General features: G+C 73.8%; 49 protein-coding genes and 1 pseudogene (1 of these 50 running past the window's edge). 29 read left to right on the top strand and 21 right to left on the bottom strand.

The window, feature by feature from the left end; translation table 11 throughout:
- Positions 1-1,350 carry the 3' portion of an amino acid permease gene (locus AB0O19_RS19585; protein ID WP_363586029.1) on the top strand. Its footprint begins 33 nt before the window's first position, so only the last 1,350 of its 1,383 coding nucleotides appear in the window; its start codon lies off the left edge, out of view; its stop codon occupies positions 1,348-1,350.
- 237 nt (positions 1,351-1,587) lie between these two features.
- The gene (locus tag AB0O19_RS19580) at positions 1,588-2,007 is read left to right on the top strand and encodes a hypothetical protein (RefSeq protein ID WP_363620986.1); all 420 of its coding nucleotides are present in this window, start codon (positions 1,588-1,590) and stop codon (positions 2,005-2,007) included.
- 66 nt (positions 2,008-2,073) lie between these two features.
- Here the strand turns inward: AB0O19_RS19580 and AB0O19_RS19575 are convergent, their stop codons facing one another.
- The 6 genes from AB0O19_RS19575 to AB0O19_RS19550 form a co-directional block, all read right to left on the bottom strand.
- Positions 2,074-3,909: an ABC transporter ATP-binding protein gene (locus tag AB0O19_RS19575; protein WP_363620984.1), complete on the bottom strand. Its 1,836-nt coding sequence runs from the start codon at positions 3,907-3,909 to the stop codon at positions 2,074-2,076.
- Positions 3,910-5,360: 1,451 nt separating this feature from the next.
- Positions 5,361-6,011, bottom strand: coding sequence for a VWA domain-containing protein (locus AB0O19_RS19570; protein ID WP_363585981.1), 651 nt, complete (start codon positions 6,009-6,011; stop codon positions 5,361-5,363).
- 16 nt (positions 6,012-6,027) lie between these two features.
- Entirely contained in the window at positions 6,028-7,173 is a 1,146-nt protein-coding gene (locus tag AB0O19_RS19565; RefSeq protein WP_363620982.1) for a hypothetical protein, read from the bottom strand.
- The gene (locus AB0O19_RS19560; RefSeq protein ID WP_363620980.1) at positions 7,170-8,372 is read right to left on the bottom strand and encodes a protein phosphatase 2C domain-containing protein; all 1,203 of its coding nucleotides are present in this window, start codon (positions 8,370-8,372) and stop codon (positions 7,170-7,172) included. Before AB0O19_RS19560 ends, AB0O19_RS19565 begins: the two co-directional genes overlap by 4 nt.
- The gene (locus tag AB0O19_RS19555; RefSeq protein WP_363620978.1) at positions 8,369-8,785 is read right to left on the bottom strand and encodes a hypothetical protein; all 417 of its coding nucleotides are present in this window, start codon (positions 8,783-8,785) and stop codon (positions 8,369-8,371) included. Before AB0O19_RS19555 ends, AB0O19_RS19560 begins: the two co-directional genes overlap by 4 nt.
- A gap of 7 nt (positions 8,786-8,792) precedes the next feature.
- Entirely contained in the window at positions 8,793-9,536 is a 744-nt protein-coding gene (locus AB0O19_RS19550; protein ID WP_363620976.1) for a hypothetical protein, read from the bottom strand.
- A gap of 173 nt (positions 9,537-9,709) precedes the next feature.
- On the opposite strand from AB0O19_RS19550, the gene AB0O19_RS19545 reads away from it, so the two are divergent.
- From AB0O19_RS19545 to AB0O19_RS19535, 3 genes are all read left to right on the top strand, one after another.
- Positions 9,710-10,444: a Crp/Fnr family transcriptional regulator gene (locus tag AB0O19_RS19545; protein ID WP_363620974.1), complete on the top strand. Its 735-nt coding sequence runs from the start codon at positions 9,710-9,712 to the stop codon at positions 10,442-10,444.
- 81 nt (positions 10,445-10,525) lie between these two features.
- Positions 10,526-13,027, top strand: coding sequence for an AAA family ATPase (locus AB0O19_RS19540; RefSeq protein ID WP_363620971.1), 2,502 nt, complete (start codon positions 10,526-10,528; stop codon positions 13,025-13,027).
- Between the two features lie 32 nt (positions 13,028-13,059).
- Positions 13,060-13,311, top strand: coding sequence for a hypothetical protein (locus AB0O19_RS19535; protein ID WP_363620969.1), 252 nt, complete (start codon positions 13,060-13,062; stop codon positions 13,309-13,311).
- Here the strand turns inward: AB0O19_RS19535 and AB0O19_RS19530 are convergent.
- Entirely contained in the window at positions 13,302-14,096 is a 795-nt protein-coding gene (locus AB0O19_RS19530) for an FHA domain-containing protein (protein ID WP_363620967.1), read from the bottom strand. The genes AB0O19_RS19535 and AB0O19_RS19530 overlap by 10 nt on opposite strands.
- A gap of 141 nt (positions 14,097-14,237) precedes the next feature.
- Here AB0O19_RS19530 and AB0O19_RS19525 point away from each other — a divergent pair, with 141 nt between their 5' ends.
- Complete coding sequence (locus tag AB0O19_RS19525; protein ID WP_363620965.1) at positions 14,238-15,950, top strand: protein kinase; 1,713 nt, start codon at positions 14,238-14,240, stop codon at positions 15,948-15,950.
- Between the two features lie 447 nt (positions 15,951-16,397).
- Here the strand turns inward: AB0O19_RS19525 and AB0O19_RS19520 are convergent, their stop codons facing one another.
- Together AB0O19_RS19520 and AB0O19_RS19515 are read right to left on the bottom strand one after the other, a co-directional pair.
- Positions 16,398-17,132 (bottom strand): SDR family oxidoreductase, encoded by a 735-nt coding sequence (locus tag AB0O19_RS19520; protein ID WP_363620963.1) that lies wholly within the window; start codon positions 17,130-17,132, stop codon positions 16,398-16,400.
- Positions 17,129-17,395, bottom strand: coding sequence for an Atu4866 domain-containing protein (locus AB0O19_RS19515; protein WP_363620961.1), 267 nt, complete (start codon positions 17,393-17,395; stop codon positions 17,129-17,131). The genes AB0O19_RS19520 and AB0O19_RS19515 overlap by 4 nt, the downstream gene beginning before the upstream one ends.
- A gap of 142 nt (positions 17,396-17,537) precedes the next feature.
- Here AB0O19_RS19515 and AB0O19_RS19510 point away from each other — a divergent pair, with 142 nt between their 5' ends.
- The 7 genes from AB0O19_RS19510 (at position 17,538) to AB0O19_RS19480 (ending at position 23,909) form a co-directional block, all read left to right on the top strand.
- Complete coding sequence (locus tag AB0O19_RS19510) at positions 17,538-18,371, top strand: helix-turn-helix transcriptional regulator (RefSeq protein WP_363620959.1); 834 nt, start codon at positions 17,538-17,540, stop codon at positions 18,369-18,371.
- Positions 18,372-18,563: 192 nt separating this feature from the next.
- On the top strand, positions 18,564-18,752 hold the full coding sequence (locus AB0O19_RS19505) for a DUF1508 domain-containing protein (protein WP_063350276.1): 189 nt from the start codon (positions 18,564-18,566) through the stop codon (positions 18,750-18,752).
- 108 nt (positions 18,753-18,860) lie between these two features.
- Entirely contained in the window at positions 18,861-20,078 is a 1,218-nt protein-coding gene (locus AB0O19_RS19500; protein WP_363620957.1) for a glycosyltransferase family 1 protein, read from the top strand.
- Positions 20,075-21,271 (top strand): glycosyltransferase, encoded by a 1,197-nt coding sequence (locus AB0O19_RS19495; RefSeq protein WP_363620955.1) that lies wholly within the window; start codon positions 20,075-20,077, stop codon positions 21,269-21,271. The genes AB0O19_RS19500 and AB0O19_RS19495 overlap by 4 nt, the downstream gene beginning before the upstream one ends.
- Entirely contained in the window at positions 21,246-22,127 is an 882-nt protein-coding gene (locus tag AB0O19_RS19490; protein WP_363620953.1) for an SGNH/GDSL hydrolase family protein, read from the top strand. The genes AB0O19_RS19495 and AB0O19_RS19490 overlap by 26 nt, the downstream gene beginning before the upstream one ends.
- 108 nt (positions 22,128-22,235) lie before the next feature.
- Positions 22,236-23,363: an NUDIX domain-containing protein gene (locus tag AB0O19_RS19485; RefSeq protein ID WP_363620951.1), complete on the top strand. Its 1,128-nt coding sequence runs from the start codon at positions 22,236-22,238 to the stop codon at positions 23,361-23,363.
- Positions 23,364-23,492: 129 nt separating this feature from the next.
- Positions 23,493-23,909: a DUF6188 family protein gene (locus tag AB0O19_RS19480; RefSeq protein ID WP_363620949.1), complete on the top strand. Its 417-nt coding sequence runs from the start codon at positions 23,493-23,495 to the stop codon at positions 23,907-23,909.
- A gap of 87 nt (positions 23,910-23,996) precedes the next feature.
- Here the strand turns inward: AB0O19_RS19480 and AB0O19_RS19475 are convergent, their stop codons facing one another.
- The 5 genes from AB0O19_RS19475 to AB0O19_RS19455 form a co-directional block, all read right to left on the bottom strand.
- A complete protein-coding gene (locus AB0O19_RS19475; RefSeq protein WP_063350272.1) occupies positions 23,997-24,371 on the bottom strand; it encodes a hypothetical protein in 375 nt (124 codons plus the stop codon).
- Between the two features lie 93 nt (positions 24,372-24,464).
- On the bottom strand, positions 24,465-24,860 hold the full coding sequence (locus AB0O19_RS19470; RefSeq protein ID WP_350879110.1) for a roadblock/LC7 domain-containing protein: 396 nt from the start codon (positions 24,858-24,860) through the stop codon (positions 24,465-24,467).
- Positions 24,861-24,942: 82 nt separating this feature from the next.
- Entirely contained in the window at positions 24,943-25,995 is a 1,053-nt protein-coding gene (locus tag AB0O19_RS19465; RefSeq protein WP_363620947.1) for a hypothetical protein, read from the bottom strand.
- A gap of 88 nt (positions 25,996-26,083) precedes the next feature.
- Positions 26,084-26,467 carry a hypothetical protein gene (locus AB0O19_RS19460; RefSeq protein WP_063350270.1) on the bottom strand — a complete coding sequence of 128 codons (384 nt, stop codon included), beginning with the start codon at positions 26,465-26,467 and terminating at the stop codon, positions 26,084-26,086.
- A 667-nt stretch (positions 26,468-27,134) separates the two neighbouring features.
- Positions 27,135-27,743: a TetR/AcrR family transcriptional regulator C-terminal domain-containing protein gene (locus AB0O19_RS19455; RefSeq protein WP_363585199.1), complete on the bottom strand. Its 609-nt coding sequence runs from the start codon at positions 27,741-27,743 to the stop codon at positions 27,135-27,137.
- Between the two features lie 259 nt (positions 27,744-28,002).
- On the opposite strand from AB0O19_RS19455, the gene AB0O19_RS19450 reads away from it, so the two are divergent.
- Positions 28,003-29,613, top strand: coding sequence for an amidohydrolase (locus AB0O19_RS19450; RefSeq protein ID WP_363620946.1), 1,611 nt, complete (start codon positions 28,003-28,005; stop codon positions 29,611-29,613).
- A 131-nt stretch (positions 29,614-29,744) separates the two neighbouring features.
- Complete coding sequence (locus AB0O19_RS19445; RefSeq protein WP_363620944.1) at positions 29,745-31,307, top strand: APC family permease; 1,563 nt, start codon at positions 29,745-29,747, stop codon at positions 31,305-31,307.
- 100 nt (positions 31,308-31,407) lie between these two features.
- Here the strand turns inward: AB0O19_RS19445 and AB0O19_RS19440 are convergent, their stop codons facing one another.
- Entirely contained in the window at positions 31,408-32,397 is a 990-nt protein-coding gene (locus AB0O19_RS19440; protein ID WP_363620942.1) for an LLM class flavin-dependent oxidoreductase, read from the bottom strand.
- Positions 32,398-32,486: 89 nt separating this feature from the next.
- A complete protein-coding gene (locus AB0O19_RS19435) occupies positions 32,487-33,686 on the bottom strand; it encodes a peptidoglycan-binding protein (protein WP_363620940.1) in 1,200 nt (399 codons plus the stop codon).
- Positions 33,687-34,060: 374 nt separating this feature from the next.
- On the opposite strand from AB0O19_RS19435, the gene AB0O19_RS19430 reads away from it, so the two are divergent.
- From AB0O19_RS19430 to AB0O19_RS19370, 13 genes and pseudogenes are all read left to right on the top strand, one after another.
- Positions 34,061-35,386, top strand: coding sequence for a DUF6271 family protein (locus AB0O19_RS19430; RefSeq protein ID WP_363620938.1), 1,326 nt, complete (start codon positions 34,061-34,063; stop codon positions 35,384-35,386).
- Positions 35,383-35,886 carry a GNAT family N-acetyltransferase gene (locus tag AB0O19_RS19425; protein ID WP_363585211.1) on the top strand — a complete coding sequence of 168 codons (504 nt, stop codon included), beginning with the start codon at positions 35,383-35,385 and terminating at the stop codon, positions 35,884-35,886. The genes AB0O19_RS19430 and AB0O19_RS19425 overlap by 4 nt, the downstream gene beginning before the upstream one ends.
- 109 nt (positions 35,887-35,995) lie before the next feature.
- A complete protein-coding gene (gene adhP / locus AB0O19_RS19420; RefSeq protein WP_363620936.1) occupies positions 35,996-37,009 on the top strand; it encodes an alcohol dehydrogenase AdhP in 1,014 nt (337 codons plus the stop codon).
- Between the two features lie 301 nt (positions 37,010-37,310).
- Positions 37,311-38,300 (top strand): hypothetical protein, encoded by a 990-nt coding sequence (locus AB0O19_RS19415; protein WP_363620934.1) that lies wholly within the window; start codon positions 37,311-37,313, stop codon positions 38,298-38,300.
- 208 nt (positions 38,301-38,508) lie between these two features.
- Positions 38,509-40,119: pseudogene (locus tag AB0O19_RS19410) on the top strand (AMP-binding protein); the annotation flags it as partial.
- Between the two features lie 15 nt (positions 40,120-40,134).
- A complete protein-coding gene (locus tag AB0O19_RS19405) occupies positions 40,135-40,536 on the top strand; it encodes a thioesterase family protein (protein WP_363621071.1) in 402 nt (133 codons plus the stop codon).
- Positions 40,533-42,935: an FAD-dependent monooxygenase gene (locus AB0O19_RS19400; RefSeq protein ID WP_363620932.1), complete on the top strand. Its 2,403-nt coding sequence runs from the start codon at positions 40,533-40,535 to the stop codon at positions 42,933-42,935. Before AB0O19_RS19405 ends, AB0O19_RS19400 begins: the two co-directional genes overlap by 4 nt.
- Positions 42,936-42,952: 17 nt before the next feature.
- Positions 42,953-43,924, top strand: coding sequence for a carbon-nitrogen hydrolase family protein (locus AB0O19_RS19395; protein ID WP_363620931.1), 972 nt, complete (start codon positions 42,953-42,955; stop codon positions 43,922-43,924).
- Positions 43,921-45,102 carry a cupin domain-containing protein gene (locus AB0O19_RS19390; protein WP_363620929.1) on the top strand — a complete coding sequence of 394 codons (1,182 nt, stop codon included), beginning with the start codon at positions 43,921-43,923 and terminating at the stop codon, positions 45,100-45,102. The genes AB0O19_RS19395 and AB0O19_RS19390 overlap by 4 nt, the downstream gene beginning before the upstream one ends.
- Positions 45,103-45,154: 52 nt before the next feature.
- Positions 45,155-46,057 carry a fumarylacetoacetate hydrolase family protein gene (locus AB0O19_RS19385; RefSeq protein WP_363620927.1) on the top strand — a complete coding sequence of 301 codons (903 nt, stop codon included), beginning with the start codon at positions 45,155-45,157 and terminating at the stop codon, positions 46,055-46,057.
- 48 nt (positions 46,058-46,105) lie between these two features.
- Positions 46,106-46,864, top strand: a complete 759-nt coding sequence (locus AB0O19_RS19380) for an Asp/Glu racemase (RefSeq protein ID WP_363620925.1) — start codon at positions 46,106-46,108, stop codon at positions 46,862-46,864.
- 53 nt (positions 46,865-46,917) lie between these two features.
- A complete protein-coding gene (locus tag AB0O19_RS19375; protein WP_363620923.1) occupies positions 46,918-47,772 on the top strand; it encodes a PaaX family transcriptional regulator C-terminal domain-containing protein in 855 nt (284 codons plus the stop codon).
- A complete protein-coding gene (locus AB0O19_RS19370; protein WP_363620921.1) occupies positions 47,769-49,394 on the top strand; it encodes an amidohydrolase in 1,626 nt (541 codons plus the stop codon). Before AB0O19_RS19375 ends, AB0O19_RS19370 begins: the two co-directional genes overlap by 4 nt.
- Here the strand turns inward: AB0O19_RS19370 and AB0O19_RS19365 are convergent.
- The 5 genes from AB0O19_RS19365 to AB0O19_RS19345 all read right to left on the bottom strand — a co-directional run bounded on the left by AB0O19_RS19365 (position 49,391) and on the right by AB0O19_RS19345 (position 56,037).
- Complete coding sequence (locus AB0O19_RS19365) at positions 49,391-49,978, bottom strand: hypothetical protein (protein WP_363620918.1); 588 nt, start codon at positions 49,976-49,978, stop codon at positions 49,391-49,393. The two genes, AB0O19_RS19370 and AB0O19_RS19365, sit on opposite strands and share 4 nt — an antisense overlap.
- An 81-nt stretch (positions 49,979-50,059) precedes the next feature.
- A complete protein-coding gene (locus tag AB0O19_RS19360; RefSeq protein ID WP_363620916.1) occupies positions 50,060-52,453 on the bottom strand; it encodes an excinuclease ABC subunit UvrA in 2,394 nt (797 codons plus the stop codon).
- A 263-nt stretch (positions 52,454-52,716) separates the two neighbouring features.
- Positions 52,717-53,520, bottom strand: coding sequence for a carbohydrate ABC transporter permease (locus AB0O19_RS19355; protein ID WP_063351601.1), 804 nt, complete (start codon positions 53,518-53,520; stop codon positions 52,717-52,719).
- Positions 53,521-53,621: 101 nt separating this feature from the next.
- Positions 53,622-54,602, bottom strand: a complete 981-nt coding sequence (locus tag AB0O19_RS19350) for a sugar ABC transporter permease (RefSeq protein WP_063350256.1) — start codon at positions 54,600-54,602, stop codon at positions 53,622-53,624.
- Between the two features lie 124 nt (positions 54,603-54,726).
- Positions 54,727-56,037 carry an extracellular solute-binding protein gene (locus AB0O19_RS19345; RefSeq protein ID WP_363585231.1) on the bottom strand — a complete coding sequence of 437 codons (1,311 nt, stop codon included), beginning with the start codon at positions 56,035-56,037 and terminating at the stop codon, positions 54,727-54,729.
- Between the two features lie 426 nt (positions 56,038-56,463).
- Here AB0O19_RS19345 and AB0O19_RS19340 point away from each other — a divergent pair, with 426 nt between their 5' ends.
- Positions 56,464-57,357 carry an IclR family transcriptional regulator gene (locus AB0O19_RS19340; protein WP_079136066.1) on the top strand — a complete coding sequence of 298 codons (894 nt, stop codon included), beginning with the start codon at positions 56,464-56,466 and terminating at the stop codon, positions 57,355-57,357.
- Positions 57,358-57,671 lie beyond the last annotated feature (314 nt).

Genomic DNA, 57,671 nt, shown 5'->3' with positions numbered 1-57,671 from the left:
ACCCGACCGAGCCCGCCGGAGACCCCGGAAGCGGTCACCGCGACGCCCCGCAAGGGCGGCCGCTTCGGCCTGCCGACCGCCACCGCCCTGGTGATGGGCAACATCATCGGCGGCGGCATCTTCATGATCCCCGCCGCCGTGGCCCCCTACGGGACGGTCAGCCTGGTCTCCTTCGTCGTCCTGACCGTGGGCGCGATCGCACTCGCGCTCGTCTTCGGGCAGCTCGCGCGCCGCAACCCGCGCACCGGCGGGCCGTACGTCTACGCCCGGGAGGCCTTCGGGGACTTCGCCGGGTTCCTGTCGGCCTGGTCGTACTGGATCACCACCTGGGTCAGCAACGCCGCGCTCGCGGTCGCCGCCGTCGGCTACCTCGACGTGCTGCTGCCCGTCGGCCACTCCATCGGGCTCAGCATCGCCGCCGCGATGGCCTTCCAGTGGCTGCCCGCGCTGGCGAACCTGGCCGGCACCCGCTACGTCGGCGCCGTCCAACTCGTCTCCACCGTCCTCAAGTTCATCCCGCTACTGCTGGTCGCGGTGGGCGGCCTGGGCTTCTTCGACGCGCGCAACCTGGGCCCCTTCGACGCCACCGGGCACGGCTGGGCCGGCGGGATGACGGCGGCCGCGGCCATCCTGCTCTTCAGCTACCTGGGCGTGGAGTCGGCCGCGATGAGCGCCGGCCAGGTCCGCGATCCGGAGCGCAACGTCGGGCGGGCCAGCGTGCTCGGCACGGCCGGTGCGGCGGTGGTCTACCTGCTGGGCACGCTCGCGGTCTTCGGCACCGTCGCCCACGACCGGCTGATCCACTCCACCGCGCCGTTCTCGGACGCCGTGGACGCCATGTTCGGCGGCACGTGGGGCGGCACGGCCATCGCCGTCGCCGCACTCGTCTCGATGACCGGCGCGCTCAACGGCTGGACGCTGCTGGCCGCCCAGGCGCCGTACGCGGCCGCCAAGGACGGGCTGTTCCCGGCCGCCTTCGCCAAGGAGCGGCGCGGCGTCCCGGTGTTCGGCGTCGTGACCAGCGTCGCACTGGCCTCGGTGCTGACCATCCTCAACTTCGCCACCGGCGCCAAGGGCGCGTTCGACATCCTGGTGCTGGTCACCACCTTCACCGCGACCGTCCCGTACCTGCTCTCCACCGCCGCGCAGCTGTACTGGCTGGTGCGCGGCATGCCCGACAAGGTCTCCGGGGGTCGGCTCGCCCGGGACGCGGTGCTGGGCCTGGGCGCCTTCGGCTTCTCCCTGTGGCTGGTGGCCGGCGCCGGTTACGCGGCCGTCTACCAGGGCGTGCTGTTCCTGTTCGCCGGGATCCTGGTCTACGTCTGGATGGCGGCCCGCCGCCGGGACTGACGGCCCGGAGGCCGGGGCCGCGGCGGCTCGGAGTGACGGGTTCCTGACGGATCGTCACGCACCTTGCCCGGAGCGGCGGATGTGGACATCCTTGGCCGGAGGTTTCCCTCCCGGGCGGCTCCGCGCCATCGGCCGGCCCGCCCGCGCCGGATAGACGGGAGGCCGGAACCTCCGCACCCTGCACCGCCGTTCTGCGCGAACCTCCGTTTCCGTGAACCTTCGAGTACCGGGAGTGCCATGAAGATCCTGAGGCTGTTGACAGCCCCCGCCGCCGTCCTCGCCCTGACCGCCGGCACCGTCACCACCGCCGCGGCGGCCCCGGCGCGGCCGGCCCTGGCCGACGTCGTGGTCCTCGGCCCCGCCGCCAACGGCCAGACCGTGCAGGTTCACCCGGGCGACGTGGTCCAGATCGACCTGCCTCCCTACCGCGACTACACCGTCACCTGGCTGTCGTCCGTCCCGGCGACGACCGTGCCCTCGGTACTACCGCAGACCTCGGGCAGCACCGACCCCGGCAACACCGCGCACGCGACCTTCAACGCGGCCACCGCCGGGACGAGCGACATCACCTGGATCTGGCGGTGCGCCTTCCCGGACCGCGGCTCGGTCTGCCCGCCGTTCGTCTACTACCTGCGGACCACCATCGTCGTCTCCTGACCGCACGCACCCGAACGGCCGGGATCCGCAGCCTGCGGATCCCGGCCGTTCGGGTGGGGGCGAAGGTCACCCGGGCCCGCGGCCCCGCTCACCGGGAAGCCGCGCCTCGGACACGTTCACCGCGACGGCCTCCGGGCGCCCGGCGGCCGATTCCGCGAAGCGGGCGCGGGGCCGCGGGGCGTCCGGCGGCTGGAGGGTGAGGACGTGGTCGGCCAGCGGGAGGAAGGCCGGGTCGTGGGTGATCAGGATCGTGGTGCGGCCCGCCATCAGGCGGCGCAGCGGCGGGATCAGCTGCTGGACGGTCTTCGGGTCCAGGCCGGTGGTGGGTTCGTCCAGGACGAGGACCGGCGCGCCGCGCAGGAAGGCCCGGGCGATGGCGACGCGCTGGGCCTGCCCGCCGGAGAGCTGGAAGCCCTCGTCGCCGATGACCGTGCCGTACCCCTGCGGCAGTGCGGTGATGAAGCCGTGGGCGCCCGCGCTGCGGGCGGCGCGTTCGATGTCACCCTGCGGGGCGTCGGGCCTGCCGTAGGCGATGTTGTCCCGGATGGTCGCGTGGAACAGCTGCGCCTGCTGGGGCAGGAAGCTCATCGCCGCACGCAGCGAGGCGATGGTCAGGTCCTGGATGTCGGTGCCGTCGAGGCGGACGGTACCGGCCTGCGGGTCCAGGAAGCGGACCAGGAGCTTGGCGAGCGTGGACTTGCCGCTGCCGCTGGGGCCGATGACGGCCAGGACCTTGCCGGGACTGACGTCGAAGCTGACGTCGGACAGCACCGGGGCGTCGTGGCTGCCGGCGTAGGCGACGTGGACGCCATCGAAGGAGACCCGGCCGCGGACCGCGCCGGCGTCCCGCGCGGCGGGGCTCTCCCGGACCGGACTGGACAGGTCGTGGATCTCCAGCAGGCGCTCGCCCGAGGCGCAGGCCGCGCCCGCGAGCGGGACGAGCCCGGCGAGTTGCTGGATCGGCTCGAACAACTGCGCCATGAAGGCGGCGAAGGCGAGCAGACCACCCAGGCTCAGCCCGCCGTGGATCACCTGGAGGGCTCCGACGCCCACCACGACCAGACCGGCGAGCATCTGGAGGACGTTGAGGAGGGGCTGGTAGAGGTCGGACATCCGGGCGGCGGAGAGCTCGGCGTCCAGCAGGGCCTTTCCCTCGCGGTGCACCCGCTCGACCTCGCGCTCCTCCTGGCCGCAGGTGCGGGTGACCACCACGTTGCGCAGCGTCTCCTCCAGCAGCGCGGTGACGCCGCCGGCGCGGCGCTGGACCTGCCGCTCCCGGATGCGGATGCGGCGCCCGAAGAAACCGGTGGTGAGGATGAACAGCGGCGCGACGATCAGCGCCGCCAGGGTGAGGGGCCAGCTCAGGTAGAACGCCGCGCCGGCGAACAGCACCAGGCTGACCGAGGCCACCGCGCCCTCGACCAGGCCGGTCGCGACCATCTGCTCGATCGTCGCGATGTCGGCGGTCATCCGGGCCACCAGGTCGCCGCGCCAGCGGGTCTCCAGGGTGTCGGGCGGCAGGCTGTGCAGATGGGCCAGTGTGCCGGTACGGAGCCGGAGCAGGTACCGCTCCGCGATCCAGGTGCCGGTGTAGGTGCCCGCGAAGGTGAACAGCGCCGCCGCCGCGGCCGCGGCGAGCATCGTGCCGCCGAGCGGCCAGAACTCGGCGAAGTGCCGAGGCACCAGGACCTCGTCGATCAGGTCCTTGAACATCCAGACCGAGACGACCTCGCCGAAGGCGCCGAGCACGAGCAGCACCGCGCTCAGCGGCAGCCAGCGCAAGTCCGGTCTGACCCACGGCCAGAACCGCCGGAACAGCTCGCGCAGCGAGATGGCGGGCGAGTCCGCCACCGGCCCCTGGTCGATGGCCCGGTCGGCTGCCCGGTCCTCCGGACCCCCCATGGGCGTCGCACCGTGCATGGAGGAACCCCACTCAGGATGAGGGGCCGGCGGTGATACCGCCGGCCCCAGGGATGGGTGTCATGCCGGACTGTTAAGCACAGCCCGGACCGCCCTTATCTGTCACCAGAAGCCAAACCGACGACGGCGGCCGTGGCGACGGCGGCGACGGTCACGTTCACGTCCGCGACCGCGGTCCCTGCGGTTGAAGTAACTCATCACGACTCCATTTCTTCCCTTGCATTGGCACGCCGCACGTCCACGGCCGACGCCGACGGCGCGGACCCGGGGAGCACGACAGAGACTGCCGTTGCCGTGAGACAGCCCTAAGCGGCGGGCACGTCAGGGATGTGCCTGCCAGAGCCGTTCTCACATCTCCAGTATCCGCCTGACGCCCCCGCTCGCAGCTTCTGGACCGCAACCGCGACCGGTCCTCGGCATGCGAAGGGCCACCGGACGCGGCCGCCCGACCCCCGCCCCGGCGGCCGGATCCGGCCCTCCCGACCGGCCCCCCGACGAGCCGGGTCGGGCGAGCAGCCGCCCGGCCGGTTCGGCGACTGACCCGCCGTCAAGTGCCGTTCGTCCGGCGTCTCGAAACAGCCGCACCCGCGCACCGGGCGCCGCCGCCCACCGGTCGACCGCAGGCCCCCGCGACGACGGCGTCGGCACGAGCCCCCGGCCCTCGCGCCCCCTCCTCGAAGACCCCCGCCCGGGCCGCCGACCCCGCCCGCCGACGCCTACCCGGATGGCGCAGCCGACCGACGGGGCGGGGGTGCGCACCCCCGCGCGGCGAGAGGCGAGCCCCCGCGTCGAGCCCCGCGGGAACCACCGGAACGCGGCCCCGGCGCCGCCTGCGCCACGGCGAGTCCGCCCTGAGGAGGCGCCCCGCAGCCGCCTTCCGGGCGACTCCGGGGCCCACGAGAACCCGAAGCGACTGCGTTCGGGTGACGGCGCCACCATCAGCGGCACCCTCGCCCCACTCCCCGGCCCACTCCCCGGCCCACTCCCCGGCCCGCCCGCCGGCTGCCCGTGCTGCTCGGCTCCTCGGTGGCCCCGCCGGTATCGCGGCTACGGGGCGGCATTCCTCGTCGCAGGAGTCCTCGTCACAGGAGTCCTCGTCCGGGATGCCCCGTTCCCTGGAGGATGCTCCGAAGGAGACACCGGTGCGGTGGGGGTGGTCGTCGGCTCGGGCAGCTGGGTGGGTGAGGCCGAGAGCGGGCAACTCGGCGACGGCACCGCGGCGGGCGAGGGGGCCTCAGGGGTCGGGGTCGGTTGTACCGGCACCGGCGTCGCCGGGTACGAGGCGCCTCCGCCCTCGTTCGTCGAGGGGCCGCCGAGATGGCCCGCCACCTCGACCACGCCGCCGCAGGCGAGCAGCACCGCGGCCAGCACGGACAGCCCTGCGGAGGCCCGCAGCGCCCGGGGCGCCGTGGTTCGCGGGTCGGTGTCCACGCTCAGTCCACGTATTCCTGGGCGACCTGCACGTACTCGAAGCCCTTGACGTCGGTGGCGATGTGCATCTGACCGGTTTGCGAGGAGGCGATCAGGGTGTTGAGCAGGCCGGTGATCGCCCCGCTCAGCGCCGACTCGGTGTCCGAACCGTCGGCGATGAACAGCGCCTTGGTCGCCACCTCCTTCAGCACGTCGCGCCTGGCGGCGCCGAAGCCGTAGGCAATCACGTGCGGGTGGCGCGGCCAGTTCCGGTCCACCAGCGCGCGGAAGGAGTCCCGCCACTTCGCGTCGGTCGGGGCGCCGTCGGTCAGGAAGAAGATCGCCGGCCGCAGCACGCTGTACTGCTGTGCCCGCAGGCTGCTCACGTCCTGTTCGATGCTCTGCCGCAACTGGTCGAAGGCCTTGCCGTACTCGGTGCCCCCGCCGCAGATCACTTCGGGCATGCTCGGGACCTGCTCCATGTCCGACATCGGGATCACCACGTGCACGTCGGTGGAGAAGGCGACCACGCTGACCCTGGCGAACTCCGAGACGCGCGGATTCGTCGCCAGGTTGTAGTGCAGACGCGAGAGGGTCGCGTTGAGCACCGCCTCGTGCGGCTTCATCGACGAGGAGGCGTCGATCACCACGTAGGTGGGCAGGCAGAGTGACATCGTGTGCACCTCTGAGCTAGTGGTTGGAGGCGATGATGACGACCAGGATCACGACGAAGGCGAGCACCCAGATCCACTTGGTGGACGAGCCGGTCGCGGGCTTCTTCTTCTCCTCGACCGTGCTGATGCGGGTGACGGTGACGGTGGGGGGCTCCGGGATCGCGTGCGGCGCGGGCCGCGGAAGCACCACCGTCGGCTGCTTCGGGGGCAGTTGGGGCAGCGGCGTACGTGTCGGACGCGGCACGGCCCTGAGGTAGGGCCCGTTGTTCAGCGCCTGGTTCAACTGGGCGGCCGCGGGCCGTCGCTCCCGGTCGGTCGCGAGCAGCATGTCCAGCAGGACCTCGGACACGGCGGGCTGGTTCAGCCAGTGGGACGCGGCGACGCCGTGGAAGGTGCTCGCGTCGCGCCGGCCGGTCAGGCACTTGGCGACGAGCAGGGCGAGCCGGTAGCGGTCGGTGTACTGGTCCGCGTCGGAGCCCGGCGGCGTGAGCGGGTCGGCCCAGTTCGGCTGGTGGATGTCGGGCATCTTCTTCGGCTGGCAGCCGTCGACGTCGATCAGGTAGACGGAACGCCCCTCCGGGCTCCAGAAGGCGTTGGAGAACGACCAGTCCGAGTAGACCAGGCCCAGGCCCTCCAGGATCGCGGCGAGCTCCGTCAGTTGACGGCAGGCAGCCAGTCGGCCCTCGAATCCGGGACAGGGCAGGCCGACGCCCCGGATCGACTCGTCGGACTTCGCCAGCCAGTCGATCTCCAGGAACCGGCGCTCGCTGAACTTGCCGCGCCGCAGCTCGGAACGGTACTGCTCGGGCGCCACCGGGATCACGCACCCGACGGCCGGGTTGCCGGGCTCGCGGATCCGGGCCGCGGGCCAGCACGTCCCGGCGTACAGGGTCGCCCGCTCCGCCTCCGGCAGCGTGTCCGGAGCCGAGATCAGCAGGTCGATCCGGCGGCCGTCCTCCTGGTGCGGGCCGGGCCGGTAGAGCTTGGCCAGCCAGCCCGGATGGCCCGTCAGCGGCCGTACGGCGACGGCCTGGCCGTTGTGTTCGGAGATCGGCTCGGCGAGCGGTCCGAGATCGCCGAGGCCCACGGTCCTCGGCAACGCCCAGCCCCGCGGGTCCACCGCCGGGGCGTCTTCGCCGGCGACGGGATCGGAGTCGGTCATGTCCCGCTGCCGTTCCACACCACGACGGCGGTGCGGTCGTCGAGGCACTGCGGTGCGTCGAAGCCCACGTCGGCGGTGAACCGGGTGGCCGGGACCGGCGAGCGCCAGGCGTTCGCGAAGTACTCGTTGACGTTGCCCGCCCGGTCCGCCCACGCGTCGCCGATCCCGTCCGTGACCAGGGCGAGGGCGGCACCGGACGCCAGGGTGACGTAACCGTCCACGGCCAGGTGCGGCGTGTCCGGCAGTCGGCCGGCGACCTCGTTGGAGACCACCACGGCCGCGCGGTCCTTGGCTTCGCCGGCGGAGAACCGCCACAGCGGGACGCGCGGGTCGAGTGTCCAGGCCGAACTGTCACCGAGCCAGCCGACCCATGCCCGCGCCACGCCGTTCGCGTCCGGCTCGGCGATCACCGCGGTGATCAGCACGGTCGCCAGGTGCGAGGTGCCGACGCCGCGTCCGGCCGCGTGCGCGGCGATCGATTCCGCGACCCGCCCGTACAGCGCCTTGACGTCGAGCCGGTCGAAGCCGACCGCCTCGATCTGCTCGCGCAGCAGGGTGACGGCCTGGCTGGAGGCCGCGGTGGCCCCGACGTCGGACCAGGCCGCGCTGGACAGGCCGTCGGCCACGGCCACGATCGCGTACCGGCTGTCCGGGCTCCGCCCGATCCGGTAGGAGTCCTGTCGCGGCTCGGCGGGCCGGCCGCAGCGGTGGCCGGGCCCGACGACGGAGGCGGCGCGGATGGTGAGGGCACCGACCGTGGCTTCGTCGGCGGCGATGCCGTTCTGCACCGTGCGCTCCGGCAGCATCCAGGGATAGCCCTGTGCCCGCGCGCCTTCGCCGAAGCGGGGCACGCTCAGGTCGGTCGGCCTCTCGCGCAGGAACGGCCGGGGCCTGCCTGGCTGAGCCGTCGACACCGCCGGTGCCGCGACGAAGCGGCAGACCGGCGCCGTCGCGTCGGGCCGGGGCCCCCGTTCGGGCCGGTCCCGCTGCCGGGCGGGCGTCGCGGCGGCCTCGGACCCCAGTGCGGCCGCCGCGCCGACGACGCCCACCGCCGCGAGGGCGAACGCGTCCACCAGCCAGCCGTAGTGCCGGTGCGGCGTGCCGACCTCGGCGCAGGCCCCGATGACGACGGCTGCGAGCAGCCCCGCCCGCACCCAGCCGTCCGTCAGGCCGTCCCGCCGGCCGTCGCCCCCGCTCACGGCCGTTCCTCACGATCACGGGACCTCAGCCCGGAGGCGAAGTGCTGGTCACCGTGCTGCACCGCGAACACCTCGCCGGAACCGGTGGCGGAGTTGACCTGGACCACGACGTCCGGCCGTTGCTCGGTCCGCAGCGTCGCCAGAGCTATGACGTCCTGGGCCAGAGCCGGGTTCCGGTCCAGCAACTGGAACAGGGCCTCGGTCCAGAAGTCCACGGCCGCGGCGTCGACCGCTCCCCTCGTGGCGGTCGACCCCCGCTCCAGCGCGGCGGACAGTTCCCGGCGGCGGCTGCCGTGGGCCCGGGCGATGACGCCGCTCATCAGTCGCCTCGCCTCGTTCCACAGATCGGTGCCCATCGCGGACACCAGAGCGGTGGCTCCGCTCGCGGCCAGCTCGGCGAGTTCCTGGTTCATCGGCGCTTCAGCCCCGTTCGTTGTAGTGGATGCACTGGTCACCTTCGCCGACGGCGAAGACCGTGCCGTTCCCCGTGGCTCGGACGAGTTGCTTCACTGACGGCGGCTCGGCTTCCGCAGGCCGCTCGCGGGAGCCGGACTCCGGGCCGGGACCGCCGTGCGGCCCGACCGGGCTGCCCGGGTACCAGAGCCAGGCCCGTGCGGCGTACTCCTTGACCCGGACCTCGGCCGCGGTGAAGGCGCCGGCTTCGAGCCCCTCGTAGCCGTGCCCGACCGTCTCCTCGTAGTAGTGCTGCGACAGCATCGCGGCCACCGGGGTGCCGTCCGGACCGTCCAGGGCCGCATGCCGCAGCGGGGGCGAGTCGAGCAGCCGGGCGAGCGCCTCGAACGGGGTGCCGGAGACGGTGCCGTCCGGATCGACCCGGACCTCCCCCGCGTGCGCGGCGGCCCGTACCCGCAGCAGGGCGTCCGGGCCGGCGTGCCGGTTGTGCTCGCGGATCCGCGAGCCCAGCTCCGGCAGCAGCGGGACCAGCAGTCCGGCCTTGGGCAACCCGGCCGGGGCGACGAGCCGGCAGCCGTCGCCGGTGTCCACGTACGCGAAGTCCCGCCGGTCCAGCTCCGCGACGCCGAGGGCGCCGAACAGCGCGGACCGCAGCACACCGCGGATCTCCTGCAACCGCTGCTGACCGCGGCCCGCGGAACCCGCGATGTCGCACGCCAGCAGAGCTCGGTACTCGTACCTCGGATTCACATTCCCTCCGCGATCACGACGAGGGCCGGCAGTTCGAAGATCGATCTGCCGTCGGCACCGAATTCCCGGTGCCGACACGATGGTTAACCAGAACGTAGGGGAGGGGTCCTCGGGTAAACCGGCTACTAATACGGCTTGTCCGGCTTCGGCCGGACGAGGAGGAGGAGTGACCGATGAGCAACACACGGATGCGCGGGGCCGGGGCCTACTGGCCGACGACCGGGCTGCTCGGCCGGGTCGGCGAGGCCGATCGCCGAGTCCTGCTGGGGCTCGGCCACGGCGTGGTCTACCCGGCCGGTCAGATCACCATCCGCGAGGCCGACACCTCGGACTTCTCGCTGCTCCTGATCGGCGGAACGGTGAAGGTCACCGCGCACGCACAGGACGGTCGGGACGCGCTGCTGGCCGTACGGATGGCCGGGGACCTCGTCGGGGAGTTCGCCGGGATCGACGGTCAGCCGCGCATCGGCACCGTGACCGCCTGCGGCCGGGTGCTGGCCCGCTACATCCTGCCCACCGAACTGCTGGCGTGCACGAAGCAGCACCCCGCCATCGGGCTCGCACTGAACGCGAGCGTGGTGGCCAAGCTGCGCACGGCGACCAGCCGGATCGTCGACTTCACCGGTTGCGACGTGCTCGGGCGGCTGGCCAGGATCCTGCACCACCTCGCCGTCACCTACGGGCGCCCCGGCCGCAACGAAGCCCATCTCCCGCTGTCACAGCCGGAGATGGCCACACTGGTCGGCGCCGCGGAGTCGTCGATCCACAAGGCCCTGCGGGCCCTGCGGGAGTCGGGCGCGGTCGTCACGGGCTACCGCAGGATCACGATCCTCGACCTGGATCACCTCGCCCGGATCGCCGCCGCGACCGAACCGGCCGGTTCGCGGGCGATCTCACCAAACAGGTAAAAGCGCCGGGTTCCGACGACGGGTCGGCGCCAGCATGACCGAGTGCCGGGACCCGAGCGTTGGAGAGGACCGGAGAAACAGATGCCAGAGAACAACGGTGCTCCGGACGGCTCCGCGCGCATCCGGGCGGGCGACGTGTCCGGAACGATGATCGTCGGCAACCGGAACACCGTGACCAACCTGAACATCACCACCGGACACGGTTCGGCCATCACCGTGAACGCGGGGCCTCCGCCGAACCCGGTCAAGCGTCAGCCGATCTCCCACCTGCCGCGTTCCGCCGCCGATCCGCTGATCGGCCGGGAGCGGGAGCTCCAGGCACTGCAACAAGCCATCGGAGCACGCCAGTTGGTGCAGATCTGGGGCGCCTCCGGGGTCGGCAAGAGTGCGCTGCTGCGCCACCTCGCCCGCACCCTGCCACGCGGGCCCGAAGGCGCGGCCTACATCGAAGCCGGCGGACGGACGGCCGACGACCTCGCGCAGGCGATCTTCGACATCAGCTTCGACGCGCCGAACTACAAGCCGTCACTGGAGGTGTTGAAGGAGCACCTGAAGACCCTGCGGCTGCGGATCTACCTGGACGACGCGGGGCTCGACGAGAAGGACCTGCACCGGCTCTTCGACCTGGCCGAGCACTCCACGTTCGTCTTCACCTCGCAGCGCCGGTCGTCGGTCACCGGCGTCCACCCGATCCGACTCGACGGACTGACGGCCCCGGCAGGGGTGGTCCTGGTGCAGACGGTCCTGGCCCGCGCGCTGCGGCCGGACGAAGCGCGGACCGTGACGGCGCTGTGCGACGCCCTGCACGGCAATCCGCTCCGCCTGCGGCGCATCGCCCTGTCGGCCGCGACCGGCAAGGGCCTGCCGGGCATCGCCGACCTCCCCGCGCTCCTTCCCGCGCTGCTCAACAGGCTCCGGCCGGAGGAGCGCGACCTGCTGTACCTGCTCGGCTCGCTGTCGGGCGCCGAGTTGGCCGCCCGGCAGCTCGACGCCCTGCTCGGCCGGACGGACAGCGACGCGCTCGCCGGCGAACTGGTGCGGCACGGCCTGCTGGTCGCCTCGGAAACCGGCTACGGGTGTCCGCCGGACGTCGCCGAGTGCGTGCTCAAGAGCCGGATGACGCAGTTCCCCGCCGCGCCGCTCTGCCGGGCGCTCACCACGTGGGTCGAGTCGCGGGAGACCACCCCGGACGAGGTCGCGGCCCACTTCCAGGCCCTGGACGTCGCGGTGCTGGGAGCGGAAAGGAGCGGACAGGCGCAGCTCGGCGTGGAGTTGGCCCGCGCCGCCTCGCCGAAACTGGCGCTCTCCCGGCAGTTCGACGCGTGGGGCAGCCTCCTCGGAGCCGGCTGGGCCGCCGCGAAGAGCGCGGGAGACCGCGCGGGCGAGGAGTTCTTCCTGGGGGAGGCGCGCACCCGCCGCAAGGCGATCGGCCGGGCGGCACTGACGACGGCCCTGGTGCTGGAGGCGGGGGTGCTCTGGCAGGAACTCGCCGCCCTGCAGGCGCACTCGGTGGCCCACCAGGCCGCCACGACGGCGATCACCACCGTGCCGCCGATCGATCCGGCCACCACGGCACACGCCGTCGGCCAGTCCCCGCTGATCACGCAGCCGGCGGTCAGCCCGCCGACGGTCACCCACCCGGTCGTCCAACCACCGACCGTCACCCACCCCCTCCCCGCCTCCGGCGCTCCGGCGCCCGTGCACCCGCCGGGTACACCGCAGGTGATCGACCTGTCCCACTCCGCTCCGCAGCCCCCGGCCGGGGGCCATGTGGCCGGCGCACACTCCCCCTCGCAGGCGGCGCCGCACCGAATCGACCTCTCGGGGGCGCACCACTCCGCCGCCCAGCCGACGCACGCCGCGAGCGCCACCACCACGTCCAGCACGGGCCACGCGGCCACCACCGCCGGCGCAGCGGCCGCCAAGGGCGGAGCAGCCCTCGTCGTCGCCTGCGTGGTCGGCGCCTCAGCCGTACTCGGTGTGGGCGCCATGGTCTACACCCAGAACCAGTCGAACCTGGCTGAGCCGGCCCAGCCCACCTACTCGCCGGCCCCGCCTCCGAGGGTCTACACCCCCGCCCCGCCGGTCTACACTCCCGCCCCGCCGGCCCCGTCTCCGAAGGTCTACACCCCCAAGCCGCCGGTCCCTGCCCCCGTCGTCACACCGGACCCCGTCGATCCCGTGTGCGCAACGGTGGTACCGGAGTTGGGAAAAGAGACCCGGCAGCACAACGCCGACCTGACCGCCGTTCACAGCGCCTTCGACTCGTACAACAACGCCGTAGCCGCGTACAACTCTCGACGGACCTCCACCGTTCCCGACGACAGCACGGTGAAATCCCGTATCGACATCATCCTCAAAGACCTGCGCGCCAGCGAGTCCACGTTGCGGGGAGCCCTCTCGCAAGCGCGGGACGGATCCGTGGTATCCGACCTCAAGGGCCTTCTGACCGCTAGCCAGCAGGAGGAGAACCAGTTCCGCGCGGCTCGGAACGATCTCACCACCGGCTACAACACGGCCAGCCAGGCTTCGGCATACAACTCGGCCTGGCAGAGTCTGGCGATCCACTGCATCGCCTGGTAATCCGCCACAAGACCGACCAGGAAAGGCCGACCATGCCTGCGGAATCCACCCCCGGCACCATCCACGCCGGAGACGTCTCCGGCACCTTCATCGTGGGCGACAACAACCACGTGACGAACACGACGCACCACCCCGAGCAGCCGCAGCCCCAACCGCGCCAGCAGAACTCGGCCGAGGACCAGGCAGCCGTCTTCGCCGTGGAACACGGCACCATGCACGTCACCTACAACCACAACGCCGAAGCCGCGCCCGAGCCGGAGGCCCGAGAAACGCCTCAGCCCTGATCGGCCAGCAACTCCAGGTCCTGGGCGTTCAGCGTCGCCGTCTTCAGCAGTTCCCTGATCAGGTTGACGCTGAGCGTCGAGCCGACCGGCTCGCCGACCTCGTCGCGCGTCAGTCCGCGCACGCCCCGCCGGCGCAGCCGTTCGCGCACGTCCTCGACCGTGTTGGCGACCGACTTGTGGGTCCAGGACTTGGTCGCGTGGGGCGAGGCGTTGACCAGCCGGGCGGTCTCCTCCCAGGCCGACGGGAGCGGGAAGGCGTCCTGGCCCTCCAGGTAGCGCCGGGCGAGTGCGGTGAGCACCAGCCGCTCCTGCAGGGAGAGCAGGTAGACCGTCTCGGGGGCCGCGGTATCGGCGTTGCTCGTGGAACGGGGGTGCAGGTCATCCCCGTCCACGACGCGGACCTCCACCAGGTGGGACCGCCGCTTGGACGAGTTGATCACCAGCGGGGTGTACCCGGGCCCGATGATCCGCTTGTGGCTGGTGAGCATCAGCACGCCGTCGGGCAATTCGATCGGCAGACTGCCGGTGTTGACCAGCCACCAGTCGCCATCGGTGCCGGCGCGGGTGAAGACGCCGTGCCGACGGCTGACGGTCGGGTCGTCGACACCGACCGGTACGTGCACGTCCTCGCGGTCGCGCCCGAACAGCAGGGTGTACCGGCGCGGCGGCACGGCGTACCCGCCCTCCGGGCCGAGCACGAAGATCGTCCCCGGTGGCGCCGAGGGCACCCTGCCGGAAGGACTGCCCGGCGGCAGCATCTGAGGTGGGAAGTTCTCGTACGCCATCTCGCATACCTCCGCTTCGGCTCGCGCCAGTGTATGAGCGCACCGAGAGGACCAGTCCTCCTGCGGGCATGCGGCGTGTCGAGCCTGCGGAACCGCCAACTCCGCTTGTCCGGAGTGGACTTGCTCGATAGCCTGCCCGCCGTGAGCGAGATCAGTCGGCGGGCTGCCGCGATCGACAGCATGGTCGCCGAACCACTCGGTCCGGGCGATCCGCAGGAGATCGGCCGTTTCAGCATCATCGGCCTGCTCGGCACCGGCGGCATGGGCGAGGTCTACCTCGGGGTCTCGGACAGGGGCTACGCCGCTGTCAAGCTCGTCCGGCCGCGGCTGGTCCCCAGCGAGCGCTTCGACCGAGAGGTCGGCATCCTCTACCGTGTGCCGCTCGGAGTCGGACCGCGGGTGCTGGCGAGCGACGCCACTCCGGAACGCCCGTGGTTCGCCACCGAGTACGTCCCCGGGCTCACGGTGAACGAGGCGGTCCGGCTGCACGGCCCGCTGCCCGCCGAGGCGCTGTGGCTGCTGCTGGCCGAGACAGCCGCTCAACTGCGGTCCGTGCACGCGTCCGAGATCGCGCACCGCGACATCAAGCCCGCCAACGTCATGCTGGTGCGCGACGGCGTGAAGCTGATCGACTTCGGCATCGCGCGCGCCGCGGACCAGGCGAGGCTCACCGGGATCGGTGGCAGCTACGGAACACAGGGCTTCTCGGCACCGGAGCAGCAGGCCGGGGACGAGGACGTGGCAGCGCCCGCGGACGTCTACTCGCTCGCGGCGCTCCTGCTCTACGCCGCCTCGGGTCGCACACCCGGCGCCGCCTCCGACGTGGAGCCGCTGCGCGCCGTGGACGCCGACCTCGCCGCCCTCCTCGGGCCCTGTCTCGCCACCGACCCCGGAGCGCGCCCCACCGCCGACGAGATCGTCCTGGCGGCGCGCACGCACCGGCTCGCTCCTCCCCCGTCCTGGCCGCCTGAGGTCATGTCACGCATCGACGCTCGACGTGCCTTCGCCGAAACGCCGGTCGGCAAGCTGGAGACCGTCCCGCCACCGGATACGAGCACGGACCCGAAGCCTGACGTCGGGCCCGCACCCCTGGCATCACCTCGCCGCCCGCGCAAGCACCTGTTCCTGTTGCCGATCGCCGCGGCGACCGCCCTCGGCGCGGTCGCGGTGTTCGCCCTCAGCCCGTCCACCTCCCCGCAGCACCACAACGCGCAGGAGTCCAGCGGCGTGCCGGTCGCCGTCGAGCCCTTGGCCGGGGCGACGCCCGGGCCCTCCGCGAGCCCGAGCACCTCGATCTCCGCCACCGCCACCGCCACACCCTCTCCCCCGCCTTCAACCGTCCCGGCCGGCACCACGCGGACACCCTCCCCGAGCCTGCGGCCCTCGACCTTCGCCACCGCCAAACCCGCTACCCAGCCCCCGACCACCCCACCTGGCACGGCCACCCCACCGGGCACGGCCCCCGCCGCACCCTCAGCGGCTGCCCCCAGCCCCACCTCGTCATCGATCAGCGGCATCAACGGCAGCGACGACCCGGCACAGGTCAAGGGCTCCGAGGCGGACACCAGTTGGTTCGGCCCCGACGCCGCCTGTTCCGCCTGGCTGGACGACAACGGCTCCGGCTCGCTCGCGGGCGTGCTCAACACCTCCCTGGCCCAAACCTGCGTCGCCGAGCTCGCCCGCAGCGACGGCATCACGTACACCTTCCGCGCCTCCTTGGGCGCCGCGAAGACGAGCTTCGTCCCAGACATCGGCTACACGATGTGGATCTGCGTCTGGAACGCGAACAACCGGTCCGGCGAGCAGTGCTCCGCTCGCTTCGGCATGAACGGCACCACCCCGGTCCGCCGGTGAAACGAGGCTGCCGGAACGACTGCGGCCCGGGGCGGGATCATGCTCCTGACCTGGGCCGCAGTACGCGTCTCAGCTGTTCACGGGGTGGGCGCGGACGCTTTCGAACCGCCGACACCTGCTTCGTAAGTTCTCGCCGGCATCCGCAGATGCCGTCGGGGTCACTCCGACGACCGGCATACGGCCGAACGACGCACCAGCGGTGATCCCACTGTCCGAAGAGGCTTCACCGGACGGTCGGAACTCCAGCTGTAGAGGCCACCACCCGTGCAGGGCCGTCAGCAGATCATCGTCGGTCATATCGTCCCCGTCGGCCGATCTGAGCCTCGTGGTCCAGCGACCTGCCGGCTCGCCTGGAGACCGGTGGCGTCGGCGGTCACCAGCCGGGCGGGGCGGCCACCTGACCAGGGGGCGAGCGGGGCACCGTGACCGACGGGAACCCGTGGGCGGTCACTGGGCGCTCGCCGCGGGGCGGACGACGAGCTCGTTGACGTCGACCTGCCGGGGCTGGGACACGGCGTAGGCGATGGCCTCCGCGACGGCGGAGGCGGGCAGTGCCACTGCGCGGTACGCCCTCATGGCCTTCCTGGCGGTGGGGTCGGAGATGCCTTCGGCGAGTTCGGACTCGGTCACGCCTGGAGAGACGAGGGTGACCCGGATGTCTCCGGCGGACTCCTGGCGCAGCCCTTCGGAGATCGCGCGGACGGCGAACTTGGTGGCGCAGTAGACGGCGGCGGTGGGAGAGACCTCGTACGCGCCGACGGACGCGATGTTCACGAAGTGCCCGCCGCCCTGGGCCCGCATCACGGGCAGTGCGGCGGCGATGCCGTGCAGGACTCCCCGCAGGTTCACGTCGATCATGCGGTCCCACTCGTCCGTCCTCAGGGCCTCCAGGGGCGAGAGCGGCATGACTCCGGCGTTGTTGACCAGGACGTCGACCCGGCCGTAGCGCTCACGGGCGGCGGACACGAAGGCCTGGACGTCGGCGGCGTCCGTGACGTCGAGACGCCGGAACGCCGCGGTGCCGCCTGCGGCGGTGAGTTCGCCGGTGAGCGCGTCGAGGCGGTCGGTGCGCCGCGCGCCGAGGAACAGGTGGTGGCCGTCGGCGGCGAGGCTGCGCGCGGTGGCCTCGCCGATCCCGCTGCTTGCTCCGGTGACCAGTACGACCTTGGGTGTCTGCGTCATGCCTGCTTCTCCTCCCGGTGGAGCACGAGGTGTTCGTGGTGGAGGACTCCGTCTCGGATGTCACCCGTGGCGGTGAACCCGGTGTCGTCGACGTAGTCGATGTGATGGCCGGTGACCGTGTAGCGGCCCGTGTAGGCGCTGCGGCGGTGGCCGCGGGCCTCGTCGTATCGGCCGTCCGCCCGTAGTTCCCGACGGATGTGACCGTCCGCCGTCACCCACAAGCCGACCACGTCGGCCCGGCCCTCCTCGGTACTGCCCGTCAAGGACGGACTCCCTTCGTCGATGGATGCGGATCCGTTCCGCCAGACCGAGTCTGGGCGGGACGCGGGTGACCGGCCAGGACGTGCCTTGCCTGGGTGCGGTGCACCCAGGCAAGGCACCGCCGGCGCGGCCTAGGGTGAGGGCGTGACCGACAACCACCTGGGAGAGTTCCTGCGCGCACGCCGTGCGGCCCTGCTGCCGCAGGACGCCGGCGTGGCGAGCCACGGGGTACGCAGGGTCGCCGGACTGCGCCGGGAGGAGGTCGCCGTCCTGGCCGGGGTGAACGCGGACTACTACACCCGCCTGGAACAGGGGCGGGAACGCCACCCATCGGCCCAGGTCCTCGACGCGCTCGGCCGCGCCCTGCGGCTTGACTCGGATGGGCACGCGCACCTGCACCAGTTGGCGGGGACGATACCGAGCAGCCGGTTCGCCCACACCACGGACCGGGTCGGCCCCGCCCTGCGCCAGTTGCTGGACGGCTACCCGGCCGCCCCGGCGTTCGTCATCAACCGGACTTTGGACGTCCTGGCGGCCAATGCCCTGGCCGAGGCCCTGCACTCACCCTTCGAGCGGATGGACAACCTCGCCCGGATGGCCTTCCTCGACCCGGCGGGCCGGCAGTTCTACGAACGGTGGGGCCACACGGCCCAGGCCGTCGTGGGCCACCTGCGGCAGGCGGCCGGGCTCGACCCGGACAGCCCCCGGCTGCGGGAGCTCGTCCGCACCCTCACCGGTCACAGCACGGACTTCACCCGTCTGTGGAACGCCCACGCGGTGCGCGGCAAGACCCAGGAGGCCAAGCACCTCCTCCACCCGGACGTCGGCCAGCTGACCCTCACCTACCAGGCCTTCGACGTGCGCGATGCTCCCGGCCAGCAGCTGATCGTCTACCAGGCGGAGCCCGGCGGTTCCAGCGCGCAGGCCCTCAGCCTGCTTGGGTCCCTGCGCGCCACCTTGAACCGGGGCGCCGGGTAAACGGTGAGGACGGTCAGCTGCGTTGAGCGCGCAATGATCAACTCGCCTGATGACCACGGCGCCACACTTCACTCTCCGTGACTCCGTAACTCGAATGGTCGCCACCAGACTGGGTCAACTAGCGAGCATCACAGAGGATTTGGCCCTACGGTCCGGTGCCAGGGGGCCATCGAGCGAAAGGCTGTCACTGGCATGGCCGGGAAATTCGAGCTGTACAAGGACGAGAGCGGGATGCACCGCTTCCGGCTCAAGGCGAGCAACGGGACGGTCATCGTCACCGGGGACCCGCACGAGAGCAAGGACGAGTGCCTCAGGAGCATCGAGTCGCTCCGCAAGCTCGCGCCGTACGCGGAGCTCAAGGAGGCGGCCGGGTCGCACTGAGGCGGCGCGGTGCGGGAGCGGGTCGGCGATGCAAATCGCCGACCCGCGTTCGCTTCTACGACAGATCCCTTTGGCCGGGTGCACGCCGGGCGCGGACAGAACACCGGCATGCGCGTCGTCATCGTCACCGAATCCTTTCCGCCCGAGGTCAACGGAGTCGCCCACAGCGTGCTGCGGACGGCCGAGCATCTGGTCCGCCGGGGCCACCAGCCACTCGTCGTCACCCCCGCACCCGCGCGGGGCGCCGCGTGCCCGCCGCACACCTTCGGCGGCTCCGAAGCGGTGGAGCTGCCGGTGGTGCGCATTCCGTCGGTGCCGCTGCCCGGGTACCCGCAGGTGCGGATCGCGCTGCCGAGCCGGCAGCTGGCGGCCGCCGTCGCCGGGCACCGGCCGGACATCGTGCACCTGGCCAGCCCGTTCGTGCTCGGCGCGCGCGGGGTGCAGGTCGCGGCCCGCCTCGGCGTCCCCGCCGTGGCCGTCTACCAGACCGACCTCGCCGGGTACGCGCACGCCTACCGGGCCGGGCGGGGCCTCGGGGAGGCGGCCGCCTGGCGGCGGATCCGGGCCGTGCACCGGGCCGCGGCCCGGACGCTGGCGCCGTCCACGCCCGCCGCCCAGGACCTCACCGCGCACGGAGTACCCAGGGTGCAGCTGTGGCCGCGCGGGGTGGACTCGGTGCGGTTCCACCCCCGGCACCGGGACGAGGCGCTGCACCGGGCGCTCGCCCCGGGCGGGGAGGTGCTGGTCGGGTACGTCGGGCGGCTGGCGCCCGAGAAGCGGGTCGACCTGCTGGCCGCCGCGTCGGCCCTGCCCGGGGTGCGGGTGGTGGTGATCGGGGACGGGCCGTCCGGGCCCGGGCTGCGGGCCTCGATGCCCGGCGCGGTGTTCCTCGGCCGCCGGACCGGCGAGGAACTGGCCCGCTGTTTCGCGACCCTGGACGTGTTCGTGCACACCGGCCCGCTGGAGACCTTCTGCCAGACCATCCAGGAGGCGATGGCGAGCGGCGTGCCGGTGATCGGCCCGGCCGCCGGCGGCCCGCTGGACCTGGTCGCGCACCACCGGACGGGCCTGCTGGTGCCGCCCCGGGACGGCGCCGCGGTGGCCCGGGCGGTGGCGGAACTGGCCGCCGACCCCGGGCGGAGGGCCGTGTACGGGCGCGCGGGACGGGCCGAGGTGACCGCGCGGACCTGGGAGGCGGTCGGAGACCTGCTGCTGCGGCACTACGCGGAGGTCCTCGCCGAGCACCGCGGCACACCGGTGGCTCCCCCTTCCGCTCCCCCGGCGGTCGTCGAGCCGGTCGCCGTCGTGGAGGAGCTGCCGGCATGACGGACACCGCCGACCGCGAGCCGCTGACCATCGTGCGGCTCGCGAACTTCGTCACCCCGGTCTCCGGGGGCCTGCGCACCGCGCTGCGCCACCTCGGTGCCGGCTATCTGGCCGCCGGGCACCGGCCGGTGCTGATCGTGCCCGGGGAGCGGCGCAGCGAGGAGGAGGGCGAGCAGGGCCTGGTGGTCACCCTGCCCGGGCCGGTGCTGCCGGCCAGCGGCGGCTACCGGATGCTCACCGACCGGCGGGCGGTGGCCGCCGAACTGACCCGGCTGAAACCCGACCGACTGGAGGTGTCCGACCGCACCACGTTGCGCTGGACCGGTAGTTGGGCCCGGCGGCACGGCGTCCGCTCGGTGATGGTGTCGCACGAGAGCGCCGTCGGGGTGCTGCGCACCTGGGGGCTTCCCCGCCCGCTCGCCGACGCGGCCGCCGACCGGCTCAACACGGCGACGGCCCGTACGTACGACGCGGTGCTCTGCACCACCGACTGGGCGGCGGCGGAGTTCCGGCGGATCGGCGCGCCCAACCTGGCCCGGGCCCCGCTCGGCGTGGACCTGGCCGCGATGCGCCCGCTGCCGCCGGCCGCGCGGGCCCGGGAGCGGGCGCGGTACTGCGGGCCGGACGACGTACTCCTGGTGCTCTGCTCCCGGCTCTCGGCCGAGAAGCGGCCCGAGCGGGCGGTCGAGGCGCTGGCCGCACTGCGGGCCCGGGGGCTGCCGGCCGTCCTGGTGGTGGCCGGGACCGGACCGCTGCGGGACCGGCTGGCGGCCCGGGCGGAGCGGCTGCGACTGCCGGTGCGCCTCCTCGGGCACCTGGGCCGGCGGGAGGAACTGGCCCGGCTGCTGGGCTGCGCGGACGTGGTGCTCGCGCCCGGGCCGGTGGAGACCTTCGGGCTCGCCGCGCTGGAGGCGCTGGCCTGCGGGACACCGGTGGCGGTCAGCCGCTCCTCCGCGCTGCCCGGGCTGATCGGCCTGGCCGGGGTGGCCGCCGCCGACACCGGCGCCGGATTCGCGGCGGCGGTACGGGAGTTGCTGGCGCGCCCGGAGCAGGCACGGCGGGCCGGCGCCCGGGCCCGGGCCGAGCGGTACGGCTGGCCGGCCGCGGTGGCCGCGTTCCTCGCGGCCCACGGCGTGCGGAACCCCGGCGCGGTGGAGGAGGGTTGGGATGAGCGTGCTCGGCACCGGGCGTGACCGGTCCGCGGACGGCCGGCCGGCCACCGGCGGGCCGGTGCGGTTCGTCGCGCTCGGGGACTCGCTGACCGAAGGGGTCGGGGACCCGGTCGGTGAGGGATGGCGCGGCTGGGCCGCCGTCCTGGCCCGGTCGCTGGCACCCGAGGGCGGCGTCGAGTTCACCAACCTGGCGTGCAGCGGCGCCCTGACCACCGATCTGACGAATCGTCAACTCCCTTCCGCGTTGGCGCTACGGCCGCGGTTCGCGGCCGTGGTGGTCGGCGGCAACGACACCCTGCGGGCGGGCTTCGACATCCGGCGCACCACCCTGGAACTGGACGCCACCCTGGGCGAACTCTCCAGCCACGGCGCCGTCCTGCTGACCGCCTGCCTGCCCGACCCGGGCACCCTGCTCCGCCTGCCCGCGCCGCTGGCCCGACCGCTGGCGCGGCGGATGCAGGCCGTCAACACCGTCGTACACGCCCTCGCCGCCCGGCACCGGGCGGTGCACCTGCACATCGCCGAGCTGCCCTGGTGCGCGCAGCGCCGGCTGCTCAGTGTCGACCGGCTGCACCCCAGCGCCGAGGGCCACCACCTGATCGCCCGCGGGTTCCACGAGTTGCTCGCCGCCGCCGGCCACCCCCTCGGCCCGCCGCCCGTCGACACCCCCGCCGAGGCCCCACCCGGCCGGGCCGCCGACCTGTGGTGGATGGCCACCCAGGGCACCCGCTGGGTGGCCGCCCGCAGCACCGACCTGCTGCCCGGACTGCTCGCCCTGGCGGCGGCCGAAGGCCTCGCCCGGCTGCGCGGGTCCAACGGGCGGCACGACGAGCAGATGGCCCGCGCGGCGGCGCAGGCCCTCGCGTCACTGGGGTGAGGCGGCGAGGGCCCGGCTAGGACGGCTCGTGGGGGGAACCATGAAAGGGGTCCGCCGAGTCGTCGGGGGGACACGGCCTTCGAACCGGGCCTGACGGAGGGAGCAGCGGTGGACGCGTCATCCGGGAGCGGGCGGGAGTTGCTGGCGGCGGCGGGGGTGCTGTTCCCGGACGGGCGGGGGCGGGTGCTGGTGGTGCGGTTGCCGTACGACCGGAAGCATCCGGTGGCGATCCCGGGCGGCGGGTGGGAGCCGCAGGACCGGTCCCCACGGGAGACCGCGCTGCGCGAGGTGGTGGAGGAACTCGGGTTCACGCCCCGGCTGGGGCCGCTGGCCTGCGTCGACTGGACGCTCGACCACTTCCGGCCGCCGATCGCCGCGTACCTGTACTGGGCGCAGCCGCTCAGCGCCGAACAGGCCGCGGCGATCCGGCCGGACGCGGCGGAGGTCGGCGGCTGGGCCTGGCTGACCCCGGACCAGGCGGGCCACGCGCTGCCGCCCCTGCTGTCCCGCCGGGTCACGGCCTGCCTGCGGGCGCCGCGGTCGGCCGGTCCGCTGGAGCTGGAGGACAGCAGGCCCGTGGGGCACACCCTCGACCACCTGCCGGCGGACGAACCGCCGCCCGCGTACACCGGGTTGGCCGGGGTGACCGCCCTGGGCCCCGCCCCCGGCGGGCCGGCGGCGGGGCCCGGGTACGAGCCGCCGATGGACCGGGCCACCTACATCGCCACCCGCCCGCGGATCCGGGCCAAGGCACGGGCCCTGTTCACCGACGACGCCGGGCGGGTCCTGCTGGTCCGGCTGCGGCCGTGGGACGGGCCGCGCGGCCGGGTGCCGCGCTGGACGCTGCCGGGCGGCGGGATCGAGGCGGACCGGGAACTGCCCCGGGCGGCCGTCCGGCGCGAGATCCGCGAGGAACTCGGCTGGGAGGTCGAACCGGGGCGGCTGCTGGCGCTGGACTGGCAGCCCGGGTCGGCCGCCGACCCGGAGGCCGACCCGGCGACCGGGCGGGACACCGCCGTGCTGGTGTCCGTGTTCGACGGGGGCACCGTGACGGAGCGGATGCTCGGTTCGATCGCGCTGCCGGAGGAGGAGCTGGTGGAGTGGCGGCTCTGCGGCCCCGCCGAGGCGCGGGCGCTGCTGACCGGCCCGTCCTGGGCCCGGACGGCCGCCGCGCTGGCCGCGCGGGAGCGGGCGGGCGGGCCGGCCGAGCTGGTGCGCGGACGCGCCGCCGGGTAGCGGCGGGCGGGCGGGCGAGCTCAGGAGGGTTCAGGAGGGTTCAGGAGGGCGAGTCGGGGGGACCGGCTGGTCGGACGGGGCTGTCGGGCAGGGCGGACAGGGCCGGGTCGGGTGGGTCACACTGGGCCCATGCAGAACGGGATCACGCAGCACGGGATCACGGAGGCGCTGGCCGGCCGGCGAGTGGCGTCGGTCAGCGGCGGCGACCGGCTGGACCTCACCCTCGACGGGCCGGTGACCGTCCGGGTGGCGCACGAGTTCCGCCTCGCCGCGCCCTCCTTCACCGCCCCGGCGGAGGTCGAACACTACTTTCCGGCGCTGACCATCCGCCCGACCGGCACCCTGCTCGCGCTCGTCGGCCGGACCGTCGACACCGCCGAGATCACCCTCGCCGGCGGCCTGGAGCTGGCCTTCGCGGAGGGCGGCGCGCTGTCCGTCCCGCCGCACGCGCAGCTCGCGCCGTGGAGCGTGGAGACCGCGGAGGGCGCGATGTGCGCGGGGCTGCCGGGCGGCGAGGTCCGGTGGACGGCGCCCGGCGCGGCCTGAGCCGACGCCGGGCCGACGCGTCGTCCGGTCGGACTCTCCGGCCTGTCCGCCTGTCCGCCTGTCCGCCCGTCCGAGCTGTCCGGCCTGTCAGACCTCCAGGTCGGCCTCGATCCTGGTGAGCTGGTGGCGGGCCATCGCCAGGTTGGCCCGCGCCTTGTCCAGCGCCAGGTAGAGGAAGAGGCCCTTGCCGGTGCGGCCGGCGAGCGGCCGGATCAGGTGGTACTGGCTGCTGAGGGTGATCAGGATGTCCTCGATCCCGTCCTGTAGGCCGAGCATGTCCATGGTGCGCATCTTGGCGCGGACCACGTCCGTGTTCCCCGCCGCGGCCACGTTGAGGTCCAGCCCGCCGGGGCCGTCGAGGGTGGCGAGCGCCATGCCGCTGTTGTAGTCCACGAGTGCCGCGCCGATGGCGCCCTCGATGCTGGTCATGGCCTGCTTGAGCGCGCCGGCTGCGTCGGTCATCTGGGTAACTCCCTTTCGGTGGTGGGGTGCTGGGGTGCTGGGGTGCTGGGGTGGAAGGTGCGGTCGGGCCGGGGTCCTGACCGGTCAGACCGGTCAGGCCGGGTCGCGGGGGTCCTTGGGCAGGAGGCTGTCGCTGAGCAGCCCGGCGATCCGCTGGGCCGAGCGGCGGGCCTCCAGGTGCAGCCGGCCGACGTTGACGTCCGGGTGCGCCAGCAGGGCCAGCACGCAACTGCCCCCGGCCGCGTAGGTGGCGACGTAGCCGTGCTCGCCGCGCACCAGCGACTCGCGGAACTCGCCCTGGCCGGTGGTGTCGGCGAGCCGCTGGGCCAGCGACAGCGAGGCCGCCGTCATCGCGGCCAGGCCGGAGGGTTCCGCCCCGTGGGTGTCGTGCGCGACCAACAGGCCGTCCACGCTGGCCACCAGGCCACCCGCAAGGTGCGGGACGCGCTGCTTGACGGCGCGGAGCTCGGCGAGCAGTTCGGTCTCCAAGGCGATCAGTTGTCTCCTTCCGACACGCTGCTTGAGCGCCCGCCTCATGGCCGGGACGGCGGGGTCGCGGGTGGAGAGTGGTTCAAAGTCGGGCCTCCAGAAGGGTTCGGACCCGGGTCAGCAGCGCGATGTCCGGGTCGGGGACGGCCAGCGGGTGAGCCGTGGCCGTGGTGGGCGGGTGATCGGAGTGGGTGGGGGCCACGGGGCCGGACGGCGTGGCGCCGGTGAGGGTGGCACCGGGGACCCGGCGGTGCAGGCCTCCCGTCGGGCGGGCGGGGGCCGGCGCGTCCGGGGCCGGCGCCTCGGCTTCCGCGACGGGCGCCGCGGGCCTCGGCGCCCCAGGTGCCACGGGCGTCGCGGGTACCACGGGCGTCGCGGGTACCACGGATGTCGCAGCGCTCGGTGCCACCGCCGGCGCGGCCGCCGGTGCGGCGTGCCGCGGAGCGGCGAGCAGCCCGGCAGCGGCCAGGCGGCGGACGTCCGCCGTGACGCCGAAGCCGGACCGGCCGAGCAGGCGCGCGAGGTCCGCCGGGGTTCTTCGGCCGTCGGCGTGGTCCAGCAGTTCGCGTCGGCGACGGCCGGGCGGGCGGTTCGACGACCGTGGGACCGGCACCACCGGGCGGACCGGCGCGGTGTCGAGCTGCGGCCAGGGCCAGATCCGTTCCAGCAGCCGGCCCCGGCGCTCGACCTCGCGGCGCAGCCGGCCGGGGTCGACCGTGGCCACCGGGCCCAGCCAGTGCCGGGCGTCGGGCTCGAACCGCCAGACGCCGCCGGTCCGGTCGGCGAGGACGAAGAACGCGGCGTCGAAGAGCGTGCCCAGGTGGCCGAGTTCGAGCTCGCCCCGGGTGAGCAGCCGCCGTTCGACCAGGGCCTCACCGACCCGGGCGCGCGGGCCGTGGAGCCGGAGCAGTTCCGCCCACTGCCCGGGGGTGATCCGGCCGCAGCCGGTGAGCAGTTCGGCCAGGCCGGGCGCGCGCGGGGAGTCGGCGTGGGCCACCTGGCCGTCGACGAGGTGCAGGCTGCCGAGCGGGCCGCACAGGGCGCCGGTGGCGCGGCGGGCGGCGAGCAGGCCGAGGGCCTCGCCGGGGGTCTGCGGCGGTGCGGGCGGGCGGACGGCGGCGGGCGCGGCGGTCATCCGGGCCACCGGCCGGTGGAGCGCGGGCGGCGGGGGCGGCCCGTCCGGCGTGCTGGCCGAAACCCGATGGCCGCGGTGGGCGTCCCGTTCACCCCAGCACCAGTTCCTCGGCGAGCGCCTGGAGGCGGTAGCGGGCGGCGGCGAGGTTGCCCTGGGCACGGTCGAGCCAGAGGTGGAGGACGAGGCGGCTGTCGAAGACGGTGTCGATGAAGCAGATGAGGTGGTAGCTGCGGCCGGCGGTGACGATGACGTCCTGCAACGGCGACCGCCGGTCCTCCGCCCCGGTGAAGGTCTGGCTCTCAACGGCCGCCCGTACCAAGTCGGTTGTCTCGGCGGCCGCGGTCTCGTGGTCGCCGGTCGGGCACTCGCCGAGGCTGCCGAGCGCGAGTCCGCTGCTCCAGTCGACCAGGCTCGCGGAGCGTGCCCCGGAGATCGACATCGCTCCGGCGAGGCATTCGTCGATACCCGGCACACCGGCTCCTTCGAGGGGGTCTGGGCAGCCGGGCGCAGCACGGCACGGCCGGGCCGCCACCAGCAGTGGCGGGCTCGACACGGAAGGCTACTGCCGGATTCCATATGACGAACATTCCAATGGCATATTCACATCAGTAGCGTCCACTTCCGGCCAAGGTATGACGAGGCGTCAGCCTCCGCCGCCGGGCGAACCCGCTGGCCCGGGGACGGTCGCGGCCCGCAGTCCACCGCCACCCGCCGACCACCTGGCAGGGGAGCTTGGCCGAGAACCGGCCGCACGGCAGGGTTTCGACCGCCGCCATGCGGTAGAAGGACCGGGCGAGCAGGTCTACACCACCGGGTCGCCGCCCGACTGCCGCCGGGGCCCTCGGGCATGACGAAGGAGCCCCGGGCATGACGAAGGGGCCCGTTCCGCTGGACGGAACGAGCCCCTTCGGGTGGAGCGCCAGGCCCGGGTCGCACGGACTCTTCCTACTGAAAGTAGGACGTGCTCTGGTAGCACCGCTGACGCCTGTTCGGGAGGTTGTTTCCCTCCCGACGAGAAGAACATTAGCAGGTCATCACGCCTGCTCAGAAACCGGAGGGAGGAACGGGACCGGACCCGGCGGAACCGCGGCGACCCGACCCCGGCGCGGCGCCCCCGACAGCCCCGGCACGGAGGGCGGTCAGGGCAGCAGCGCCCGGTAACCCGCGATCAGGGCGGTGAGGCCCAGCTCGAAGGCCCGGTCGGCACGTTCGCGGCCGGCGGGGACGGCATCGAGGGCGTCGGCCAGGCGCGGGGTGGCGTCACGGTCGACGGCGTCGACCATGACGTCCGGGGCGACCAGGTCGAGGGCGGAGCCGAGGATGAAGCTCTCCAGGGCGGTGATCACGCCCATCACATCCCGTGCGGCGAAGCCCGCGCCCTCCAGGGTGGCGACGGCGCGCTCGTACAGCGCGTGCATGAACGGTTCGGCGAGCGGGGCGGTGGCGAGCAGGCGGACGATGCCGGGGTGTTCGGCGAAGGCGTCCCGGTAGGCGTGCGCCCAGGTGCGCAGCGCCGCGTCCCAGGGCTGGTCCCACATGGACTGCTCGCCGATGGTGCGGACGAGTTCGGCGCGCATCAGGGCGACGATCTCGGCCCGGCCGGCGACGTGGTGGTAGAGCGCGGAGGGGCTGACCTTGAGGGCGCCGGCGAGGCCGGGGATGGTGAGGTCGCCCGCCTCGTCGACCAACCGCAGCGCGGTGTCGACGATGCGCTGCCGGTCCAGCAGGGGTGTGCGCGGCCTGGCCATGCCGGTTCCTCGTCTTTCGGGGAGTCCTTCGGGGCCCCTCGGGGAGTCCCTCAGGAAGCCTTCCGAAGGATCTCCGGGAGGGCGGGGGCCGGAGAGCCCTCCGGAGAACCCCCAAGATCATCGTTACCCAAGCGTTACTGAATGGCTTTCAATAAAACTCTTCCGCACCCGCCGGTGCCGCGCCTACGGTAACCGAACCCCATTCGGTTTAGGCAGGTCGCCCTCGTCACCTGCCACGACCCGGAGAGGACGCTCCCCCATGCGTGCCGACACGATCTTCACCGGCGGCCGGATCCACACCGGAGACCCCGCCCACCCCGCCACCCACGCCCTCGCCGTCACCGCCGGGCGGATCACCGCCCTCGGCGACGCGGCGCTCGCCCTGCGCGACGACCGCACCGAGACCGTCGACCTGGCCGGCGGCGCCCTGCTGCCCTCCTTCGGCGACGGCCACCTCCACCCGCTGCTCGGCGCCATCGGGCTGCGCGGCGTGCCGGTGCGCGACTGCACCAGCCTGGAGGAGGTCGTCGAGGCCGTCCGCACCTGGGCCGCCCGGCACCCCGAGGCCGAGTGGATCACCGGGGACGCCGTCAATCCGTGGCTCGCCGAGGGCGGCCTGTTCGACGCCCGGCTGCTCGACGCCGCCGTCCCCGACCGGCCCGTCCTGCTGCGCACCATGGACCACCACACCGGCTGGGCCAACAGCGAGGCGCTGCGCCGCGCCGGGTACGGGCCGGACACGCCCGACCCCGTGGGCGGCGAGATCGTCCGCCGCCCGGACGGCTCCCCGCTCGGCACCCTGCGCGAGTTCGGCGCCCTCAACCCCGTCCTCGCGCTCGTCCCGCCGCCCCCGCTCGCCGAACAGGTCGCCGCCCTGCGCGAGACCACCGCCGCACTCGCCGCCGCCGGGCTCACCTGGCTCCAGGACGCCTGGATCGAGCCCGCGCAGGTCGACACCTGGCTCGCCGCCGTCGCCGAGCACGATCTGCCCGTCCGGGCCGGGCTCGCCCTGCTGCTCGAACCGGACGGCTGGCGCGCACGGCTCCCCGCCCTGGCCGCCGACCGGGAGCGGGTCGAGGCCGGCGGGCGCGGCCGGCTCACCGCCCGGGCGGTCAAGTTCTTCGCCGACGGCGTCGTCGAGTCCGGGACGGCCGCCCTGCTGGCGCCCTACAGCGACTGCCCGCACTCCCACGGCGTCGCCAACTGGACCGGCGCCGAACTGGCCGACGCCGTCACCGCCGTCGACGCGCTCGGCTTCCAGCCGCACATCCACGCGATCGGCGACCACGGCGTCCGGATCGCCCTGGACGCCGTCGAGGCCGCCACCCGCCGCAACGGCCTGCGCGCCCGCCGCCCGGTGATCGCCCACGTCCAACTGGTCGACCCGGCCGACCTGCCCCGCTTCGCCGAACTCGGCGTGATCGCCAACTTCGAACCGCTGTGGGCCCAGACCGACCCGCTGATGACCGAACTCACCCTCCCCCGGCTCGGCCCCGAGCGCGGCGCCCGGCAGTACCAGATCGCCGCGCTGCTGCGCGGTGGCGCCCGGGTCTCCTTCGGCAGCGACTGGCCGGTCACCCGGTACGAGCCGCTGGCCGGTCTCGCCACCGCCGTCACCCGGCAGACCCCGGACGGCCTGCCGGCCGGCGGCTGGCTGCCCGAGGAGCGGATCGGTCTCACCGAGGCCCTCGCCGCGTACTCGGCGGGTGTCGCGCACCAGGCCTTCGAGGAGGCGGAGTGGGGCGTGCTGCGGCCCGGGATGCGGGCCGACCTGGTGCACCTGGCGGCCGACCCCTACGCGGTGCCGGCCGACGAGCTGGCCGCCGTCCCGGTGGCCGGGACCTGGCTCGGCGGCCGACGCACGCACTGACCCCCAGGGCGGGCCCCCGTACCCCGCCCGCCGGAACGCCCCCCACGGCGTCCGCTCCCCGTCGACCGCCCGCACCCGATCCGCGGCCGGCCGCTCTACCCTCGTCCGTACGACCCCAGGAGAGCTCCCCCATGACCCTGCCCTCCGAAGCGGCCTCCCCGACCGCACCCGGCTCCCCCCGCACCGGCCCCGGCACCGGCCGCGCCGGGCCCGACACCGGGCCCGACAGCACCGGGCCCGGCACCGCGGCCGCCGGCTCCACCGGCCACGCCCGCCTGGAAGGCGGCGTGCTCGGCACCGGCGACATCGTCTTCTTCGTCGTGGCCGCCGCCGCACCGCTGACCGTGATGGCCGGCGTGGCACCGTTCGCGATCGCCTTCGGCGGCATCGGCACGCCCGTCGCCTACCTGGCCACCGGCGTCATCCTGGCCCTCTTCGCGGTCGGCTTCACCACCATGACCGCGCACATCCGCAACGCCGGCGCGTTCTACGCCTACGTCACCCGCGGCCTCGGCCGCCCCGCCGGGCTCGGCGCCGCACTGCTCGCGGTGCTCTCGTACAACGCCATCCAGATCGGCATGTACGGCGCCTTCGGCTTCTTCGCCCACACCACCGCCGCCGACCTGCTCGGCCTGGACCTGCCCTGGCCGGTCTGGGCGCTGCTCGGCGTCGCGGTGGTCTGGCTCCTCGGCTACCGCTCGATAGACCTCGGTGCGAAGGTGCTCGGCGCGCTGCTGATCGCCGAGACCGGCATCCTGCTCGTGCTCGCCGTGGCGGTGCTGGTGCGCGGCGGCGCGCACGGGCTCGACCTGTCCTCGTTCGCCCCGCACAACGTGTTCTCCGGGGGCATGGGCGGGGTGCTCGGGCTCTCCTTCGCCGCGTTCATCGGCTTCGAGGCCACCGCCATCTACCGCGAGGAGGCCCGCGAGCCACGGCGGACGGTGCCGCGCGCCACCTACGCGGCGATCGCCTTCCTCGGCCTCTTCTACACCTTCATCACCTGGATGATCGTGCAGGCCTTCGGCGCCACCGAGGCCGTCGCGACCGCCACCGCCGACCCGGCCGGGATGTTCTTCACCGCGATGACCGACTACGTCGGCGCCTGGGCCACCGACCTCCAGCGGGTGCTGATCGTGACCAGCCTGCTCGCTGCGCTGCTCGCCTTCCACAACACCATCACCCGCTACGGCTACGCCCTCGCCACCGAGCAGGCCGCCCCGGCCGCGCTCGGCCGGGTCCACCCGCGCCACGGCTCCCCGTGGATCGGCGGCATCGCGCAGTCGGTGCTGGCGGCGGTGGCCGTCGTGGTGGCGGCGCTGATCGGGGCCGACCCGTACAACCAGTTCTTCCTCTGGGTGAACTCCCCCGGCGTGGTCGGCATCCTGGTGTTGCAGGCGCTCGCCGGGCTGTCCGTGTACGCCTTCTTCCGCCGCAATCGCGAGGCGGCCGCGAGCGCCGGGGCGTTCCGGACGGTCGTGGCGCCGGTCGCCGCCACCGTGCTGCTGTGCGGGGCGACGGCGCTGGTGGTGTGGCGGCTGGACCTGTTCACCAATGCCGGGCCGGAGGTCAACTGGCCGCTGGTGGCGATCGTGCCGGTGGTGTTCCTGACGGGCGTCGCCATCGCGCTGCGGCTGCGGGCGCGGCGGCCCGAGGTGTACGCCCGGCTCGGGACGTCGGAGGTCGACGCGGGCTGAGCTCGGAGGTCGACGCGGGCTGAGCCCGGAGGTCGACGCGGGCTGAGCGGGACGGCGGCGCCGCAGGGCTGGCCCACCCGCCCCGGCCCGGCCGGCGGCCTCAGGCCTGGCCGACCGCCTCGGCGAGCAGCCGGTAGGAGTCGAGGAGGGCGGCGCGGTCGTAGGTGCTGGTGGTGACCAGGAACTCGTCCGCGCCGCTGCGCGCCACCAGGGCGGCGAGTTCGGCGACGGCCCGCTCCGGGGTGTCCGCGATGTGGCCCTTCAGCGACTGCTCGTAGGCGGCCTGCTCGCGCGGGCTCATCGGCCGGGCCAGGATCTCGGTGGCGGGCGCCAGCGGCGGGAACTCGCCGTGGGTGCGGGAGTACGCGCCGGACCACGCCTCCGGAACGAGCAGTTCCCGCGCCCGGTCGGCGCTCCCGGCGACCGCGACCGTGCCCGAGACCACCACGTACGGCTCGGCGGCCTGCGCCGAGGGGCGGAACCGGCTGCGGTAGCGGTCGATCGCCGCGAGCATCCGTTCCTCTCCCCGGACGGCGGCGATGACCAGCGGCAGCCCGGCGTCGGCCGCCAGGTCGGCGCCCGAGCCGGTGGCCAGGACGAAGGCCGGCACCCGCAGGCCCTCGGCCGGGCGGGCGTGGACGCCGGGGTGGGCCTGCTGCGAGCCGTCGAAGTAGCCGAGCAGTTCGGCCAGCTGGGCGCCGAAGTCGTCCGCGGAGTCCTTCTCCCTGCCCAGCGCCCGCCGCACGCCGTCGGTGAACCCGACCGAGCGGCCGAGCCCCATGTCGATCCGGCCGGGGAAGAGCGAGGCGAGTACCCCGAACTGCTCGGCCACCACCATGGGCTGGTGGTTGGGCAGCATCACCCCGCCCGTGCCGACCCGGATCCGGGTGGTGGCCGCCGCCACCGCCGCGGCGAGCACCGTCGGCGCCGATCCCGCCACCCCGGGCACGCCGTGGTGCTCGGAGACCCAGAAGCGGTGGTACCCGAGCCGCTCGGCCTCGCGGGCGAAGGCCACCGTGTCCCGCAACGCCCGCGCCGGCTCCTCGCCCCGTCTGGTCCGGGAGCGGTCGAGGACGGAGAGCCTGGTCATGGGCGCAGCGCTGGTCACGCGGTGGACAACGCCCGCCGCCGAGCCGGGCATTCCCCCCTCCGCCATGCCCCGGTACGGACGGGCCCCGGTCAGTCCGTCACGGAGAAGCCCTGCGCCGCGCCCAGCCGGTGCAGCGAGTCCTGCCCCGGGATCCCGTCCGCGGCGGCGTCGGCGTACCCGCACCGGCGCTGCCACCCGGCGTAGGCGGTGACCGTCAGGCTGCCGAACGAGCCGTCCACCCAGCGTTGTTCGAGCAGCCCCTCGTCCGCCAGGGCCTGCTCGACGATCGCCACCTCGGCGCCGTACGTCCGGTGCCCCTGTTCGGCCCCGGGGTCGGTGCGGGCCGCCGCCACGACGTGCGCGAGCGACACCGTCCGGGGACCGGGCAGGTAGCCGAGCAGCCGCCGCAGCGAGCTCTCCCCCGGCACGCCGTCCGCCGCCTGGCCGGAGTAGCCCAGACTCCGCTGGTAGTCCGCGTAGTTCTCGGTGTCCGCGTCGCTCCAGTTCGGCCCGGGGCCGGAGCGGTAGTGGGCGCCGAAGCCCTGGGCGACGAGCCCCCGGCCGACCACGGTGACCTGGTAGCCCTGGGCGCCGTAGCCGTAAGGGAGGCCGTTGATGGTGGTCTGGTACCGGGCCGGGGTCGGGTCCGCCGGAGGCACCGGGGGGTGCTGCGAGGGCGAGGGGATCGGGGTGCCTGGGCCGGCCGTGAAGTCGGGCCAGGAGCCGGGGTCGGTGTGGTCGTTGAACGGGACGTGGGCGTGTGCGTACCAGCCGCCGCTGGCCTCCCACACCTGCTCGTCGCGGTGGCTGGTGAAGTCGACCGGCCGGCCCATCGGCCACACGTCGGGCACGCCCCAGGAGGCGATCCAGGCGTGGATCCGGTCCCAGCCCGCGCACGGGGTGTCGACCAGCCGCGGGTACACGGTGCCCTGGTAGGTGCAGTAGGGGAAGAACACCGCCTCGATCTGGATCACCACGCTCCCGGCCCGGTTGGTGCGGGTCGGGCTCGTCGTCGGGCTGAGCAGGCTCTTCGAGCGGGAGTCGGCCGGGAACAGCTGGGCGATCCGGCCGCTGAACGGGTCCCAGACCAGGTGCGGCGCGTCACCGGCGCCGCTGCCGGTGAAGTAGTTCACCAGGTCCTCGTAGGTGCACCAGTCCTGCGGCGCGGCGGCGGTCGCGTTGCGGTCCCAGGTGATGTGGGCGATGGCTCTCGGGGGGTACTGCTGGTCGGTCGGCGCGTGGTCGCCGAGGTCGTGGATCTCGGCACCGGGCAGCCACAGGTCGGACATGCGGTCTCCTCCAGGCGGCGAACGGACGTCGTTGCGGGTATCGGCAGGTTCGCCCTCCGGATTGACCCCAACGGCGCAATGCACGGCAATGAACCACCCGCGCTCGCGCGCCCGTTCGGATCTGTGACGGGAATTCGTCCTCGCGTACGGACCCGGAGGCCCGCGCCGCGTGCCGCCGGACCCGTGCTCCACCCTGCCCGGAAGGAAGCCCGAGAGCCTCCGGAAAGCCGTCGGGCGGGGGCGCATTCCACCCCGCCGCAGCCGCTCTGTCAATCGTTGACTTCGGAACTGGTCTAGTCCACGGTGGTGCGCGAAAAGCACTCATACCGTCATCACCGCCACGATTCTGACGAACCGACGGAGATTCCACCGTTATGCAACGAGTCTGCCTCGCCCTGCCCACCATGCGATCCTGCCCCGACACCATCGTGGAACTCGCCGAGGAGGCGGCCTACGCCGTCGCGAACTTCGACGTCGAGGTGCACCTCCTCATCCTCGACACCACCGACGTCGCCCAGTTCGCGGAGAACGCGGGCGCCGTGGCCGCCCTGGAGCCCACCCCCGGCGTGGTCGTCCACCACCTCGGCAACGCGCAGCAGCGGGAGTTCCTGCGCCGGGTGGCCGAGCGCTCCGGCGCCGCCGACCCGGAACTGCTGCTCGACATGATGCTCCCGCCGGCCGTCGCGTACGGCTCCTGCGTCAACCGGCTGTTCCTGGGCGCGGCCGCCCTGGGCTGCACCTCGGCGCACCTGCGCAACGACGACGCCGACTTCCAGGTCGTCGACGGTCGGAAGATCTTCCCGATCCACCACGAGCTGCTCTCGATCGGCCGACCGGCCGGCGAGGCGGCGGCCGACGTGACCCGCTCCGAGCTCGACCCGGCCGACGCGGACAAGCCGGTGATGCTGGTCAGCGGCTCCTTCATCGGCGAACTCAACGTGGACATCAGCGAGATCCACGAGTTGGACCCGGACATCTACCGCGACGTGGTGCGCCTGTGGACCCCGCCGGTGTGGCCGGAGGAGGACCGGGACGCGATGGTGGACGTCTCGTTCAAGGGCGCCGGCTCCGAGCCGTTCACCACCGACGAATCCGTCCTCGGCGTGCCCGACATCTGGGACGTCTACATGTGCAACATCGCGCTGGACCACCGGGCCTACGAGGTGCTGCCGCTGCTGCCCTCGGTCAAGACCATCGGCAGCGACTACGCCCTGCTGCACGCCATGGTCCACTCCCGGCTGCCCGGCGTCGTCCACAACCGCCACATCGTCAACTACTACACGCCCGAACGCCGCATCGGCGCCGGCTTCATCTCCTACCAGATGCGGTTCGTCAAGTTCCTGCTGTCGATGCTGTACCTGTACCCGGTCTACGGCGGGATGATCGACCTCGGCCGCGGGCTGCTGGACGAGCGGCACGGGCTGAAGGTCGAGCCGATCCTCGACCTGGTGCGGGGCAGCGTCGACTGGGACCGGGCCGGGAACGAGTACTGCCTGGACGTCCTGGACCGCTCCTACCGCAAGCTGGGCGGCAAGTACGCCGAACTCGCGGACGCGGTGGCCGAGCAGCGCCAGCAGCTCCTGGACGAGGCGCAGGAGGACGCCGAGCGCTGGGCGGTGCTGATGGGAGCGTGGGCGTCGCTGGTGGCCGCCTCCCGCGCGGAGGGGCTCGGCACCGCCTCGGAGGTTGCGGCCGGGTGAGCGAGGACCTCCGGATCCGGCTCCTGGCCGAGGGCGACTGGGACGCCGTGGTCGCCCTGGAGCACGACGCCTACGCGGCCGACGGCCTGTCGGAGGGCCGGGAGGCGCTGCAGTCCCGCGCCCTCGCCTCGCCGCGGACCTGCTTCGTGCTGGAGCAGGACGGCGCCGTCCGCGGCTACCTGCTGAGCCTGCCGTACCCACCGCTGCGCTGCCCGGACCTCGACCGGCCGGAGGAGGCGGTGTTCGCGTCGGACAACCTGCACGTGCACGACCTGGTGATCGCCGAGGACCTGCGCGGCCGGGACGTCGCACTGGGGTTCATCCGGCACTTCCGGGAGCAGGCGTCCGAGCAGGGCTTCGAGCGGATCTCCATGGTCGCGGTCCGCGGCACCGACATCCTGCTGCGGCTGCTCGGCTACCGCGCCCACCGCGAGGTGACGGTGCCGTCCTGCTACGGCAAGCGCGCCGTCTACATGTCGATGCCGGTGGCAGCCGGCTGACCTTCACTCGTCCGGAGTAGTCCGGGCTGCGGCACTCACCCCGTCGAGTGATGCTGCTGACGGCTGTGCCCAGCCGCCAGCAGCATCACCACCGACCGAGGGAGAGCGCATGAAGGCCGCCGTCGTCCACGACTTCACCGCGCCGCTGGTCATCGAGGACCGCCCCGTCCCCGAGCCCGCGCCGCACCAGGTCAGGGTCAGGATCGAGGCGTCCGGCCTCTGCCACACCGACATCCACGCCGCCCACGGCGACTGGCCGGTCAAGCCGAGCCCGCCGTTCGTGCCCGGCCACGAGGGCGTGGGGATCGTCGAGGCGGTCGGCGGGGAGGTGCGCAACGTGCGGGTCGGCGAACGGGTCGCCATCCCCTGGCTGGCCGACGCCTGCGGGCGCTGCGACCAGTGCGTCTCCGGCTGGGAGACGCTCTGCCTCCAGCAGCACAACAGCGGCTACTCGGTGGACGGCGCCTACGCCGAGTACGCGCTGGCGCACGGCGACTACGTGGTGCCCGTCCCCGACGGCCTCGACCCGCTCGACGCCGCGCCGCTGTCCTGCGCGGGCGTCACCACCTACAAGGCGCTCAAGGTCTCCGGCGCCCGCCCGGGCACCCGCGTCCTGGTCTCCGGCATCGGCGGGCTCGGCCACCTCGCGCTCCAGTACGCGCGGATCTTCGGCGCCGAGACCATCGCGGTCGACGTCACCGACGACAAGCTCGCCCTGGCCCGCGAACTCGGCGCCGACCACGTCCTCGACGCGCGCACCCAGGACGTCGCGGCGGAGGTCCAGCGGCTCGGCGGCGCCCACGCGGCCATCGCCCTCGCCGTCAGCAACGCCTCCTTCCAGGCCGCTTACGGTGCGCTGCGGCGCGGCGGCACGCTCGTGCTGGTGGCCCTCCCGGCCGGCGGGAAGCTCGAACTGCCGGTGTTCGAGACCGTGTTGAACGGCACCAGGGTGATCGGCTCGATCGTCGGCACCCGCCAGGACCTCGCCGAGGTCTTCCGGCTGCACGCCCTCGGCCGCACCCGCGTCATCCTTGAGCCCCGCCGCTTGGAGGAGGTGAACGCCTGCTTCGACGAGGTGCTGGGCGGCAAGGTCTCCGCCCGGCTGGTCTTCGACCTGCGCTGAGCGGCCTACACTGAGCGGCCTGCGCTGAACCCGGCCCCGGCCGAACGGGTGCGCCCACCGGTCAGCCGCGCCCGCCGGTTCGCCGCGCCCGGCATCCGTCCGTCCCCCGTCGGGGCGCGGCTCGCGGCCGATCCGCCCCCTTGACCGGCTCGTTCGGGCACCAGAGGCCCCGCGGGTCACGCCCGCCCCACCCCCGTCCGGGCCCGGTTGCAGTTCCGTCTCCGTTCCGTCCGGCGGGGGCCCCGCGCCGCCCGGTCCGGGATCGTGGGGGCAACGACTCGTTGGGCGGGGGGGAGTTGCCGTGGGGGACGGCCAGGAGTTGGTGCCCGTGGTGGTGGGCGTGCTGGTGCGGGCGGCCGAGGGGGTGTCGGGCGGCCCGGGGCGGTCGGTGGCGGATCTGGTGCGGGTGCGGCTGCGGGCGACGCCGGAGGGCGCCCGGGCCGTGGACGCGGTCGAGGCGAACCCGGGGGACGCCCGGGCGCGGGCCGGGCTGACCGCCGCCGTCGGCGAACTGCTCACCACGGACCCGGCGTTCGCGCGGTACCTGGCCACCACCGAGCTCGGCCGGCCCGCCGACCCGCCGACCGTCCACCTCCGGGTCGATCCGGCCGTCGCCGGGGCCCAGGCCCGGGCCGCCCGGATCGGCGCCGCCCCCGTCCTCGTCACGCTGGCGCTGATCGTGGTCGCCGCCCTGGTCGCCGTCGGGATCAACCTGGGCTCGCGCCCGCTGCTGCGGCCGGGCGGGCCCGACCTGGCCCACGCCGGGCGGACGCTGCACGACCCGGCCCAGGTGCAGGGCGTGCTACCCGACCTGCGGGCCATGCCGGGCGGCTGGCAGGTGGAGAGCGGCCCACAGTCGGGAGCGGGCCCGGGCCAGGACGTGCCCTGCCTGCTCCCGGACGCCTGTGACCAGCAACTCGCGTACGCCACCGTGACGTTCCGCGCCGCGACCACGCACAGCGCACAGTTCACCGTGGTCACCTTCGCCTCCGCCGACGCCGCCGGCCGGGCCTTCGACGCGATGCTCGCCCACGTCGGCGGCGCCGACGCGGCCGCCGCCGTCCCCCTCCCCCCGATCGGCGACCAGCGCGCCGCCCGGACGCACGGCGCGGAAGGGGCGGAGGCCCTGGTGCGGGTCGGCACCACGCTGCTGTACGTCCGCGATTCGGGCCCGGGCTCCGACGCCGCCACTCCGGTGCTGGCCCTGTTCGCCCGCCTGCTGGCCGAGCGCGCCCAGCAGGCCGAGGACGGCCGCGAGCCCGACGCCGCCGCCCAGGGGGCCACCGCCTGACCCGGCCGCCCGCAGCCCCTGCTTGAACGCGCCGCACCCCGACCGGACCGGTCGCCGGGTGCGGCTGCCGTTGCGCCGGGACACGGGTGGGGCCACCGGTGAGGCCGCGAGGGCCCGCTCCCCCGAATACGTGTATCGCTCTCTTGACTGGCGTCACCAACACGCCATACTGGCCTCACTCCCCGCTCGCACGATGAGGTGCCCGCCCATGGAGCTATCCCCCTCCGCGCACGTGGACACGTTCTGCCGCGACCATCTCCCGCCCTTCGACCAGTGGCCCGAACTCCGCTTCGACATACCGGAGTTGTCCTATCCGGACCGGCTGAACTGCGCCCAGGCGCTGCTCGACGGAACGATCGCCCGGTACGGCCCCGACCGCCGCTGCCTGCTCACCCCGACCGACCAGTGGACCTACGGCGAACTGCGCGACCACGCCGACCGGGTGGCCCGGCTGCTGACCGAGGACCTCGGCCTGGCCACCGGCAACCGGGTGCTGCTCCGCGGCCCCAACACCCCCTGGCTGGTGGCCTGCTGGCTCGGCGTCCTGAAGGCCGGCGGCGTCGCCGTCAGCACCATGCCGCTGCTGCGGGCCACCGAACTGACCGGACTGCACCGGATCGCCCGGCCCGCCATCGCCCTGTGCGACCACCGCTACCTGGACGACCTCGCCCGGGCCGAGACACCCGGCCTGCGGGTGCTCGCCTTCGGCGGGCCCGGCCCCCAGGACCTGACCGCCCGCTGCGCCGCCAAGAGCGGCGGCTTCACCGCCGTGCCCACCGCCGCCGACGACGTCGCGCTGATCGCCTTCACCTCCGGAACCACCGGACGGCCCAAGGCCACCCTGCACTTCCACCGCGACGTGCTCGCCAACGCCGACACCTTCTCCCGCCACCTCCTGCGCCCCACCCCCGACGACCTGTTCGCCGGCACCCCGCCGCTCGCCTTCACCTTCGGACTCGGCGGCCTGGTGGTCTTCCCGCTGCGCGCCGGCGCCGCCAGCCTCCTGCTGGAGCAGGCCACCCCCGAGCAGCTCGCCGAGCAGGTCCACCGGCACCGGGTCGGCGTGCTGTTCACCGCGCCGACCGCCTACCGGGCGATCCTGGCCGCCGGGCTCGCCGACCGCCTGTCCGGCGTACGGCGCTGCGTCTCGGCCGGCGAGCACCTGCCCGCCGCCCTCTGGGAGGCCTTCCACGCGGCCACCGGGCAGCGGCTGATCGACGGCATCGGCGCCACCGAGCTGCTGCACGTGTTCATCTCCGCCGCCGACGGCGACATCCGCCCCGGCGCGACCGGCCGCCCCGTCCCCGGCTACCGGGCCGCCGTCCTCGACGAGCAGGGCCGACCGGTGCCGGACGGCGTGCCCGGCCTGCTCGCCGTCAAGGGCCCGACCGGCTGCCGCTACCTGGACGACGAGCGCCAGCGCGACTACGTCCGCAACGGCTGGAACCTCACCGGCGACACCTACGTCCGCGACCGGGACGGCTACTTCTGGTACCAGGCGCGCAACGACGACATGATCGTCTCGGCCGGCTACAACATCGCCGGCCCCGAGGTCGAGCAGGCCCTCGCCGCCCACCCCGACGTCGTCGACTGCGCGGTGGTCGGGGCGCCGGACGAACGGCGCGGCACCGTGGTGAAGGCCTACGTGGTGCTGCGCGAGGGCGCGCCCGCCGGGCCGGAGCAGGTGCGGAGCCTCCAGGAGCACGTCAAACGGACCATCGCCCCGTACAAGTACCCGCGCGCGGTCGAGTTCGTCACCCGGCTGCCGCGCACCGCCACCGGCAAGCTGCACCGCGCCGAGCTGCGCCGGCGGGCCGCGACCGCCCCGGCCAGCGTGGCGATCGAGCGCCGGGTCGAGTGGTCCGACACCGACGCGGCCGGGCACTACCACTTCTCGGCCGTCCAGCGCTGGGCCGAGGCCGCGGAGGCGGCGCTGCTGCGCCGGCTGGGCCTGGCCGAGCTGTTCGGGCGGATCCCGCGGGTGCACTTCGAGGCCGACTACCGCGAGCGGCTCTGGTTCGGCGACCTGGTCCGCACCGAGCTGCGGGTGGTCCGGGTCGGCGGCTCCTCGCTGCACTACGCCTTCGAGGTGCACGGCCCGCACGGCCTGGCCGCGTCCGGGCGGATGTCGGTGGTGCACGCCGCGCCGAACGCCAAGGGCGCCGAACCCTGGCCCGCGCCGGTGCGCCGCGCGCTGGCCGAGGCCGGACCGCAACAGCCGGAGGTGGTGCGGTGACCACCCCGGCCCGCAGCAGCACCACCACCCGCACCACCGCGGCCCGCCGCATCGCGGTGATCGGCGCCGGTCCGGGCGGGCTCTACTTCGCCGCGCTCGCCAAACGGCTGGCACCGCACCGGGAGATCACCGTCTTCGAACGCGACGGCCGGGAGGACGAGTTCGGCTTCGGCGTGGTGTTCTCCGACGAGACGCTGGACGGCATCGCCCAGGCCGACCCGGAGGTCTTCGCCGCCATCGGCGCCGAGTTCGCCCGCTGGAGCGACATCGACGTGCACTACGCGGGCGAGGTCCGCACCTGCGGCGGGCACGGCTTCGCGGCACTCGACCGCAACCGGCTGCGCGCGATCCTGCAACAGCGCTGCGAGCAGCTCGCGGTGGACGTGCGCTACCGCACCCCCGCCCCTCCGGTCGACCGGCTCGCCGCCGAGTACGACCTGGTGGTCGCCGCCGACGGCATCCACTCGGGCACCCGCGCGGCCTACGCCGACACCTTCCGACCCGACCTGGACGAGCGGCACTGCCGCTACATCTGGCTCGCCACCGACAAGGTCTTCGAGGCCTTCACCTTCATCGTCGAGCGGTTCGACTTCGGCACCCTCCAGGTGCACGCCTACCCGTACAGCGCGACCCGTTCCACCTTCATCGTGGAGATCGCCGAAGACGCCTGGCGCCGCGCCGGGTTCGCCACCCTCGCCGCCCTCGCCGCCCGGGAGCCGGCCCGCGGCGCGAGCGACGAGGCGAGCGTGCGGCGCTGCGCGGACCTGCTCGCCGGGCACCTGGACGGCCACCGGCTGATCCCGAACGCCTCCCGCTGGATCCGCTTCACCACCGTGCGCAACGCCCGCTGGCGCCACCGCAACGTGGTGCTGCTCGGCGACGCGGCGCACTCCGCGCACTTCTCGATCGGCTCGGGCACCAAGCTCGCCCTGGAGGACGCCCTCGCGCTCGCCGCGAGCCTGCACGAACAGCCGGCGCTGGAGCAGGCGTTGGACGCCTACGAGGCGGAGCGGCGCCCGGTGGTGGAGTCCACCCAGCGAGCGGCGCAGGCGAGCCTGGAGTGGTTCGAGACGGTGGAGCGGCGCAGCGCGCAGGGCGCCGACCGGTTCGCGTTCAACCTGCTCACCCGCAGCCGCCGGGTCACCTACGGCAACCTGCGGGCCCGCGACCCCGACTTCGTCGACGCGGTGGACGCCGCCGCCGGCGGCCCGCCCGGTGTGCCGCCGATGTTCCGGCCGCTGAAGCTCGGCGCCCTGGAGCTGCGCAACCGCGTCGTGGTGCCCCCGCTCGCCACCTTCACCTCCACCGACACCCTGCCCAGCGGCTTCGACCGGGCCCAGCTCACCGCGCACGCGCTCGGCGGCGCCGGGCTGGTCCTCGCCGGGATGGCCGCCGTCAGCCCCGGGGGGCGGGCCACCGACCGCTGCCCGGGGCTGTGGAACGACCGCCAGGAGGCGGCCTGGCGCGAACTCGTCGACGCCGTCCGCGCGGTGAGCGACACCCCGGTCGGCCTCCAGCTGACCCACGCCGGCCGCCGGGGCGCCACCGCCGCACCCGGCCCGGACGGGATCGGGCGCCCACTCGCCGACGGCTGGCCGCTGCTCGCCGCCTCCCCGCTCCCCTGGGGCCCGGACAGCCCTCCCCCGCACGCGGCCACCGCCGCCCAACTGGCCACCGTCGTCGCGGACTTCGCCGAGTCGGCGGAACGCGCGGCACGGGCCGGATTCGACGCGCTGGAGCTGCAGTTCGGCCACGGCCACCTGCTCTCCGGCTTCCTCTCACCGCTGACCAACCAGCGCACCGACCGCTACGGCGGCCGGCTCGCGCACCGGCTGCGGCTGCCGCTGGAGGTGCTGGCGGCCGTCCGCGCGGTCTGGCCGGCCGGGCGGCCGCTACTGGTGCGGATCTCGGCCTGCGACTGGGCGCCCGGCGGCACCACCGCACCGGAGGCCGTCACGATCGGCCGCGCGCTGGCCGACGGCGGGGCGGACGCGGTGGACGTGTCCACCGGCGAGGTGGTCGCCCACCAGCGGCCGCCGTACGGACGCGGCTACCAGACCCCGTTCGCCGAGCTGATCCGCGCCGCCACCGGCCTGCCGACCATCGCGGTCGGCGCGATCTCCGGGCACGACGACGCCAACTCCGTGCTCCTGGCCGGGCGGGCCGACCTGGTCGCGATCGGGCGGGCCCAGCTGTACGACCCGCTCTGGACGCTGCACGCCGCCGCCGAGCAGGGCTACACCGGGCCGGGCGCGCACTGGCCCGGCCCCTGGTCGGCGGGCAGCCGCAGACCACCGGGCCCGAACGCCGACCGGGTCGCACCGCGCCTGCACCTGCTCGCCGAGCCCGCCACGCCGGTGCACCGCCGCTGGCCGCCGCCCACCCCCGAACCGCACTGAGCAGCCGAGGAGGAACCATGCCCGACCTGCCCCGCTTCACCGCCGCGGCCGTCCAGGCCGCCCCCGTCTACCTGGACCCGGCCGCCACCGTCGACAAGGCCGTCGCCCTGATCCACGAGGCGGCCGGCCACGGCGCCGCCCTGGTGGTCTTCCCCGAGGTCTTCGTCCCCGGCTACCCGTACTGGAACTGGACGATGAACCCGGTGCAGGGCTCGCCCTGGTACGAGCGCCTCTACCGCGCCGCCGTCGACGTCCCCGGCCCGTACGTCGACACGCTGCGCGCCGCCGCCCGGCAGGCCGGCGTGGTGCTGGTGATCGGCGTCAACGAACGCGGCCGGCACAGCCTCGGGGTGCTCCACAACACCCTGCTGATCATCGGCGCGGACGGAGAACTCCTCGCCGTGCACCGCAAGTTGGTGCCGACCTGGGCCGAGAAGCTGACCTGGACGCCCGGCGACGGCAGCTCCCTGCGGGTGCACCGCACGGCCGTCGGCCCGCTCGGCGCGCTCGCCTGCGGCGAGAACACCAACACCCTGGCCCGCTTCACCCTGCTGGCCCAGGGCGAACTCGTCCACGCCGCCAGCTACATCGCCCTGCCGGTGGCCCCCGAGGACTACGACATGGCGGAGGCGATCGCGCTGCGCGCCGCCGCGCACTGCTTCGAGGGCAAGCTGTTCACCGTGGTCTCCTGCTCCACCATCTCGCCCGAGATGGTGGACCTGATCGCCGGCGACGACCACCAGGTGCGCAAGCAACTCGCCCGCCCGCGCAGCGCGTTGTCCGGCGTCTTCGGCCCCGACGGACGCCCGGTGGGCGAGCCGCTGGTGGACGAGGAGGGCATCGTCTACGCCGAGATCGACCTCGGCCGGTGCATCCAGCCCAAGCAGATGCACGACATCGTCGGCCACTACAACCGCTTCGACGTCTTCCGGCTGCACGTGGACAACCGCCCACTGCGGCCGCTGGTGTTCCCGGAGGAGCAGGCATGACCAGCCACGACGGCACGACCGACCGCCACGGCACCACCGACCCCCACGGCACCGCCGACCAGGGGCGCACGGCCGACCACGACGACGACCAGCCCGGCCGCGCCAGGGTCACCGACAGCCCCGAACTCACCGCCTACTACGAGGAACTGGCCGAGCACGAGGCCGGCGCCCTGTGGACGGTGGCGAACGAGATCGAGCCCTGGTACCCGCAGCCCAAGTCGGTGCCGGTGCTCTGGCGCTACGCCGACCTGCGCCCGCTGGTCCGCAAGGCGCTGCCGCTGGTCAAGGCCGACGACGCCGGCCGCCGGGTGGTGATGCTGGTCAACCCCGGGCGCCGCGAACTGAGCGCCGCCGTCGGCCTGCTGTACACCGGCCTCCAGATCATGGGCCCCGGCGAAGCGATGACCGCGCACCGCCACCAGGCCGCCGCCCTGCGCTTCGTCCACGAGGGCACCGGCGCCTGGACGGTCGTGGACGGCCAGAAGCTCAGGGTCGGCCCGCGCGACTTCGCCATCACGCCCAACAACTCCTGGCACGAGCACGGCAACGAGTCCGACGACGCCCCGGTGATCTGGCAGGACGGCCTGGACATCCCGCTGGTCAACATGCTCGACGCGAACTTCTACGAGGTCCACCCGGAGCTGTACCAGCGGCCCGGCCCGGTGGTGAACTCCTCGCTGCTGAGCTACGGCGGCAACCTCCTCCCGTACGGCGTCGAGACCTGGAGCAGGCCCTACTCCCCCCTGCTCGGCTGGCCCTGGGAGCCGAGCTACCACGCGCTGTGCCGACTCGCCCGCGCCACCGGGGGATCGCCGTACGACGGCGTCATCATGGAGTACACCAACCCGGTCACCGGCGGCCCGGTGATGCCGACCATGGCCGCCCACCTGCAACTGCTGCGCCCCGGCCAGGCCACCCGCGCCCACCGCCACACCGGCTCGGTGGTCTACACGGCGGCCAAGGGGCGCGGCGTCTCGGTGATCGCCGGGCGGCGCTTCGAGTGGCAGCAGGGCGACGTCTTCGTCGTCCCGTCCTGGGCCTGGCACGAGCACGCGAACCTCGACCCCGGCGAGGACGCCTGCCTGTTCTCCTTCAACGACTTCCCGGTGATGCACTCGCTCGGCCTCTACCGCGAGGAGGCCCACCCGGCGCACGACGGGCACCAGGGCCCGGCCTGACCCGCCGGACACGCCTCCCACCACCGCCCGGCAACCCCGAGGAGCCCCGACCATGCACCTGTTGACCTACTGCGCGGACGGCGACGAGACCCCGCGCCTCGGCGCCCGGCTCGGCGACCAGGTCGCCGACCTGACCGCCCTCGCCACCGCCGCCGGCGCCCGGCTGCCCGACGGCCTGCTCGACCTGGTCCGGGCCGGCGAGGCCGCGCTGGCCACCGCCCGCACGCTGCTGGCCCACGCCGGGCCCGGCCACCCCGCCGTCCGCCCGCTCGCCGAGGTCTCGCTGCGCGCGCCCCTGCGGCCCGGCAAGATCGTCGGCGTCGGCCTCAACTACGTGGAGCACGTCGCCGAATCGCACCGCACCCTGGACACCGATCGCGAACTGCCCGACCGGCCGGTGCTGTTCAGCAAGCCCGCGACCGCCGTCACCGGCCCGGGCCAGCCCATCCGGCACAACGCCGACCTGACCAAGCAGCTCGACTGGGAGTGCGAACTCGCCGTGGTGATCGGCGAACCGGCCTTCCGGGTGGCCGAGCGGGACGCCTGGCGGCACGTCTTCGGCTACAGCATCGTCAACGACGTCAGCGCCCGCGACCAGCGCCGCTCCGGGCAGTGGTTCTTCTCCAAAGGGCAGGACAGCTACGCGCCGTTCGGCCCGGTCGTGGTCACGGCCGACGAGATCCCCGACCCGCAGGACCTCGACCTCTCACTCAGGGTCAACGGCGAACTGCGGCAGGACTCCAACACCCGCCACATGCTGTTCGGCATCGCCCGCCTGATCGCCGACATCTCCTCCGGCGTCACCCTCGAACCGGGCGACGTGATCGCCACCGGCTCCCCGTCCGGCGTCGGCGCCGGCCTGGTGCCGCCGCAGTTCCTCCAGCCCGGCGACCTGGTCGAGGCCACCATCGAGCGAATCGGCACCCTCGCCAACCCGGTGGTCGACGCCCGCTGAGCGGAGCACCCCACCCCGGCCAGCTCCCGAGAGGAGCCCCAGCACCCCATGACCACCTACCGGATCGGCCAGATCGTCCCCAGCTCCAACGTCACCATGGAGACCGAGGTCCCCGCCCTGCTGCGGGCCCGCGAGGCGGTCGCGCCCGAGCGGTTCACCTTCCACTCCAGCCGGATGCGGATGACCAGGGTCACCCCCGAGCAACTGCGCGCCATGGACGCCGAGTCCGACCGCTGCGCGGCCGAACTCTCCGACGCCCGGGTCGACGTGCTCGGCTACGCCTGCCTGGTCGCCGTGATGGCCACCGGCCCCGGCTACCACCGCGAGGCCGAACAGCGCCTGCACCGGCGCACCGCCGAGAACGGTTCCCCCGCCCCCGTGGTCACCAGCGCGGGCGCCCTGGTGACCGGCCTGCACACGCTCGGCGCCAAGAAGGTCGCCCTCGTCACCCCGTACCTGCGGCCGCTGGCCCGGACCGTGGTCGACTACCTGGCCCACGAGGGCATCGAGGTGCTCGACTACGCGGCCCTGGAGATCCCCGACAACCTCGACGTGGCCGCCCACGACCCGGCGCGGCTCCCCGCCATCGCCCGGCGTCTCGCCCACGCCGAGGCCGACGCGGTGGTGCTCTCGGCCTGCGTGCAGCTGCCCTCGCTGTCCGCCGTCGAGGAAGCCGAACAGCAGCTCGGCAAGCCGGTCGTCTCGGCGGCGATCTGCACCGCCCACCAACTGCTGCGCGCCCTCGGCCTGCCGGCCGTCGCCCCCGGCGCCGGGCACCTGCTCTCCGGCGCCTACGCCCAGGCCTGACGCCGGGCTCCCACCGCTATGATCACCACGAGCTGCCGGGGAGGAGGCGCACCATGTCGGAGAGCACGACCCGGCCCAGCTCGCTCATCCACACCGTGTACGGCGAGTTCGTGCGCCGCCTCGGCGGCTGGATCTCGATCGCCGACCTGATCGCGCTGATGGCCGAACTCGACGTCGACGGCCCGGCGGTGCGCTCGGCCATCTCCCGGCTGAAGAAGGCCCGCACCCTGTTCCAGGAGCGCCGCGACGGCACCGGCTACCGGCTCGCCCCGGCGATGGGCCCGGTCTTCGAGGAGGGCGACCGCCGGATCTTCCACAGCCTGGAGCCCGCCGAACTCGCCGACGGCTGGGTGGTCGCGGTCTTCTCGGTGCCCGAGTCCGAGCGCGCCCACCGCCACCAGCTGCGCTCCCGGCTGAGCTGGCTCGGCTTCGGCAACGCCGCCCCCGGCGTCTGGCTGGCGCCCGCCCGGCTGCTGCCGGACGCCCGGCGGCTGCTGGAGCGCCTCGGGCTGAGCGCCTACGTGCACCTGTTCCTGTCCGCCGAGTACGCGGGCTTCGCCGAACTGCGCACCGCGGTGGCCGGCTGGTGGGACTTCCCGGCGATCGAGGCGCAGTACGCGGCCTTCGACGACGCCTGGCGCCCGGTCGCCGCCGAACTGCGCGGCCGGCCGCGGGTCGACCCGGTCGAGGCGTTCCGCGACTACGTCCCGATGCTCACCCAGTGGCGCCGGCTGCCCTACCTGGACCCGGGCCTGCCCGAACCGCTGCTGCCCGCCGACTGGAACGCCGTCGCCGCGCGGGCCGTCTTCACCGAGCTGCACGCGCTGCTCGCCGAGCCCAGCCTGCGGCACGTCGAGAAGGTCACCGGCCTGTCGGCCGGCGCCCCACCCCACCAGGAGCCGCGATGACCGACCCCGCCCCCGCCGACCTCCTCGTCCGCGCCGCCGCCGTCCACACCCTCGTCCCCGGCCGGCCGCCACAGCGGGCGATCGCCGTCACCGGGGCACGGATCACCGCCCTGTCCCCCGACCCGCACGGCCTGGACGACCTGGTCGGACCGGCCACCGAGGTCCTGGACGCCCCCGCCGCGACGGTGCTGCCCGCCTTCGACGACACCCACACCCACCTGATCCTGGCCGGCCACAGCGTCCACGGCGTCCCCGTCCACCGGGCGCGCGACCTCGCCGCGTTCCTCGGCCTGATCCGCGAACGCGCCGCCCGCACCCCGCCCGGCCAGTGGATCCACACCACCGTCAACTGGCAGGAGGTGCTGCTCGCCGAGCAGCGGCTGCCCACCACCGCGGAACTGGACGAGGCCACCGCCGACCACCCCGTCCTGGTCCGCCGCGGCGCCTACAACATGGTGCTCAACTCGGCCGCGCTGCGCCTCGCCGGCATCACCGCCGACACCCCCGACCCGCCCGGCGGCCTGCTCGAACGCGACGACCGGGGGCGACTCACCGGGCGGCTGGTCAACAAGGCGGTCGAACTGGTCGAGCGGGTGCTGCCGCGCCCCGCGCTCGCCGAACGGGTGGCCGGCCTGCGCGCCGCCTCCGCCGACTACGCCGCCACCGGCATCGGCACCGTCCGCGACTGCCTCGTCCCGGTCGAGGACCTCGACGTGCTGCTCGCGGCCCGGGCCGCCGGCGCGCTCGCCGTCCGGGTCCGGGCGCTGGTCTCCGGCTTCGCCGCCCGCACCCCCGAGCAGGTCGACGAGCTGCTGGACCGGATGGACGCCTGGCGCGCCGCCGGCGAGGACGACGACCTGCTGCGGCTGTGGGGGGTGAAGTTCGGCATCGACGGCGGCTTCGAGGCCGGCGCGCTGGAGGAGCCGTACCAGGACCGGCCCTGCTACCACGGCCGGCTGCTCTGGGAGCCGAAGGAGCTGGTCGCGGCCGTCGACCGGGTGGTCGGGCGCGGCTGGCGGGTCGGCGTGCACGCCTGGGGCGACCGCGGCCTGCGCACCCTGCTGGACGTCTTCGAGGAGGTGCTCGGCCGGCGCCCCGGCCTGCCGCCCGGCACGCTGGTGGTCGAGCACGGCGGACTGGCCCGGGCCGACCAGCGGGCCCGGGCGATCGCGCTCGGCATCCCCGTCACCGTGCAGCACCCGCTGCTGCACGACGGCGCGCTCGCCCAGCAGCGGGCCTGGGGCGAGGAGCGGACCGCCGGGATCTTCCCGCTGCGCGAATGGCTCGACGAGGGCGCGTTGCTGGCCGCCGGCTCGGACTTCCCGGTCGGCCCGTACGGCGCGATGGTGTCGGTGTGGGGCATGACGACCCGCCGGACCACCGCCGGGGTGGTGGGGCCCGAGCACGCCGTCGACCGGGCCGAGGCGGTCGCGCTGCACACCGTCCACGCGGCCCGGCTGATGGGCGAGAGCCCCGAACGCGGCAGCCTGCGGCCGGGGGCGCTGGCCGATCTGACGGTGTGGCCGGTCGATCCGCTGAGCTGCCCGGTGGACGTGCTGCGCGAGCTGCGGCCCGAGCGCACGGTCGTCGGCGGGCGGACCGTCCACCCGGCCCAGGCCTAAGGACCGTCCGGCCGGACCTCCTGGAGCAGCCCCCAGGTGAAGTCGGCGGTGCACCGGCGCGCCCGCCCGTCGGCGTCCGGGGCGGTGAAGTCGAGCTGGAAGCGGGTCGGCGCGCTGCCCTCGCGCGGCCGGGCGGGCGGGAACGCGGCGCCCAGGTCGGCGACCACGCAGCTCCACGGCGCGAGGTCGGCGAGGGTGCGCAGCCCGGGCGCCGGGGCGTCCGGTCCGCGCACCAGCCACTCGTTCAGCAGCGGCCGCCCTGCCTGCGCCGGACCGAGCAGGCTCTCGAAGCGCAGCTCCGGCCAGAGCGGCAGCGCCCACTGCCGCGCGGTGCAGGCGAGGTCCCCGATCCGGCGCGGCACCACCGCCTGCGGCGGGCCGAGGACGGCGGCGCAGCGGTCGGCGCCGCGCGGGAACCGGGGCGAGCGGACCATCGCCTGCCAGCGCTTGTTCGCCTCCCGCATGGCGGCCCGGGTCGCGCCGAGCCGCCGCACGGCCTGCTCGACCGGTTCCGGGTTGAAGTCGGCCATCCGGCGCAGCAGCACGAGCTGGAACTCGGTGGCCCCGAAGCCGTGGATCGCCATGGCAGCAGGGTAGTGCCCGGGGCGTGGCACCGCCCTGCCGCCGAAGGGTTCGACCGCCGAAGGGGTCGACCGCCGGGGCCGTCAGCCCCCGACGTAGGCCGCCAGGTGCTCGCCGGTGAGGGTGGAGCGGGCGGCGATCAGGTCGGCGGGCGTGCCCTCGAAGACGATCCGGCCGCCGTCGTGGCCGGCGCCCGGGCCGAGGTCGATGATCCAGTCGGCGTGCGCCATCACCGCCTGGTGGTGCTCGATGACGATGACCGACTTGCCGGAGTCCACCAGCCGGTCGAGCAGCCCGAGCAACTGCTCGACGTCGGCGAGGTGCAGGCCGGTGGTCGGCTCGTCGAGGACGTAGACGCCGCCCTTCTCGGCCATGTGGGTGGCCAGCTTGAGCCGCTGCCGCTCGCCGCCGGACAGCGTGGTGAGCGGCTGGCCGAGGCTGAGGTAGCCGAGCCCGACGTCGGCGAGGTTGGCGAGGATGCGGTGCGCGGCCGGGATGCGCGCCTCGCCGGTGCCGAAGAACTCCTCGGCCTCGGTCACCGGCATCGCGAGCACCTCGCTGATGTCGCGGCCGCCGAGGTGGTACTCCAGCACCGAGGCCTGGTAGCGCTTGCCCTCGCACTCCTCGCAGGTGCTGGCCACGCCGGCCATCATCGCCAGGTCGGTGAAGACCACCCCGGCGCCGTTGCAGTTGGGGCAGGCGCCCTCGGAGTTGGCGCTGAACAGGGCCGGCTTGACGCCGTTGGCCTTCGCGAAGGCCTTGCGGATCGGCTCCAGCAGTCCGGTGTACGTCGCCGGGTTGCTGCGCCGGGAGCCGCGGATGGCGCCCTGGTCGACGGACACCACGCCCGCGCCCGTGGGGATCGAGCCGTGCACCAGCGAGCTCTTCCCGGAGCCGGCGACGCCGGTGATCACGGTCAGCACCCCGAGCGGGATGTCGACGTCGACGTCGCGCAGGTTGTTCGCCGTCGCGCCGCGGATCTCCAGGGTGCCGTTCGGCTCGCGCACCGCCTTGCGGACGGCGGCCCGGTCGTCGAAGTGGCGGCCGGTGACGGTGCCGCTGGACCGCAGCCCCTCGACGGTGCCCTCGAAGCAGACCGAGCCGCCCGCCGTCCCGGCGCCGGGGCCGAGGTCGACGACGTGGTCGGCGATCGCGATGGTCTCCGGCTTGTGCTCCACGACCAGCACCGTGTTGCCCTTGTCCCGCAGCCGCAGCAGGAGTTCGTTCATCCGCTGGATGTCGTGCGGGTGCAGGCCGGTGGTGGGCTCGTCGAAGACGTACGTGACGTCGGTGAGCGCCGAGCCGAGGTGCCGGATCATCTTGACCCGCTGCGCCTCGCCGCCGGACAGCGTGCCGGAGGGCCGGTCGAGCGAGAGGTAGCCCAGCCCGATCTCCACGAACGAGTCGAGGGTGTGCCGCAGGGTCCCGAGCAGCGGCGCCACGGCCGGCTCGTCGAGGTCGCGGACCCAGGCGGCCAGGTCGCTGATCTGCATCGCGCAGGCGTCGGCGATGCTGGTCCCGCCGATCAGCGACGACCGGGCCGCCTCGCTGAGCCGGGTGCCCCCGCAGTCGGGGCAGGCGGTGAAGGTGACCGCCCGGTCGACGAACGCCCGGATGTGCGGCTGCAGCGCGTCCCGGTCCTTGGTGAGCATCGACTTCTGGATCTTCGGGATCAGCCCCTCGTAGGTGAGGTTGACCCCGTTGACCTTGACCTTGGTCGGCTCGCGGTGGAGGAAGTCCTGCATCTCCTTCTTGGTGTACTTGCGGATCGGCTTGTCCGGGTCGAGGAAGCCCGAGTTCGCGTAGATCCCCACCGTCCACCAGCTGTCGGTCTTCCAGCCGGGGATGGTGATCGCGCCCTCGGAGATCGACTTGGTGTCGTCGAAGAGCTGGGTCAGGTCGATGTCGGAGACGCTGCCGCGGCCCTCGCAGCGCGGACACATGCCGCCGGTGATGCTGAAGCTGCGCCGCTCCTTGACGGTCTTCCCGCCGCGTTCGACGGTGACGGCGCCCGCCCCGCTGATCGAGGGGACGTTGAAGGAGAACGCCTTGGGCGAGCCGATGTGCGGCTGCCCGAGCCGGCTGAAGAGGATCCGCAGCATCGCGTTGGCGTCGGTGGCGGTGCCGACCGTGGAGCGGGGGTCCGCGCCCATCCGCTGCTGGTCGACGATGATCGCGGTGGTCAGCCCCTCCAGCACGTCGACCTCGGGCCGCGCCTGGGTCGGCATGAAGCCCTGGACGAAGGCGCTGTAGGTCTCGTTGATCAGCCGCTGCGACTCGGCGGCGATCGTGTCGAACACCAGGGAGCTCTTGCCGGAGCCGGAGACACCGGTGAACACCGTCAGCCGCCGCTTCGGGAGCTCGACGCTGACGTCCTTGAGGTTGTTCTCGCGCGCACCGTGCACGCGGATCAGGTCGTGACTGTCGGCACCGGGTGCCGCCGGCGGCTGCGCGGCCGTCCTCGTGGGCTTGCTCATCGTCTTCCCCATCTGTGCGGCGGAGCCGCCGTCGCGGTGGCTGATCGTCGGCCGCCGCACCGGGGAGGGGAGCCCCGTCCACCGGTGCCGGCCAGGCATGGCGGAAGCCTAACCGCCGTCCCGAGGACGGCCCGGCGCCGGTGGGCCCGCGGATCGGCGTCCGGTACCGGCCGCACGGCGTGGCACGATCGCAGGGCGGCCGGACGGGGGGAGCCCGCCCGACCGCCCCGGTCGGCCTCAGTCCTTCACCACGCCGGCCGGCGTCAGTCCTTCACCGCGCCCGCCAGCCCGGACACCAGCTTGCGCTGGACCGCGATGAAGAAGATCAGCACCGGCACCGTCATCAGCGTCGACGCCGCCATGATGCCGCCCCAGTCGTTCTCGTCCGGCTTGAAGAAGACCAGCAGCGCGGACGGCAGGGTCTGGTTCTGGGTGGCGCTGATGATGAAGGTCTTCGCGAAGACGAAGTCGTTCCACGCGGCGATGAAGGAGAACACGCTGGTCGCGGCGAGGCCCGGGGCCACCAGCGGCAGCAGGATCCGCCACAGGATGCGGGTGCGGCTGGCGCCGTCGATCTGCGCGGCCTCCTCGATCGACACCGGGACGGCCGCGACGAAGCCGCGCATCATCCAGATGCCGAACGGCAGCGAAAACGCCAACTGCACCAGGATCAGCGAGGCGAGGGTGTTCAGCCCGATGCCCGGCGCGAACCGGCCGGCGTCGCGGAACATGAAGAACAGCGGGATGGTGAGCGCCTCGACCGGGATCATCTGGGCGATCAGGAACATCACCATGATGGTGGTGCGGAACCTGAACCGGAACCTGGTCACGGCCACCGCCGCCAGGAACACCACGACGGCCGAGAGCACCACCACCGACACCGCGATCACCAGGCTGTTCACGAAGTACCGGCCGAAGCCGTCCACGCTGAGCACCTGGCGGAAGCTCTCCAGCGTGGGGTGCGCCGTCCACGGCTTCGGGTCCAGCGACCGCACCTCGCCCTTGGGCTTGAACGCGGACAGCACCATCCAGAAGATCGGGAAGGCGGTGACCACGGCCAGCACGATCGCGCCGGTGTTGGCGGCGAGCCGCCAACGGCCGCGGGTGTTGCGGGTGGTGCGGCTCCGGGTGGTGCCGGTCCGGGAGTCCCGGACGGGGTTCAGGGCGCTCACAGTTCGTTCCCCGTCCGTCGCAGGGTGCGGATGTAGAGGACCGTCGGGATCACCAGGATCAGCAGCATGATCACGCCGATCGCCGCGCCGAGCCCGTACTGCGAGGAGGCGAACGCCTTCTGGTACGCGTACACGTTGAGCACCAGGTTCTGGCCGGCGATGCCGCCGCCCTCGGTCATCACGTAGATCTGGGTGAAGACCTTGAAGTCCCAGATCACCGACTGGATCACCACGATGGTCAGGATCGGCCGCAGCATCGGCGCGGTGATCCGGCGGAAGGTCGTCCAGGTGTTGGCGCCGTCCAGGGCGGCGGCCTCCATGATCTCCTCCGGGATCGCCCGGATCCCCGCGTAGAGGGTGACCATCACGAAGGGGAAGGAGTGCCACACCACGACGGCGCCGACGATCAGGAACGCCGTCCACTTGTCGTAGAACCAGTTGAACTCGTGGAAGCCGGTGAGCCCGAGCTTCACCAGCGTGTGGTTGACCAGGCCGAGGTTGGTGTCGAACAGGAAGCTCCACACCGTCGAACCGGTCATCGCCGGAGCCGCCCAGGCCGCCATCGCGGCGGTGGTCAGCACCAGCCGGGGCCACCGCCCGACCTTGGTCAGCAGGACGGCGAGGGTCGCGCCGACGGCCAGGGTGGCGACCACGCAGAACGCGGCGAAACCGACCGTCTGCAGCAGCACCGACCAGAACTGGCCGTCGCTCAGGATCTTCGAGTAGTTGCCGAAGCCGACGAAGGAGGTCGGGGCGCCCCCGGAGGCCTGGGCCTGCCCGAAGTCCAGCACGGACAGCAGGCCCAGCTGGTAGATCGGGTAGGCGACCAGCGGGATCAGGATGACCGCGGCCGGCAGGAGCAGCAGCAGCGGGGGCCGGCGGCGCCGGCCGCCCGAGGGTGCGGCCGGCGCCGTGCCCCCACGGCGCCCGCGCGGGGAAGGCGGCGCCGTCGGGGCGGTCGTGGTGGATGCGGACACGTGCGGGACCTGCTCTCTTCCGCGGACCAGGAGGTCGGTGCGGGACCAGGAGGTGGTACGGAACCAGGGGTTGGTACGGGGGTTGGAGGCGGGGCCGGGGTCGGAGGCGGGTGCGCGGCCGCCGTCAGTGCGCGGCGAAGGCCGAGGTGATCTGGTTCGCGGCGTCGCCCGAGGCCTTCGCCACGTCCGCCTTGCCGGTGACCACCTGCTGCAGCATGGTCGGGATCACCGCCTGGGCGTCGATCTGCGCCCACGCCTGGTCGAGCGGGACGAACCTGGTGCCGGCCGCGATGGTGTCGGTGAACGGCTTCAGGAAGGCGTCCTTGGCGGCGACCTTGCCGCTGACGGACTTGAGCGTCGGCAGGTTGCCCATCGCGTCGTACATCTGCTCCTGGTACGCCGGGCCCGCCAGCAGTTCGGCGAATTCGAGGGCGAGCGTGCGGTGCTTGGCCGCCTTCATCACGCCGAGGTTGTTGCCGCCCGCGAACGCCGGGGCGATCGAGCCGGCCTTCTCCCCGGGCAGCGGCACCACGCCGTACTTGCCCTTCACCGGGCCCCCGTCGACCTTGCTGCGGCTGGAGTTGGGCAGGATCGCCATCGCCGACTTGCCGGCCGCGAACAGGTCGACGGTCTTGCCGCCGGTGAGGTCGGCGCACTGCTGGGCGGGGCAGCCGTCGGCGCCGAAGAGATCGGTGTAGCGCTTGATCCCGGCCTGCGAGGCGGGCGAGTTGATGGCCGCCTTGTACGCGGAACCGTCCTTGGCGGCGATGTCGCCGCCCGCGTCCCAGACGAACGGCAGCGCCCCGAAGGTGTACTTGCCGCCGACGGCGATGCCGAAGGTGTCCGGGTTCGCGGCGTGGATCTTCTGGGTGGCGGTGACAAGTTCGGCGTACGAGGTCGGCGGGGTCAGCCCGGCCTCGGTGAACAGGTCGCTGCGGTAGTAGAGCGCGCGCACGGCGACCCACCAGGGCAGGCCGTACGTCTTGCCGTCCACCACGGCGGTCTTGACGATCGCCGGGTCGAGGTCGCCCTTGTCCTGCCACTTGTCGAGGTCGGCGCCGATCTCGGCGAGGCCACCGGCCGCGACGTAGCCGGGGAGGTCGGTGTTGCCGAACTCGACCAGGTCCGGGGCGCTGCCCGGGTCGTTGAAGGCGCCCTTCATCTTGGCCGCGCGGGCGGAGGCGTCGGTGTCGATGTAGCTGACCTTGACGGTGACGCCCTGGTGGGAGGCCTGGAACTCGCTCACCGCCTTGCCGACCACGGCCTCCTTGGCCGCGTTGCCCGCCTCGTTGTACAGCCAGACCTGGAGGGTGCCGGTCCGGTCGTCGGCCGCCTTGTCGCCGGCCGGCGCGGCGGTGCCCGGCGCGCAGGCGGTCGCGGCGAGGCAGCTGGCGGCGAGCACGGCGGCCGCGGCAGTCCGTCTGATGAGTCGCATGGGTGGAGAACCTCCCCTCCCGACAGTTGCCGCCGAGACGTGCGCCGCTGGGGACGGGTACGTCGAAGCAGGCCCTGACCGGGGCCGATGGTGGGTGTGGGTGGAGGACGGCCCGGACGCGTTGGGGGGCGTCCCGGGCAGGCCGGTACGGGGGTACGGCAGGGCGGACCGTTCGGGTGGGGCGGCGTCGCCTGCTCGATGGCAGGGACGTTAAGCGCGGGCGATCGGCGCCAACAAGAGGGGGTTCGGGAAGTTTTGCACTGCACAACGTTGTGTCGAAGAAGCGGCGTTGCGGACGCGAACGGGTACCTTCTGACAACCGCCGCCGTCGAGCGGGGGGAACACCGGCAGCACGCGGCAGCAGCACACGGCTGCAGTACACGGCAGTGGCACTCGACAGCGGAACGAGACAGGGACGGACCACCCATGACGGAGACGGGGCCCGACGCGGAGACCGAGCGGCCCGCGGGCACGGCGGCCGACAGACCCACCGGCGCTGCGGCCGAACGGCCCTCGGGCGCGGCCGCCGGGCGCAAACCCGCGACCGAGCGCAACCAGTCGTCCTCGCTGCGCCGCGCGCTCGCCGTCCTCGGCCACGTCCGCGACCACAGCGACGGGCGCGGCGTCCCGCTCGCCCAACTCGCCGAAGCGCTCGGCCTCAACAAGAGCACCGTGCTGCGGCTCGCGGGCCCGCTGCTCGACGAGCACCTCCTCGACCGCGACCGCGAGACCGGCTGGTTCCGGCTCGGCCACGGCTCACTGCGCCTCGGCCAGGCCTACCTCTCCACCCTCGACCTGCGCAGCGTCGCCGCCGAACACCTGCGCCGACTCCAGCGCGAGGCCGGCGAGACCGTCCACCTGACCGTCTGGCAGGCCCCCGGAATCGTCTACCTGGACAAGGTCGAGGACGAGACCAACGTCCGCATGGCCTCCCGCGTCGGCAGCCGCGCCCCCGCCTACTGCACCGCCACCGGAAAGGCCATCCTCGCCTGGCTGCCCGACGAGGCCGTCACCGAGGTCGTCGCCGCGGGCCTGCGCCCGGTCACCGCCTGGACCATCTCCGACGAGACCCGGCTGCGCGCCGACCTCGCCCGGATCCGCGCCCGCGGCTACTCCATCGACGACCGCGAGAACGAACCCGAGGTCCGTTGCGTCGCCGCACCGATCTTCGACCACGCCGGCGAGGTCACCGCCGCCCTGTCGGTCTCCGGCCTGACCTCCCGCATGACCGCCGCCCGCGTCCGCGCCCTCGGCCCCGTCGTCGCCCAGGCCGGACTGCGGATCTCCCGCGAACTCGGTTCCGACCGCCAACCGTCCTGAGCCCCGGCCCCGCCCAGGCCCAGGCCGGGGCTTCCGGGCTTCCGGGCTTCCGGGCTTCCGGGCTTCCGGGCTTCCGGCCGGGGCTATTCCGAGGGCAGCAGGACCCGCTGCTCCACCGGGGAGGAGAGGATCACCGACGTCGTCGTCCGGCCGAGCACGGAGATCGCCTCCCCAAAAGCAAACAAGGCCCGGCACCTTTAGAAAGGCACCGGACCTCATCCGACAATTGGAGCGCCAGGCCCGGATCGCACGGACTCTTCCTACTGAAAGTAGGACGTGCTCTGGTAGCACCACTGACGCCTGACGAGGAATCA

It is taken from the genome of Kitasatospora sp. NPDC091276 (genome assembly GCF_040684355.1).
In the GTDB taxonomy this organism is placed as follows: Bacteria; Actinomycetota; Actinomycetes; order Streptomycetales; family Streptomycetaceae; genus Kitasatospora.
The sequence above is the reverse complement of the archived record's forward strand: the minus strand, read 5'-3'. Positions and strand labels throughout refer to the sequence as shown.

Bases quoted from the DNA above. Each gene is read 5' to 3' on its own strand.
- AB0O19_RS19555 (WP_363620978.1), bottom strand. From the start codon at position 8,785: ATGAACCAGGAACTCGCCGAGCTGGCCGCGAGCGGAGCCACCGCTCTG.
- AB0O19_RS19535 (WP_363620969.1), top strand. From the start codon at position 13,060: ATGCCTGCGGAATCCACCCCCGGCACCATCCACGCCGGAGACGTCTCC.
- AB0O19_RS19395 (WP_363620931.1), top strand. From the start codon at position 42,953: ATGCCCGACCTGCCCCGCTTCACCGCCGCGGCCGTCCAGGCCGCCCCC.
- AB0O19_RS19345 (WP_363585231.1), bottom strand. From the start codon at position 56,037: ATGCGACTCATCAGACGGACTGCCGCGGCCGCCGTGCTCGCCGCCAGC.
- AB0O19_RS19480 (WP_363620949.1), top strand. From the start codon at position 23,493: ATGCAGAACGGGATCACGCAGCACGGGATCACGGAGGCGCTGGCCGGC.
- AB0O19_RS19575 (WP_363620984.1), bottom strand. From the start codon at position 3,909: ATGGGGGGTCCGGAGGACCGGGCAGCCGACCGGGCCATCGACCAGGGG.
- AB0O19_RS19570 (WP_363585981.1), bottom strand. From the start codon at position 6,011: ATGTCACTCTGCCTGCCCACCTACGTGGTGATCGACGCCTCCTCGTCG.
- AB0O19_RS19500 (WP_363620957.1), top strand. From the start codon at position 18,861: ATGCGCGTCGTCATCGTCACCGAATCCTTTCCGCCCGAGGTCAACGGA.
- AB0O19_RS19490 (WP_363620953.1), top strand. From the start codon at position 21,246: ATGAGCGTGCTCGGCACCGGGCGTGACCGGTCCGCGGACGGCCGGCCG.
- AB0O19_RS19375 (WP_363620923.1), top strand. From the start codon at position 46,918: ATGTCGGAGAGCACGACCCGGCCCAGCTCGCTCATCCACACCGTGTAC.
- AB0O19_RS19455 (WP_363585199.1), bottom strand. From the start codon at position 27,743: ATGGCCAGGCCGCGCACACCCCTGCTGGACCGGCAGCGCATCGTCGAC.
- AB0O19_RS19520 (WP_363620963.1), bottom strand. From the start codon at position 17,132: ATGACGCAGACACCCAAGGTCGTACTGGTCACCGGAGCAAGCAGCGGG.
- AB0O19_RS19530 (WP_363620967.1), bottom strand. From the start codon at position 14,096: ATGGCGTACGAGAACTTCCCACCTCAGATGCTGCCGCCGGGCAGTCCT.
- AB0O19_RS19360 (WP_363620916.1), bottom strand. From the start codon at position 52,453: ATGAGCAAGCCCACGAGGACGGCCGCGCAGCCGCCGGCGGCACCCGGT.
- AB0O19_RS19365 (WP_363620918.1), bottom strand. From the start codon at position 49,978: ATGGCGATCCACGGCTTCGGGGCCACCGAGTTCCAGCTCGTGCTGCTG.
- AB0O19_RS19385 (WP_363620927.1), top strand. From the start codon at position 45,155: ATGCACCTGTTGACCTACTGCGCGGACGGCGACGAGACCCCGCGCCTC.
- AB0O19_RS19495 (WP_363620955.1), top strand. From the start codon at position 20,075: ATGACGGACACCGCCGACCGCGAGCCGCTGACCATCGTGCGGCTCGCG.
- AB0O19_RS19540 (WP_363620971.1), top strand. From the start codon at position 10,526: ATGCCAGAGAACAACGGTGCTCCGGACGGCTCCGCGCGCATCCGGGCG.
- AB0O19_RS19565 (WP_363620982.1), bottom strand. From the start codon at position 7,173: ATGACCGACTCCGATCCCGTCGCCGGCGAAGACGCCCCGGCGGTGGAC.
- AB0O19_RS19505 (WP_063350276.1), top strand. From the start codon at position 18,564: ATGGCCGGGAAATTCGAGCTGTACAAGGACGAGAGCGGGATGCACCGC.
- adhP (WP_363620936.1), top strand. From the start codon at position 35,996: ATGAAGGCCGCCGTCGTCCACGACTTCACCGCGCCGCTGGTCATCGAG.
- AB0O19_RS19430 (WP_363620938.1), top strand. From the start codon at position 34,061: ATGCAACGAGTCTGCCTCGCCCTGCCCACCATGCGATCCTGCCCCGAC.
- AB0O19_RS19440 (WP_363620942.1), bottom strand. From the start codon at position 32,397: ATGACCAGGCTCTCCGTCCTCGACCGCTCCCGGACCAGACGGGGCGAG.
- AB0O19_RS19580 (WP_363620986.1), top strand. From the start codon at position 1,588: ATGAAGATCCTGAGGCTGTTGACAGCCCCCGCCGCCGTCCTCGCCCTG.
- AB0O19_RS19475 (WP_063350272.1), bottom strand. From the start codon at position 24,371: ATGACCGACGCAGCCGGCGCGCTCAAGCAGGCCATGACCAGCATCGAG.
- AB0O19_RS19370 (WP_363620921.1), top strand. From the start codon at position 47,769: ATGACCGACCCCGCCCCCGCCGACCTCCTCGTCCGCGCCGCCGCCGTC.
- AB0O19_RS19380 (WP_363620925.1), top strand. From the start codon at position 46,106: ATGACCACCTACCGGATCGGCCAGATCGTCCCCAGCTCCAACGTCACC.
- AB0O19_RS19465 (WP_363620947.1), bottom strand. From the start codon at position 25,995: ATGACCGCCGCGCCCGCCGCCGTCCGCCCGCCCGCACCGCCGCAGACC.
- AB0O19_RS19445 (WP_363620944.1), top strand. From the start codon at position 29,745: ATGACCCTGCCCTCCGAAGCGGCCTCCCCGACCGCACCCGGCTCCCCC.
- AB0O19_RS19450 (WP_363620946.1), top strand. From the start codon at position 28,003: ATGCGTGCCGACACGATCTTCACCGGCGGCCGGATCCACACCGGAGAC.
- AB0O19_RS19545 (WP_363620974.1), top strand. From the start codon at position 9,710: ATGAGCAACACACGGATGCGCGGGGCCGGGGCCTACTGGCCGACGACC.
- AB0O19_RS19435 (WP_363620940.1), bottom strand. From the start codon at position 33,686: ATGTCCGACCTGTGGCTGCCCGGTGCCGAGATCCACGACCTCGGCGAC.
- AB0O19_RS19390 (WP_363620929.1), top strand. From the start codon at position 43,921: ATGACCAGCCACGACGGCACGACCGACCGCCACGGCACCACCGACCCC.
- AB0O19_RS19340 (WP_079136066.1), top strand. From the start codon at position 56,464: ATGACGGAGACGGGGCCCGACGCGGAGACCGAGCGGCCCGCGGGCACG.